Annotated in this window: 68 protein-coding genes, 1 tRNA gene and 1 pseudogene (2 of these 70 cut by a window edge); 28 read left to right on the forward strand and 42 right to left on the reverse strand. The window is 63.0% G+C overall.

All coding sequences use genetic code 11. The features are described from left to right. The 7 genes in view from HV796_RS16635 to HV796_RS16665 are tightly spaced (at most 16 nt apart) and all read left to right on the forward strand, a layout consistent with a single transcriptional unit that may run on beyond the window. Positions 1–311 carry the 3' end of a phage tail tape measure protein gene (locus HV796_RS16635; protein WP_175227604.1) on the forward strand. The gene continues 1780 nt to the left of window position 1, outside the view, so 311 of the gene's 2091 nt are visible here — the last part of the coding sequence; its start codon lies beyond the left edge, outside the window; the stop codon is at positions 309–311. After that, positions 308–718 carry a phage tail protein gene (locus HV796_RS16640; RefSeq protein ID WP_175227605.1) on the forward strand — a complete coding sequence of 137 codons (411 nt, stop codon included), beginning with the start codon at positions 308–310 and terminating at the stop codon, positions 716–718. Before HV796_RS16635 ends, HV796_RS16640 begins: the two co-directional genes overlap by 4 nt. Beyond that, positions 715–1413: a phage minor tail protein L gene (locus tag HV796_RS16645; RefSeq protein ID WP_175227606.1), complete on the forward strand. Its 699-nt coding sequence runs from the start codon at positions 715–717 to the stop codon at positions 1411–1413. The genes HV796_RS16640 and HV796_RS16645 overlap by 4 nt, the downstream gene beginning before the upstream one ends. A gap of 11 nt (positions 1414–1424) precedes the next feature. Further along, entirely contained in the window at positions 1425–2201 is a 777-nt protein-coding gene (locus HV796_RS16650; protein ID WP_175227607.1) for a C40 family peptidase, read from the forward strand. Further along, the gene (locus HV796_RS16655; protein ID WP_175227608.1) at positions 2201–2761 is read left to right on the forward strand and encodes a tail assembly protein; all 561 of its coding nucleotides are present in this window, start codon (positions 2201–2203) and stop codon (positions 2759–2761) included. Before HV796_RS16650 ends, HV796_RS16655 begins: the two co-directional genes overlap by 1 nt. Continuing rightward, positions 2761–6081: a TipJ family phage tail tip protein gene (locus HV796_RS16660; protein ID WP_175227609.1), complete on the forward strand. Its 3321-nt coding sequence runs from the start codon at positions 2761–2763 to the stop codon at positions 6079–6081. Before HV796_RS16655 ends, HV796_RS16660 begins: the two co-directional genes overlap by 1 nt. Positions 6082–6097: 16 nt before the next feature. Continuing rightward, complete coding sequence (locus tag HV796_RS16665; protein WP_175227610.1) at positions 6098–6895, forward strand: phage tail protein; 798 nt, start codon at positions 6098–6100, stop codon at positions 6893–6895. On the opposite strand, the gene HV796_RS16670 is transcribed toward HV796_RS16665, so the two are convergent. Genes HV796_RS16670 through HV796_RS16680 form a run of 3 tightly spaced genes read right to left on the reverse strand, consistent with a single transcriptional unit; the run spans position 6882 to position 8299 of the window. Beyond that, positions 6882–7187 (reverse strand): hypothetical protein, encoded by a 306-nt coding sequence (locus tag HV796_RS16670; protein WP_175227611.1) that lies wholly within the window; start codon positions 7185–7187, stop codon positions 6882–6884. The genes HV796_RS16665 and HV796_RS16670 overlap by 14 nt on opposite strands. 18 nt (positions 7188–7205) lie before the next feature. Then, a complete protein-coding gene (locus HV796_RS16675; RefSeq protein ID WP_175227612.1) occupies positions 7206–7739 on the reverse strand; it encodes a macro domain-containing protein in 534 nt (177 codons plus the stop codon). Then, positions 7736–8299 (reverse strand): hypothetical protein, encoded by a 564-nt coding sequence (locus HV796_RS16680; RefSeq protein WP_175227613.1) that lies wholly within the window; start codon positions 8297–8299, stop codon positions 7736–7738. Before HV796_RS16680 ends, HV796_RS16675 begins: the two co-directional genes overlap by 4 nt. Positions 8300–8392: 93 nt before the next feature. Here HV796_RS16680 and HV796_RS16685 point away from each other — a divergent pair, with 93 nt between their 5' ends. Continuing rightward, the gene (locus HV796_RS16685) at positions 8393–8587 is read left to right on the forward strand and encodes a hypothetical protein (protein ID WP_175227614.1); all 195 of its coding nucleotides are present in this window, start codon (positions 8393–8395) and stop codon (positions 8585–8587) included. Positions 8588–8837: 250 nt separating this feature from the next. Here the strand turns inward: HV796_RS16685 and HV796_RS16690 are convergent, their stop codons facing one another. The 11 genes from HV796_RS16690 to HV796_RS16740 all read right to left on the reverse strand — a co-directional run bounded on the left by HV796_RS16690 (position 8838) and on the right by HV796_RS16740 (position 11925). Beyond that, entirely contained in the window at positions 8838–9041 is a 204-nt protein-coding gene (locus HV796_RS16690) for a hypothetical protein (RefSeq protein WP_175227615.1), read from the reverse strand. 2 nt (positions 9042–9043) lie between these two features. Further along, positions 9044–9220 (reverse strand): superinfection immunity protein, encoded by a 177-nt coding sequence (locus HV796_RS16695; protein ID WP_175227616.1) that lies wholly within the window; start codon positions 9218–9220, stop codon positions 9044–9046. Further along, positions 9217–9642 (reverse strand): hypothetical protein, encoded by a 426-nt coding sequence (locus HV796_RS16700; protein WP_175227617.1) that lies wholly within the window; start codon positions 9640–9642, stop codon positions 9217–9219. Before HV796_RS16700 ends, HV796_RS16695 begins: the two co-directional genes overlap by 4 nt. Beyond that, positions 9639–10076 (reverse strand): hypothetical protein, encoded by a 438-nt coding sequence (locus HV796_RS16705; protein ID WP_175227618.1) that lies wholly within the window; start codon positions 10074–10076, stop codon positions 9639–9641. Before HV796_RS16705 ends, HV796_RS16700 begins: the two co-directional genes overlap by 4 nt. A gap of 10 nt (positions 10077–10086) precedes the next feature. Beyond that, positions 10087–10431 carry a hypothetical protein gene (locus HV796_RS16710; RefSeq protein ID WP_175227619.1) on the reverse strand — a complete coding sequence of 115 codons (345 nt, stop codon included), beginning with the start codon at positions 10429–10431 and terminating at the stop codon, positions 10087–10089. 36 nt (positions 10432–10467) lie between these two features. Further along, positions 10468–10641: a hypothetical protein gene (locus HV796_RS16715; RefSeq protein ID WP_175227620.1), complete on the reverse strand. Its 174-nt coding sequence runs from the start codon at positions 10639–10641 to the stop codon at positions 10468–10470. Between the two features lie 2 nt (positions 10642–10643). After that, positions 10644–10889, reverse strand: a complete 246-nt coding sequence (locus HV796_RS16720; protein ID WP_175227621.1) for a hypothetical protein — start codon at positions 10887–10889, stop codon at positions 10644–10646. Between the two features lie 7 nt (positions 10890–10896). After that, on the reverse strand, positions 10897–11106 hold the full coding sequence (locus HV796_RS16725) for a hypothetical protein (protein ID WP_175227622.1): 210 nt from the start codon (positions 11104–11106) through the stop codon (positions 10897–10899). A 92-nt stretch (positions 11107–11198) separates the two neighbouring features. Beyond that, entirely contained in the window at positions 11199–11435 is a 237-nt protein-coding gene (locus HV796_RS16730; RefSeq protein WP_175227623.1) for a hypothetical protein, read from the reverse strand. 17 nt (positions 11436–11452) lie between these two features. Beyond that, positions 11453–11674: a hypothetical protein gene (locus HV796_RS16735; protein WP_175227624.1), complete on the reverse strand. Its 222-nt coding sequence runs from the start codon at positions 11672–11674 to the stop codon at positions 11453–11455. An 11-nt stretch (positions 11675–11685) separates the two neighbouring features. Beyond that, a complete protein-coding gene (locus HV796_RS16740; RefSeq protein WP_175227625.1) occupies positions 11686–11925 on the reverse strand; it encodes a hypothetical protein in 240 nt (79 codons plus the stop codon). Between the two features lie 238 nt (positions 11926–12163). Between HV796_RS16740 and HV796_RS16745 the strand changes: the two genes are divergently transcribed. The 4 genes from HV796_RS16745 to HV796_RS16760 all read left to right on the forward strand — a co-directional run bounded on the left by HV796_RS16745 (position 12164) and on the right by HV796_RS16760 (position 15278). Further along, positions 12164–12364: a hypothetical protein gene (locus HV796_RS16745; protein WP_175227626.1), complete on the forward strand. Its 201-nt coding sequence runs from the start codon at positions 12164–12166 to the stop codon at positions 12362–12364. Beyond that, positions 12361–12993 carry an ATP-dependent DNA ligase gene (locus HV796_RS16750; protein WP_246355898.1) on the forward strand — a complete coding sequence of 211 codons (633 nt, stop codon included), beginning with the start codon at positions 12361–12363 and terminating at the stop codon, positions 12991–12993. Before HV796_RS16745 ends, HV796_RS16750 begins: the two co-directional genes overlap by 4 nt. Positions 12994–13430: 437 nt before the next feature. Continuing rightward, the gene (locus HV796_RS16755; protein ID WP_175227627.1) at positions 13431–14591 is read left to right on the forward strand and encodes an FRG domain-containing protein; all 1161 of its coding nucleotides are present in this window, start codon (positions 13431–13433) and stop codon (positions 14589–14591) included. Between the two features lie 36 nt (positions 14592–14627). Further along, a complete protein-coding gene (locus HV796_RS16760; RefSeq protein ID WP_175227628.1) occupies positions 14628–15278 on the forward strand; it encodes a hypothetical protein in 651 nt (216 codons plus the stop codon). Between the two features lie 25 nt (positions 15279–15303). Here HV796_RS16760 and HV796_RS16765 read toward each other — a convergent pair whose 3' ends face one another. From HV796_RS16765 to HV796_RS16800, 8 genes are all read right to left on the reverse strand, one after another. Beyond that, positions 15304–15498 (reverse strand): hypothetical protein, encoded by a 195-nt coding sequence (locus tag HV796_RS16765; protein ID WP_175227629.1) that lies wholly within the window; start codon positions 15496–15498, stop codon positions 15304–15306. Between the two features lie 51 nt (positions 15499–15549). Next, on the reverse strand, positions 15550–15918 hold the full coding sequence (locus HV796_RS16770) for a DUF3846 domain-containing protein (RefSeq protein ID WP_175227630.1): 369 nt from the start codon (positions 15916–15918) through the stop codon (positions 15550–15552). Continuing rightward, the gene (locus HV796_RS16775; protein WP_281369788.1) at positions 15918–16277 is read right to left on the reverse strand and encodes an H-NS histone family protein; all 360 of its coding nucleotides are present in this window, start codon (positions 16275–16277) and stop codon (positions 15918–15920) included. Before HV796_RS16775 ends, HV796_RS16770 begins: the two co-directional genes overlap by 1 nt. Positions 16278–16292: 15 nt before the next feature. Next, the gene (locus HV796_RS16780) at positions 16293–16982 is read right to left on the reverse strand and encodes a YkgJ family cysteine cluster protein (RefSeq protein WP_175227631.1); all 690 of its coding nucleotides are present in this window, start codon (positions 16980–16982) and stop codon (positions 16293–16295) included. Next, positions 16969–17310: a hypothetical protein gene (locus HV796_RS16785; RefSeq protein ID WP_175227632.1), complete on the reverse strand. Its 342-nt coding sequence runs from the start codon at positions 17308–17310 to the stop codon at positions 16969–16971. Before HV796_RS16785 ends, HV796_RS16780 begins: the two co-directional genes overlap by 14 nt. A gap of 2 nt (positions 17311–17312) precedes the next feature. After that, the gene (locus HV796_RS16790; protein ID WP_175227633.1) at positions 17313–17519 is read right to left on the reverse strand and encodes a hypothetical protein; all 207 of its coding nucleotides are present in this window, start codon (positions 17517–17519) and stop codon (positions 17313–17315) included. Positions 17520–17612: 93 nt separating this feature from the next. Then, on the reverse strand, positions 17613–17822 hold the full coding sequence (locus tag HV796_RS16795; protein ID WP_175227634.1) for a ribbon-helix-helix domain-containing protein: 210 nt from the start codon (positions 17820–17822) through the stop codon (positions 17613–17615). Between the two features lie 177 nt (positions 17823–17999). Further along, positions 18000–19115, reverse strand: coding sequence for a helix-turn-helix transcriptional regulator (locus HV796_RS16800; protein WP_175227635.1), 1116 nt, complete (start codon positions 19113–19115; stop codon positions 18000–18002). Positions 19116–20276: 1161 nt separating this feature from the next. Here HV796_RS16800 and HV796_RS16805 point away from each other — a divergent pair. Then, on the forward strand, positions 20277–20555 hold the full coding sequence (locus tag HV796_RS16805; RefSeq protein WP_175227636.1) for a hypothetical protein: 279 nt from the start codon (positions 20277–20279) through the stop codon (positions 20553–20555). Positions 20556–20640: 85 nt separating this feature from the next. Here the strand turns inward: HV796_RS16805 and HV796_RS16810 are convergent, their stop codons facing one another. Continuing rightward, positions 20641–20892 (reverse strand): DUF6566 family protein, encoded by a 252-nt coding sequence (locus HV796_RS16810; RefSeq protein ID WP_175227637.1) that lies wholly within the window; start codon positions 20890–20892, stop codon positions 20641–20643. Between the two features lie 70 nt (positions 20893–20962). Next, positions 20963–21163, reverse strand: coding sequence for a hypothetical protein (locus tag HV796_RS16815; protein WP_175227638.1), 201 nt, complete (start codon positions 21161–21163; stop codon positions 20963–20965). A gap of 228 nt (positions 21164–21391) precedes the next feature. Between HV796_RS16815 and HV796_RS16820 the strand changes: the two genes are divergently transcribed. Further along, positions 21392–21667 carry a hypothetical protein gene (locus HV796_RS16820; RefSeq protein WP_175227639.1) on the forward strand — a complete coding sequence of 92 codons (276 nt, stop codon included), beginning with the start codon at positions 21392–21394 and terminating at the stop codon, positions 21665–21667. A gap of 43 nt (positions 21668–21710) precedes the next feature. Here the strand turns inward: HV796_RS16820 and HV796_RS16825 are convergent, their stop codons facing one another. From HV796_RS16825 to ssuD, 4 genes are read right to left on the reverse strand one after another with little or no spacing between them, the layout of a single operon-like run. Beyond that, the gene (locus HV796_RS16825; protein WP_175227640.1) at positions 21711–21926 is read right to left on the reverse strand and encodes a TOBE domain-containing protein; all 216 of its coding nucleotides are present in this window, start codon (positions 21924–21926) and stop codon (positions 21711–21713) included. Positions 21927–21978: 52 nt separating this feature from the next. Further along, the gene (locus HV796_RS16830; RefSeq protein WP_175227641.1) at positions 21979–23016 is read right to left on the reverse strand and encodes an ATP-binding cassette domain-containing protein; all 1038 of its coding nucleotides are present in this window, start codon (positions 23014–23016) and stop codon (positions 21979–21981) included. Then, positions 23013–23825 (reverse strand): aliphatic sulfonate ABC transporter permease SsuC, encoded by an 813-nt coding sequence (ssuC, locus tag HV796_RS16835; RefSeq protein WP_377693562.1) that lies wholly within the window; start codon positions 23823–23825, stop codon positions 23013–23015. The genes HV796_RS16830 and ssuC overlap by 4 nt, the downstream gene beginning before the upstream one ends. 17 nt (positions 23826–23842) lie before the next feature. Continuing rightward, positions 23843–25000, reverse strand: a complete 1158-nt coding sequence (gene ssuD / locus HV796_RS16840) for an FMNH2-dependent alkanesulfonate monooxygenase (RefSeq protein WP_175227642.1) — start codon at positions 24998–25000, stop codon at positions 23843–23845. A 561-nt stretch (positions 25001–25561) separates the two neighbouring features. Between ssuD and HV796_RS16845 the strand changes: the two genes are divergently transcribed. Further along, positions 25562–25987 (forward strand): hypothetical protein, encoded by a 426-nt coding sequence (locus HV796_RS16845; protein WP_175227643.1) that lies wholly within the window; start codon positions 25562–25564, stop codon positions 25985–25987. A 70-nt stretch (positions 25988–26057) separates the two neighbouring features. Here the strand turns inward: HV796_RS16845 and HV796_RS16850 are convergent, their stop codons facing one another. Together HV796_RS16850 and HV796_RS16855 are read right to left on the reverse strand one after the other, a co-directional pair. Next, positions 26058–27188, reverse strand: a complete 1131-nt coding sequence (locus HV796_RS16850) for an enoyl-CoA hydratase/isomerase family protein (protein ID WP_175227644.1) — start codon at positions 27186–27188, stop codon at positions 26058–26060. A gap of 137 nt (positions 27189–27325) precedes the next feature. Continuing rightward, entirely contained in the window at positions 27326–28024 is a 699-nt protein-coding gene (locus HV796_RS16855) for a TetR/AcrR family transcriptional regulator (protein ID WP_175227645.1), read from the reverse strand. A 148-nt stretch (positions 28025–28172) separates the two neighbouring features. Between HV796_RS16855 and HV796_RS16860 the strand changes: the two genes are divergently transcribed. Continuing rightward, positions 28173–29165 carry an NAD-dependent epimerase/dehydratase family protein gene (locus HV796_RS16860; protein ID WP_175227646.1) on the forward strand — a complete coding sequence of 331 codons (993 nt, stop codon included), beginning with the start codon at positions 28173–28175 and terminating at the stop codon, positions 29163–29165. Positions 29166–29245: 80 nt separating this feature from the next. Here the strand turns inward: HV796_RS16860 and HV796_RS16865 are convergent, their stop codons facing one another. Beyond that, positions 29246–29533, reverse strand: a complete 288-nt coding sequence (locus HV796_RS16865; RefSeq protein ID WP_175227647.1) for a DUF1488 family protein — start codon at positions 29531–29533, stop codon at positions 29246–29248. Positions 29534–29684: 151 nt separating this feature from the next. Continuing rightward, entirely contained in the window at positions 29685–29960 is a 276-nt protein-coding gene (locus tag HV796_RS16870) for a hypothetical protein (RefSeq protein ID WP_175227648.1), read from the reverse strand. Between the two features lie 314 nt (positions 29961–30274). Between HV796_RS16870 and HV796_RS16875 the strand changes: the two genes are divergently transcribed. Both HV796_RS16875 and HV796_RS16880 read left to right on the forward strand, forming a co-directional pair. After that, complete coding sequence (locus tag HV796_RS16875; RefSeq protein WP_343052910.1) at positions 30275–30523, forward strand: hypothetical protein; 249 nt, start codon at positions 30275–30277, stop codon at positions 30521–30523. A gap of 103 nt (positions 30524–30626) precedes the next feature. Continuing rightward, a complete protein-coding gene (locus tag HV796_RS16880) occupies positions 30627–31019 on the forward strand; it encodes a hypothetical protein (RefSeq protein ID WP_246355899.1) in 393 nt (130 codons plus the stop codon). Between the two features lie 55 nt (positions 31020–31074). On the opposite strand, the gene HV796_RS16885 is transcribed toward HV796_RS16880, so the two are convergent. Together HV796_RS16885 and HV796_RS16890 are read right to left on the reverse strand one after the other, a co-directional pair. Next, complete coding sequence (locus HV796_RS16885; RefSeq protein ID WP_175227649.1) at positions 31075–31407, reverse strand: DMT family transporter; 333 nt, start codon at positions 31405–31407, stop codon at positions 31075–31077. A gap of 10 nt (positions 31408–31417) precedes the next feature. Beyond that, positions 31418–31915: a heme-degrading domain-containing protein gene (locus HV796_RS16890; protein WP_175227650.1), complete on the reverse strand. Its 498-nt coding sequence runs from the start codon at positions 31913–31915 to the stop codon at positions 31418–31420. Positions 31916–32151: 236 nt separating this feature from the next. Between HV796_RS16890 and HV796_RS16895 the strand changes: the two genes are divergently transcribed. Next, a tRNA-Met gene (locus tag HV796_RS16895) sits at positions 32152–32228 on the forward strand. Positions 32229–32502: 274 nt separating this feature from the next. Here the strand turns inward: HV796_RS16895 and HV796_RS16900 are convergent. Together HV796_RS16900 and HV796_RS16905 are read right to left on the reverse strand one after the other, a co-directional pair. After that, entirely contained in the window at positions 32503–32691 is a 189-nt protein-coding gene (locus tag HV796_RS16900) for a hypothetical protein (RefSeq protein WP_175227651.1), read from the reverse strand. A 193-nt stretch (positions 32692–32884) separates the two neighbouring features. Next, complete coding sequence (locus HV796_RS16905; protein WP_175227652.1) at positions 32885–33058, reverse strand: hypothetical protein; 174 nt, start codon at positions 33056–33058, stop codon at positions 32885–32887. 248 nt (positions 33059–33306) lie between these two features. Between HV796_RS16905 and HV796_RS16910 the strand changes: the two genes are divergently transcribed. The 4 genes from HV796_RS16910 (at position 33307) to HV796_RS16925 (ending at position 36767) form a co-directional block, all read left to right on the forward strand. After that, a complete protein-coding gene (locus HV796_RS16910) occupies positions 33307–33852 on the forward strand; it encodes an NUDIX hydrolase (RefSeq protein WP_175227653.1) in 546 nt (181 codons plus the stop codon). A gap of 11 nt (positions 33853–33863) precedes the next feature. Further along, complete coding sequence (gene aat, locus HV796_RS16915) at positions 33864–34601, forward strand: leucyl/phenylalanyl-tRNA--protein transferase (protein ID WP_175227654.1); 738 nt, start codon at positions 33864–33866, stop codon at positions 34599–34601. A 174-nt stretch (positions 34602–34775) separates the two neighbouring features. Continuing rightward, positions 34776–35597, forward strand: coding sequence for an arginyltransferase (locus HV796_RS16920; RefSeq protein WP_175227655.1), 822 nt, complete (start codon positions 34776–34778; stop codon positions 35595–35597). A 132-nt stretch (positions 35598–35729) separates the two neighbouring features. Continuing rightward, on the forward strand, positions 35730–36767 hold the full coding sequence (locus HV796_RS16925; RefSeq protein WP_175227656.1) for a quinone-dependent dihydroorotate dehydrogenase: 1038 nt from the start codon (positions 35730–35732) through the stop codon (positions 36765–36767). Between the two features lie 102 nt (positions 36768–36869). On the opposite strand, the gene HV796_RS16930 is transcribed toward HV796_RS16925, so the two are convergent. Both HV796_RS16930 and HV796_RS16935 read right to left on the reverse strand, forming a co-directional pair. Continuing rightward, on the reverse strand, positions 36870–37856 hold the full coding sequence (locus HV796_RS16930; RefSeq protein ID WP_175227657.1) for a Gfo/Idh/MocA family protein: 987 nt from the start codon (positions 37854–37856) through the stop codon (positions 36870–36872). A gap of 96 nt (positions 37857–37952) precedes the next feature. Further along, positions 37953–38669 carry a FadR/GntR family transcriptional regulator gene (locus tag HV796_RS16935; RefSeq protein WP_175227658.1) on the reverse strand — a complete coding sequence of 239 codons (717 nt, stop codon included), beginning with the start codon at positions 38667–38669 and terminating at the stop codon, positions 37953–37955. A gap of 1335 nt (positions 38670–40004) precedes the next feature. Here HV796_RS16935 and HV796_RS16940 point away from each other — a divergent pair. Together HV796_RS16940 and HV796_RS16945 are read left to right on the forward strand one after the other, a co-directional pair. After that, positions 40005–40739, forward strand: a complete 735-nt coding sequence (locus tag HV796_RS16940; protein WP_134194795.1) for a Crp/Fnr family transcriptional regulator — start codon at positions 40005–40007, stop codon at positions 40737–40739. A gap of 663 nt (positions 40740–41402) precedes the next feature. After that, on the forward strand, positions 41403–44561 hold the full coding sequence (locus HV796_RS16945) for an acetoacetate--CoA ligase (RefSeq protein WP_175227692.1): 3159 nt from the start codon (positions 41403–41405) through the stop codon (positions 44559–44561). Between the two features lie 90 nt (positions 44562–44651). On the opposite strand, the gene HV796_RS16950 is transcribed toward HV796_RS16945, so the two are convergent. Then, a complete protein-coding gene (locus HV796_RS16950; protein WP_175227659.1) occupies positions 44652–45710 on the reverse strand; it encodes an acyltransferase family protein in 1059 nt (352 codons plus the stop codon). Between the two features lie 286 nt (positions 45711–45996). Between HV796_RS16950 and HV796_RS16955 the strand changes: the two genes are divergently transcribed. Continuing rightward, positions 45997–48084 carry an acyltransferase family protein gene (locus HV796_RS16955; RefSeq protein ID WP_246355900.1) on the forward strand — a complete coding sequence of 696 codons (2088 nt, stop codon included), beginning with the start codon at positions 45997–45999 and terminating at the stop codon, positions 48082–48084. Between the two features lie 186 nt (positions 48085–48270). Here the strand turns inward: HV796_RS16955 and HV796_RS16960 are convergent, their stop codons facing one another. Beyond that, a complete protein-coding gene (locus tag HV796_RS16960; protein ID WP_175227661.1) occupies positions 48271–49368 on the reverse strand; it encodes a glycosyltransferase family 2 protein in 1098 nt (365 codons plus the stop codon). A 423-nt stretch (positions 49369–49791) separates the two neighbouring features. Between HV796_RS16960 and rfbA the strand changes: the two are divergent. Next, a pseudogene (gene rfbA / locus HV796_RS16965) lies at positions 49792–50676 on the forward strand (glucose-1-phosphate thymidylyltransferase RfbA); the annotation flags it as partial. A 189-nt stretch (positions 50677–50865) separates the two neighbouring features. Further along, the gene (locus tag HV796_RS16970; RefSeq protein WP_175227663.1) at positions 50866–51942 is read left to right on the forward strand and encodes a glycosyltransferase; all 1077 of its coding nucleotides are present in this window, start codon (positions 50866–50868) and stop codon (positions 51940–51942) included. 29 nt (positions 51943–51971) lie between these two features. On the opposite strand, the gene HV796_RS16975 is transcribed toward HV796_RS16970, so the two are convergent. Together HV796_RS16975 and HV796_RS16980 are read right to left on the reverse strand one after the other, a co-directional pair. Continuing rightward, positions 51972–53234, reverse strand: a complete 1263-nt coding sequence (locus HV796_RS16975; RefSeq protein WP_175227664.1) for a flippase — start codon at positions 53232–53234, stop codon at positions 51972–51974. A gap of 12 nt (positions 53235–53246) precedes the next feature. After that, positions 53247–53274: the end of a glycosyltransferase family protein gene (locus tag HV796_RS16980; RefSeq protein ID WP_175227665.1), read on the reverse strand. 1220 nt of this gene lie beyond the right edge of the window; 28 of the gene's 1248 nt are visible here — the last part of the coding sequence; the start codon falls outside the window, past its right edge; the stop codon is at positions 53247–53249.

Genomic DNA, 53274 nt, shown 5'->3' on the forward strand with positions numbered 1-53274 from the left:
GCTGGACGGGCGCGCTCGCTTCGTTCTTCGAACGCCGCATGGCGGGTGGCCCGGTCTCGGCGGGCACGACCTATCGCGTCAACGAGACGCCGCTGCGCGGCGAGTACTTCACGCCGAACGTGCCCGGGCGCATCACGACCGGCGACCCCGGGGCGGGCGGCACCTCCATCGTCATCAACGTCAACTCCGACTCGGGGGCCGTGACCACCGATGGCGACGGCGCGAGAGCAGTCGAACTCGCCAAGCGCATCGCCATGATCGTCAAGCAGGTCATCGCCAACGAGAAACGGTCGGGAGGGCTGCTCGCATGATTACGACCACCTTCGACGAGTGGCTTGCGCGCTGGAAGCGCACCGGCCCCAAGGCCAGCGGCCTGATCTTCGACTGGTGCGTGAGCACCGCGCAGGCCGATGTCGAGCCGCGCGTGCGCATCGCGCAGTTCGGTGACGGCTATGCGCAGCGCCGTCCCGCAGGCATCAACACGCAGGACCAGATGTGGAGCGTGGGGCTGACCAACCTCACCGCCTCGAAGGCCGAGGCCGTGCTCGCGTTCCTCTCCGCGCGCAACGGCGTGGACGTGTTCAACTGGACGCCGCCCCGCACCGCCACCACGCTCGACGTGATCTGTCCTTCGTGGTCGTGGACCTATGGCGACATGCTCGTCGACGGCGAGCGCACGATGAACGTCAATGCCAAGTTCCAGCAGGTGCATGTATGAGCACGATCGCTGGGGTCGCGCAGTCGCTCAACCCGGGCGCGGTGATCGAGCTATACGTGCTCGACCTGTCGCGCTTCGGCGCTCAGACCGTCTACTTCCATCCCGGCACCAACGCGCTCGGCAGCGACGTGGTGTGGCAGGGCGTCACGTACCAGCGCTATCCCGTCACCGCGACCGGCTTCGAGATCAAGGGGCAAGGCACGCTGCCGCGCCCGAGGCTCGCGGTGTCGAACGTGACGGGCATCATCAGCGCGCTGTGCCGTCTGTATGGCGATATCGTCGGCGCGAAGGTGATCCGCAGGCGCACGCTGCTGCGCTATCTCGATGCGGTCAACTTCCCGGGCGGTGTGAATCCCGACGCGGACCCGCACGCGGCCTTCCCCGACGACCTGTTCTTCGTCAACCAGAAGACCCACGAGGACCCGCAGACCGTCGAGTTCGAACTCGCGGTCGCCTTCGACGTGCAGGGCGTGCAACTGCCCCGCCGCCAGATCATCCGCAACTCGTGTCCGTGGCGCTATCGCGGCGACGGCTGCGGCTACGCGGGCGGGCCGGTGGCCGACATCAACGACATCCCGACCGCCGATCCGAACAGGGATCAATGCGGCAAGCGGCTCGCGTCCTGCAAGATGCGCTTCGGCGCGGCGGGGTGGCTTCCGTTCGGTGCGTTCCCGGGCGCATCGGCCTATCGGTGAGGAGATACGGGATGAACACGCCGACGCCCGACTTCACTGCGGTGCTGCCGTTGATCCAGCTTCACGCGGACGCGCAGGCTCCGCGCGAGTGCTGCGGCCTTGTCGTGCGCAGGCCCGATGGCGCGCTGAAATACATGCCGTGCCGCAACCTCGCGCACGAGGCCGACCAGTTCACGATCGATCCCGCCGACGCAGCGCACGCCGAGGACGCGGGCGAGATCGTCGCGTATGCGCACTCGCACGTTTTCACACCGCCCACGCCCACCGATGCCGATCGCGCGTCGATGGCGCAGACGGGCCTGCCGTGGATCATCGTCAACCATCCGCTCGGCACCTTCACGGTCAACCAGCCGGTGCCATTTCTGGCACCTTTCCCGGGCCGCACGTTCGTGCATGGCGTGCATGACTGCTACGGCATCGTGCGCGACTGGTATGCCGTCGAACTCGGCATCACGCTCAACGACTATCCGAGGCAGTACGGCTGGTGGGATCGCGAGGACGGCCCCGACCTGTATCGCGAAAACTTCGGCCAGGAGGGCTTCGTCGTCGTGCATGAAGGCCCGCTCGATGCGGCGGCGCTCGGCGCGCTACACGCGCACGACCTGCTGCTCATGCGAATCCGCGCGAAGCGCGACAACCACATGGCGGTGTATGTGGGCGGCAATGTGATCCTCCACCACCTCGTCGACCAGCTATCGCGCCGCGAGGTCCTGCAGGAGTTCTACCAGCGCCGCACCAGCGCCGTGCTGCGGCATCGCTCGATGCTCGACCTCATGGAGGAAGCGTGATGCTGACGGTTCGTTTCTATGGCGACCTGCGTCGCCGCTTCGGACGCGAATGGACGCTCTCGGTGCGCAGCCCGCGCGAGGCGCTGCACGCGCTGATGACGCAGCTTCCCGGGCTGCGCGTCTATTTCCGCGAGCACGCCACGCGCCACTTCGTCGTGCGCGGCGAGCATCAGGACTACAACGAGGCCGACCTGCACTATCCGCTCGTGAAGGGCGTGCTCAAGGTGGTGCCGCTCGTGCAGGGTGCGGGCGCGTGGGGAAAGATCATCGCGGGCGCGGCGATCGCGGTGGTCGGCGTGTTCGTACCGGTGGTCGGCACCGCGATGATCAGCCTCGGCGTGTCGCTCGCGCTCTCCGGTGTTGCGCAACTGCTGGCTCCGCGTCCGAAGGGCACGGCCACGCCCGAGAAGGCCGACAACGAGCCGTCGCTTGCGTTCGATGGTGCGGTCAACACGATGGGACAAGGCGGCCCGGTGCCACTAGGCTATGGCCGGCTGCTGGTCGGCTCCGCGATCATCAGCGTGGGCTTCTCGACCAATAACGAGATCGTGGTGTCCTGATGGGCAAACGCGACCTCGTACCCATCACTGGTGCTGGCGGCGGCGGTGGCAAGGGCGGCGGTGGTGCTTCCCGCTCGCCCGTCGAGGCACCCGACTCGCTGCGCTCCACGCAGTATGCCCGCGTGATCAACCTGATCTGCGAGGGCGAGGTCGACGGCATTGTGGGCGATGCGCAGGGTATCTATGTCGACGACACGCCGCTCGCGAACCCGGACGGCTCGTGGAACTTCGTCGGTGCCGGGATCGAGTGGCGCTATGGCACCGCCTCGCAGGCACCGATCAGCGGCTTTTCCGCAACGGAGTCCGAATCGAGCGTGGGCGTCACGGTGACGGTCGATGCGCCTGTGATCCGCAGCGTGACGAACCCGAACCTGAACGCGGTGCGCGTGACGCTTGGCTTCCCGGCGCTGTCGAACACCGACACGACAACGGGGGACGTGACGGGCGTGACCGTGCAACTGGCGCTCGACGTGCAGAAGAACGGCGGCGGCTTCCAGCAGGTCTTTCTGGATACGGTCACCGGCAAGACGTCGAGCCGCTACCAGCGCAGCTATCGCCTCAACCTCGCGCGCTTCGGCACGGTCGGCGGCACCTACGATATCCGCGTGAGGCGCCTCACGCCCGACTCGACCACGCAGTACCTCGCCAACGCCTTCCAGTGGGAGACGATGACCGAGATCGTCGATTCGAACCTGATGTATCCGTACTCCGCGATCGTCGGCGTGCAGATCGATGCCTCGACGTTCCGCCAGATCCCGAAGCTGTCGTTCGATATCAAGATGCGCCGCGTGCAGGTGCCGACGAACTATGATCCCGTCGCGCGCACCTATAGCGGCACATGGGACGGCACCTTCAAGATCGCGTGGAGTGACAACCCGGCGTGGATTCTCTACGACCTCGCGACCACCGAGCGCTTCGGTCTCGGCGGGTATATCTCGCCCGCGATGATCGACAAATGGACGCTCTATACGATCGCGCAGTATTGCGACGGGCAGGTTCCCGATGGCATGGGCGGCTACGAGCCGCGCTACACGTGCAGCATCTATCTGCAGACCCGCGAGGATGCGATCACGCTGCTACAGCAGATCGCCGCGATCTTTAACGGCATGATCTTCTGGTCGGGCGGCATGCTGACGGTCAGCGCCGACATGCCTGCCGATCCGGTGATGGAGTACACCGCCGCCAACGTGGTGGACGGCATGTTCGTCTATCAGGGCACGCCGCTAAACCAGCGCCACACGGTGGCGCTCGTGACGTGGAACAACCGGGCAAACCGCTGCCAGCAGGAGATCGAGTACGTCGAGGACCGCGACGCGATCAACCAGTGGGGCATGCGCGAACTCGCGGTGACGGCGCTCGGCTGCACCTCGCGCGGGCAGGCGCACCGCGTGGGCCGCTGGATGCTGCTCACCGAGCAGATGCTCTCGGAGACGGTCTCCTTCAAGACGGGCATCAATGCGGCCTTCACGCGCCCCGGCGATATCTTCTACACCGCTGACGAGACGCGCGCAGGCTATCGCTCGGGCGGGCGCATCCTCGACGGCGACATTGACTGGCTGCAGCTTGACGCGGCATTCGCGTTCGACGCGCAGATCGTCTATAGCGTCGGCGTGCTGCTGCCCGATGGCTCGCTGCAGCGTGCGACGGTGCTCAACCCGGGCAGCGTGACCACCGACCAGATCAGGCTGCAGCAGCCGCTGCGGCTCGCGCCGAACCGCATGTGCGTGTGGTCGATCTCCGCGACGAACGCGGTCAATGAGCAGTGGCGCTGCATCGGCGTGACCGAGGACGAGGACGGCAATGTCGAGGTTCAGGGCGTCGCCTACCGGCCCGACAAGTTCGCGGCGATCGAGTCGGACCTCACGCTCGAACCGCTGCCGACCGGCATCATCGATCCATTCTCGATTGGCCCCTGCACCGAACTGACCATCACCGAGTCGAAGTATCAGATCAGCCCGGTGGTGGTGGGCGCGCGCGCAACCTTCTCATGGCTCGCGCCGATCGGCGCGGTGCGCTTTGCGGTGGCCTACCAGTTTGAGAGCGACTCGCCCGTCTATGTCGACGCCTTCATGTCGAGCATCGATATCCAGCCGACGCAGGAAGGCACGTGGACCTTCACCGTGTGGGCGATCAATGCGCTCGGCATCCGCAGCGTGCCCGCGACGGTCACTGTTGAACTGCTCGGCCTGAGTCAGCCTCCCGACGATGTGCGCGGCTTCCAGCTCGATATCTATAACGACGCGGCGAACCTGCAGTGGGTCCAGTCCGGCTCGCTCGATGTGATCGTCGGCGGCCAGGTGGTGATCCGCTTCTCGTCGCGCCTGTCGACCGAGGTCTCGTGGGAGGAAGCCAACGAGATCGCGCGCTTCGCGGGTGGCTCGACGAACGGCTTTGCGCCGCTCATGAAGGGCACCTACTTTGCCAAGTTCATGAACTCGTCGGAGAAGTACTCCGCGAACCCGGCCTATGTGATCAGCACGACCGGGCCGCTGCGCGATTACAACCTCGTCGAGGATATGGAACAGGACCCGACCTTCGCGGGCGAGAAGGTCTACACCGAAGTGCGCAATGGCGTGCTGTACCTGTCGCAGGATGCGCACGGCTATGCGAAGTCGACGACCGGCGCGTATTACTTCGACCATGTGATCGACCTCGGCAAGGTGTACACCGTGCGCTGCACGTCCTACGTCGAGGGTGCGGCCTATGACTTCTTCAACGATGTGGACACGTGGCCCGATTGGGACCTCGTGCTCGATGTGGACGGCACCAAGATCGACGAGGGTGGCGCGCTGGTGCTCGCCTCGCTGACCAACACCGATCCCACCACCGCCGTCGACGACGACTGGAGTCCCTACGTGCGGCTCGTCGCCTCGGACCTCACATTCCGAGCGGCGCGCTTCATGTGCGCGCTGCACGTGAAGGACAACACGCAGGGCATCGGCATCATCGACCTTGGCGTGACGGTCGATGTGCCCGACCGCATCGAAAGCCGCAATAACGTGCCCGTGGACGCGGCGGGCACGGTGATCACGTTTAGCGTGCCGTTCAAGGACACGCCTGCGATCGCGATCGTCGCGCAGGGTTTGCAGACGGGCGACAAGTGGCTGATCGACCAGCAGTCGGCAGAGGGTTTCCGCATCCGCTTTCAGGATTCGACGGGCGCGGGCATCGCCAAGACCAGCGACTGGATTGCGCGCGGCTATGGCTATGAGCATACCGATCTTGATGGTCTCGGTTACGCGAGACTGACCCGCTTCGACTCGCCGCTGCTTGCGACGATGCGCGGGCGTATTGGACCGAAGCGCCTCAAGGCGTTATAGCGAACGGAGTCGAGCAATGACGCAACCTTCCTCCTATCAGGTGCCTGCGCATCCGTCCGGTCTGGACATGCGCACGCAACTCAACCAGATCGTGCTGTCAGTGCTCGGGGACAACTGTGGGCCGACCGAACCGCCCGAGACCTATCCCGGCATGATGTGGGGCGACACGACCGCCGTGCGTCTGAAGCGGCGCACGAACGCCAACGATGCGTGGGTCGACCTCGGCCCGCTCGATGACTTCCTCGCTGACGTCAGGACGTCAATCACGCGGGCGGTGCCGACTGGCACGATCATCATGTGGTTCGGAGACGGCAACGCGATCCCTGCGGGCTATGTGAAGTGCGACGGCGCGAACGGCACGCCGAACATGATCGACACGTTCCCTTGCGGCGCTGGTGGTTCACTGGCGATCGGCGCACGCGCAGGCGCAAACTCGCGAGTGCTCGATGCCAACAATCTGCCGACCCACGCGCATGGCGTCTACGATCCGTCGCATGCGCACAGCATCTCTGATCCGTCGCACGCTCACGGCGTGGGCGATCCGGGTCACGCGCACAGCATTCCGAACTACGGCTCGGTGCAGGCGGGCGCGGATAACGGTGGTGCGCAGTGCCCGGTGGCGACCGGTTATTCGTCGGGGCGCGGGCAGAACAATGTCAACGGCAACGGCACCGGCATCTGGATCGGTGGCAGCGGCACCGGCATCGGTATCTACGGCGCGGGCACCGGCATTGGCATCTATAACGCGGGCAACAGCACCGCGTTCGATAACCGGCCCGCCTGCTGCGCGCTGTGGTTTCTCATGAAGAAGTGATCATGCGCACGCGACCCTTCAGCACCCTCGTCGCGATGGCGGCGCTCGCTGGCCTGTGGATGGCTGGGTGCAGCAGCACGAACCCGCCCGGTGATTCTGTCAGGGCGGGACATAACACGACGTTCCCGCCGTTGCCTGCGTGTCTCTTCTTCTGCTTCGCGAGAGTGGACTCGTCGATTGACACGACCAACTCGATCAACCGCACAGCGAAGCCGGGAAGGTCCGCGAGCGCCGCGAGCGCGGCCAGCGCACCGAAGCCCGCAAGCGCGCCGCAACCGCTGCCCGCCACCAAGGACCGTCCGTGATGGCGCTACTGCGTCGGATGCGCGGGCACGAGGCCCATTAGCTCGTCCCACGCACGGCGCATCTGCTGCGCGCTCTCCTGCGGGGCCATGCGGCCCGTCAGGGTGGCAAGGCCCGGGCAGATCACACTCTGGAAGTTGACGTGCCGCACGGCGCGCAGCACCGCACGGAACGCGAGGTAGGCGTTATCGGTCTGCGCCACCACGCTCGGCACCTCCATCGTCGGCGCGGCGATCATCGCGGGAATCTGCTCGTCTCCCGTGTCGAGAATGATCGCCTCGCCCACCGCGAGCAGCTTCGTCGGCAGGCCCGCAATCAGCGCCTGCAGGTTCGTCTCGATGGCCAGCCCGAAGCGGTCGCGGTAGACGAGATCGATCCCGCCGTCCATCCAGCCGTGCGAGTTCGCGGGCGACACGATCGCATCGGCTGGCGCGCCCTCGAATACGTCCGCGCATTTCACATCGAACGCGGGTATGTCCGCGAAGGCGACAGCGACCGCCTCCACCACCTTCGGGTTCAGGTCACGGAAACGCAGCTTCATACGACCTCCTGCGCAAGCTCGACGTCAGCGAGCGCCGCGATCTGCATGGCCAGCGCTTCCGTCTGCACGCGTGCGTAGTCATAGCTGCGGTACTCGGCGGGCGTGCGGTAGAGCGCCTCGGCCTGCTCCGCATCCATCGTCTGGTACGCCTGCACCGTGATCGGATCGAGCGGTTTAAAGTCCCACGCGTGCCCGCACATGAAACCGTAGAACCACAGGTTAGGATGATCCTCGCCGATGACGCCGGTGCTCCACAGGCCACCGTGGACGTCGACCACGACCGACAGCGGCGCGGCGGCACCAGCGGCGAGCGTGCGTGGCACCACGCCATGCAGGTCCGCCACGGCGATGCGCGTGCTGATCAGTTCGTGGCCCGCCATTGCCTCGGGCACGATGATCATCACGTCGCGACGCTGCCTGTAGAGCGCGTGCGTCTTTGGAACACCTGCATACCCGTTCCACACGCCGTTATGATCGCGACGCATCAGGCAGACAAGTTCGGACGCCTCGAAGGCGTCCGCATCCGGTTCGTTATCCCAAGGGTGTGCGACGGTTGTCATGAAAAGACCCTCCTGTAGCTGACGAGCAAAGTTTACGATAGCTGCTGGGATCGGCAAGGTCCCCATCGCAGTTCTAACCAACAGGAGCGCATCATGAAAGTGATTGTGGTCAACGAAGGCGAGGCCCCGGTTCGCGTAATCATTGATGGCGATACCGTCAACGATTCGCACCTTCAGCCGGGGGAGGAAGCGGCGCTCACGGCCTCGGACGAAGGCGTGATCGAGCTACGCGAACTCGGTGGGCTGCAGGCGGACCTTTCCAGCACCGAAGGCGAGGCGGCAACCTGAACGGGCCGCGCAAAAAAAAGCCCGCACCTGAATGGGAGCGGGTGGCAAAGTGCCTAGTCCGCGTCGAGGGCTCCTGCTTTGCGGACGTTCAAATTCTAGCTCCCACAACGGGCTGGCACAACGGCTCTGGGATGGTTGCAAGCGGCAAGGCCCGTCAGCGGCACGGTGGCCCGGATTCCGGCCACGCTGCGCGTTTTCGGATGACGAAGAAAAGCCCGCTCGCGGCGGGCCTGATTCGATGTTAGCGCGCCTATGGGAGAACAACCTCCACGAGCGTTTGCGCGGGCATGTTCGTGACCGCTACATTGTCGGGCTTGCCTAGCTGGTAGGTCTTGACCTCGACCCGGCCTGCGGGCCTCCCGACAGGCGTCACGGTGACCACCACGTGGCGGCTGATGCCCGCGTGCAATAGCACGTCCCCCGGCTGCAGATGTTGCGCTTCTTTTGTTGGCATGTTCAGTCCTTTTTGAATGCCCAGATCAGGGCGATGCCCCACCCGATGAACGTCCAGCCGAAGAGAACGTTCAGGATGGCGATGGAGGTCGAGTCCTTGTGCTTGCGCCGCCCGGCGACCAGCGCGGGGAGGAAGTACAGGATCACGAGCGTGATCAGTGTCAGCGCGCCGATGGTCATGGCTGCGCTCCTTTGCGCTTCGCTTCGAGGTCCGCCGCACGGCGCGCGTTGACCATCTGATCGAATTGCGGCAGCGCGCGGATATGCACGAGCAACGTAATGAGCGCGCCATTCTGTTCAACGTTGAGGCCAAAGCCACGCACGCGTGGAAGATGCCAGTCGAGGTTATCCACCGTGAGGATCGTCCTGATTCCACTGAGCACCGAAGAAGCCTGAAGGGGCGTAAGGCCAGCGGCCTCAAGCGAAGGCTGCATCGACATCAATTCGCGGCCCCACTCGCGCACGGCGGCGCTATGTTGCGGCTCCGTTTCCCGCTCCTGTCGCATCAGTAGCAGGCAGGATGGGCAAGCGTCGACGGTCGGATCATTTCCGGTGACCTCACCGCAAACAGCGCAGCGGCAAGGCTGCAATGGCGTGGTCATGATGCGCTCCCTGCGTTGCCACGCGTTTTGATCAGTTTGCAGAGCGCGATCATCTTGCGATCGCGAGCCTTGTGCAGCGCGGGTATGGTTTCCGTCACAGCGCCCATATAGGCGTATTCCTCGTTACACAGCACCTTGACGAACAGTTTCACCGTGGCCTCCCTGACCGCTTCGTATGCCTTGTCGACTTCGGGGTCGACCATCAGCGGCTCGATCATTTTCCAAACCTCCAGCTGCTCGCGCACCAAGGCGATCGAGCGCAGGTGGTCCTCACCGTACTGCGTGTCGTGAAAGCAGGTTTTGCTGATCGTCCACATGTATTCCTCGAGCAAGGTACGAATGGCGTCGGTGCTCATTCTTGTGATCGCCATCGCCATGCTCGTCGTGAGGTCGGCCTTGCCGTCGACCTGCGCAAATTGCGTCGTCTTCTTCATCGCCCGCTCCTTAAACGTAGTGGTGCGGCAGCACGAGGCGGCGCACGAAGGAGCGGTATGTCTTGACCAGCCCGTCGCGTTCCCCGTCGCCCGGGTTCGCGACATACGCGTCGAGTTGCTCGTCCAGCTTGCCCATGAAGGCTTCATGCTTGGCAAGCAGCTCGGCGCGGTGCGCGTCGTCTGCGAACACCTGCCGCGACATCAGCAGGTCGATCCATCCGGCGCGCAACCCGTCGCGCGTCTCGGCGTCGGCCCCGACATAGGCGGCGAGCATCTCGCGCGCTTCCGTTTCACGCTTGCGGCGCGTCGGTTGAAAAATCCACTCGGTGCCGCTTTGTTCGATCATCGTGTTCATGGTTTGCCCTCTATTGGCAGTAAAAAAATCGCTGTGTTACTCGGGGCGGACTACGCCCACCGGACCCGGCTCCAGCATCACGTCGAGCCGGTCGGCCAGCCGCTGCGCGTCGGCCTCGCTTTCAAACCACACGGTCATGTAGAAAGACCCGTCGCGATTCCAAAGCTCCCAAGCCTGCACCTCGGCGCGCGGTTCAAGATCGTCGGTCATGTTCAGTCCTCGTCCGCAAAGCTCAGATCGTCCGCAAGCCAGAGGCGCAACGCATCGCCTCGCGCCTGATACTCGGTGACCGGCTTGCCCGTCCTCACGTTCGTGCCCGCCTTGCCGCTTGCAACGTATTGCTCGCCCGCGTGATGCACCACCCACACCGTGCCGTCAGCGCGGCGCTCGATTCCGACTGGCATCGCGCCCTTGTCGCGCCCGTTCGTGTCGGTGATCCTGATCGTTACCGTTTCCATCGCCTGCTCACTCCGTCTCAATGCAATAGCGGAAATAGGGCATCGCGTACCGCGTGTCGACCGTTCCGACCGCGTCCTCGGTGTACACCACCAGCCAAGCCGTGCTGCCCGGGGCGGCTGGCATGGCGCTGACCGCATCCTGCACCGCCGCGTGATCCGTCTCGCCGTACCCGTACCGGGTCTCGCCACCGTCGCGAAGTTTTGCCACGTACTTCATGTCTTGCTCCTTGGTTCGTCCCGGCAGGCCCTCCTGCCGTCAGAACCATGATCACTCTGCCGCCCGCGCAGAAGTCGCGACCGCTCGTCGCATCAGAAGCCGATCAGGCGTGCGCGCCGCCCGACCTTGGCGATCAGCGGTGCGTCGTCGTCGGCCTGCTCAAGCAGGCGCACCTGAACGATCACCTCGCGGCCCTCGCGGGTGTTCACGAGTTGCCCGCCGATGCGCCGCCACGCGTGATACACCGTTGCGGCCTCGATCGTGATGTGGCGCTTCACCGGGCGACCCGCGCCGCCCTTGAGCGTCAGTTCAAACGTAAAGCGATCCATCTATCCCTCCTGTTCATTTACAGGCTGCCGCCGTGCCAGACATCGGCGGCGAGCAGCACCTCGTAGTCGTAACCGGCGCGGCTCAGACTGCGCGACATAAGTTCGATCACATCGGTGCCAAACTTCGCGCCAAGATCGCAGGCGATGTCTCTTGCCTTTACCTTGTCGCCCTGCAGCCATTCGGTGCGGAAATACACGCCGCCACCGGGCTGAAAAACAGTGATCTGATATTCGGTCATGGTCCCTCCTTTCAGCGCCAGCCGATCGTGCGGCTGACGTTACCCGGCAGGTATCCAATCTGTGAGCCTTCGACGAGGTAGACAACAGGTTCGTCGTTCTCTTCCTCGTCATTCGCACCGAGCGGGCCGCCGATGATCACCGCGTCAGCGATGCTGTATTCAAAGGGATAAGAAGGCTGGTGCGCGAGGCGGACTTCAACGCCGTCCTCCAGGCCTTCGATCATTTCGCGCAATTCACCAACGGTCATCATTTGCTAGGTTTCCTCAACAATCCGTGCGGTGCGTCATTGCCCCGCCGACAAGACCACGATAGCTCCGGTGCGGCACTAGTTGTGCGACGTGCGGTCGCACTTAGAGTGGTCCCACGGTTTCGGCCGCGTTTGCGAGGCCCTGATAAGCTGTTGACGCGCGGCCTGATCGCTCCCCGGGGATGCCGTCTGACGAAAGCCTCGGGTGCGCGCAGCCCGCCGAAACCGAACGGAGGCGCGTATGTGCTACGGCAAGCCTGAAGAAATGCTGGCGGACTTTCTGCAAGCCAATCCGCTGGTGCCGAACGATCTCGGCCACACGGCGCTGGATGACTTCGATCACTTCTGCGCGTACTCGGGCTGCAACCCCACCGAGGTCGGTCCCGATGCCTATGCATGGGCGAAGCTGGCTTATGTCAGCGCGCGGGCCTCCAAGACATGATCGAGGCCGGGGACCTGATGCTCGCGACACTCACGCGAGCACCGTTCTCGCGCGAGGGCTGGATATTCGAACTCAAGTACGACGGTTATCGGTGCCTCGCTCGCAAGGCAGGCGAACGCGTTGATCTGATATCGCGCAACGGCAGCGTCATGAACCGATCGTTCCCAGACATCGTGGACGCGGTTGCTTCGGTGCCCGGTGACTTCGTATGGGATGCGGAACTGACCGTCGACGAGCCAACCGGCCAGTCGTCTTTCGAGCGCCTGCAATTGCGGGCGCGCACTTCAGTGGAGATGCGCGTGCGCGCCGCACTTCGACAGCACCCGGCACGACTGTATGTGTTCGATGCGCTCGCTGCGGGCAACCATGATCTGCGCAGCCGTCCATTAGTCGACCGCAAGGAGCTACTGCGCGATTCGTTCGAGAACACATCGGTGCTGGTCTACGTGACGGGTATCGCTACAGCGGGCGATTGGGTCTTTGAACAGGCGCAGGCCCTCGACTTCGAAGGCATGGTCGCAAAGCGGCTCGATTCCACCTACCAGCGCGGACGCTCGAACGACTGGCTGAAGGTCAAGTTCGCGGGCTACAGCCGACCGGCTGCGTTAGGATGGGGCCGCAAGGAATGATCACTGGCGAACAGCGACAAGGGACGTAATGGCAAAAGGAAGCGTAACGCTCGGGGAGGTAGCCACCCGCGCGAGTCATATTGAGGTGGCCTGTACCCGCTGCGAACGGCGCGGGCGATATAGGCTGGCGAGGCTGGTCGCTTCGTATGGCGAGGACTTTCCGATGACTGACCTCGGCGCGGAGATTGCGGATTGCCCCAAGAGGCATGCCGCCATCACCGAGCGGTGCGATGTGTACTTCCCTGGGCTGCGAAAGATCATGGACCCCAATGGCGAAACGCCCCGGTCACCGGCTCAGGATCACGGAGACGATGACGACGAGTGAAAAATCGGCTGCGCCCGTTCAAGCTCCATAGCTGTTGCGGTTCATAGTACGATTCTCTTCCGGTACAGCCGGAGCCACCGGATCTGCTCCAAAAACGACAACAGCACGTCCAATGACAAAAGCAAAAAAGTCAAAGCTACCACCGCCGCTGGTCGGCCAGTGGAATGGAAGTTTTCGCGCCACCCAATGGTCGGGCGACATGGTTATCGACCTAGAGATGCGTGCCGACAAAACTGTCGGCAGCGCGATGCTATTCCCGGACGAAGGCGTCAACGCGCCGGTCATCGTCGGGCGCATCGACGATATCTGGCTTGGGCCTGAAGGCGCATTCATTACCATTTTGCTGCAACCCACGCATCCGAAGAACCCGACCCATCTGGTTCCGCTACATCAGGTTCGCGAGGTTTTCCCGCAAGACATACGCATTGCGACGAAGGCTCAGGCGCGCATCAGGTGGGACGAGACAAACATGGAGGTCGAGTGGCACTCCGATATCGGTATGGAGGGACAGGCGCGGCTATCGCGCAATGATCCTGATCGCCCGTCCGATATCCCTTCGAAGCGCATGAGTTGGGATGCATTCAAACGTCATGTATCGGGGCTGGAAACGCGCAAGTTTATCTTCCGAGGTCAGCAAAAGCCGTGGCGGCTCCGATCGCATTTTCACCGCACGAACCGCTCCGATCTGTTTAGATATACCTTCGACGACCTCGGGACGTTGCATCGACATCTGAGCGCGCGTACGAAACATATTTTTAACCCTGCCGACAGCGACCAGTTCGGCGCACTTCTTCATCTGGCGCAACACCACGGCTTCCCGACCCCGCTGATCGATTGGTCATATTCGCCATATGTTGCTGCGTTCTTTGCCTTCAGGCATATAACGATCGCTGCCTCGCGCAAGCGCAACGCTGGTTTTGTTCGCATCTTCCAATTCGATCAGGCCAAATGGCGAGAGGACAATCTCCAGATACCAATCACGGCACCCGTGCGGCCTCATTTCTCTCTACTGGAGTTTTTGGCGATCGAAAACGAGCGGCTCATTCCGCAGCAGGCGCTGTCAGCGCTGACGAATGTAAGCGACGTCGAGTCCTATATAAAGGTGGTCGAGCAACTTCGGCAGCATCAATACCTCTATGCGATCGATATCCCGGTCAAAGAGCGCGAGACTGTGATGAAAGAACTGGCCTTGATGGGCATCACAGCGGGGGCGTTGTTCCCGGGTCTCGATGGGGCATGCGAAGAGTTGCGCGAACGGTTATTTGCGCTGTGATCTAGATAGCGCGAACGGGAACCAGCGAAAGGAAAAATGGATACCGGAAACGTTTCAGCCGTCATTTCCGCCACTGCGGGCATCAGCGGGGTTCTCCTCGGCAACGCCTTTGTCGCGATCAAAGAATTGTTGATCAGTCACTCCAAGCGGCGCAAAGACACCGCGTACCTTGCGATCATCGTCGTGTCCCATCTCGATCGGTTTGCCAATGGATGCCTCCACGTCGCCTACGATGACGGCACGGCATATGGGCAACCAGCCGGTCGCGACGGAGAGGAGTCGGTGCCGACAGCTAAACTGCCCGAGTTTCAGCCGCTTGACATCGACGTTGAGTGGAAAGCGCTACCGCGAGATCTCATGTATTCGATCATGCGTCTGCCTGATGAGAGTGAGCAGATCCAGAACCGACTGGCTGGCATCGAGGAGTTCGACGATGACTATCCCGACCATACCGAGTTTTTTTGGGTTAGACGGCGGGAATTTGCGGCTCTAGGACTCACCGCGTCAGAACTCGCGCGCCGTCTGCGAAGGCACGCTGGAATGCAGGTTGAAGAACCCAAGCCCGGTGAGTGGCACCGGGATCAAGGCATGCGGGAAGTGATTCAGACGATCGACGAAAAGCGGGCCGCTTACGAGCGTCGGCGCAACGAAAAATCATCGTCGACGCCATTCGGCCCCACTCCCTAAACGTCCTTATATGCAACACCACACCTCATTGGGTACGAGCAGGCGCGTCATGTGTGCGGCCCTCGTGCGACGCGATGAACTCGCGCAGTGCCACAAGCATATCGTCGCGGTCAGCGTTCGACAGCCAGTTCATCATGCCGTCAGGGCCGAAATCAAACACGAGCAGCGCAAAACCTTTGCCTTTGAAAACGTCGCCAAGTATCGAGCCGATCTCGTTCATCGACTGGTGAAGCTCGGGCGAGATCGCGTGATGCATGTAGGTTTGTCATGGCTACTCTCCAGTGGGAGGATCACGGCGCATCCACACAACGTGTTCGCGCACATAGTCGATCGTCATTTCCGGCGCGCAGTTATTGCCATCGGAGGTCGAGCCGATCCAGAGCGCCTTGCCTACGATCACGTCATGCGGCCAGAGGCTGCAAACGAAGCCGCACATCAATGCCGGTTTGCGCAGCTTGCCTTCCTCGTCGACATACATCACATCGCTGCCCGAGTTCTCTGGCACCACCGCTTCAACGATGCCACATTCGAGCAGCGCATATAGCTCGTGCAGTTCGTCGAACGTGCCGGTATCGCTGCCGAGTTGGACGAGCCGCACCTCGCCCTCGAAAGGATCGATCAGATAGGCGGTGGTCGCCATCACCTCGCCCCGCGTATCAGGAAGGCGTCGCGATCGTCGCCGCGCATCCACAACGGCGTGCGTCCGCGCCCGCTCCATGTCTTGCCCGATGCGGGATCACGATACTTCGGCGGCACCGAGGCGTGCGGTGCCTTCGGCCTGAATGTCTGCGGCTTGCGGCCACGGCGCGACGGGATCAGTTGCGTGCGCACCAGACCGAGGTCGTGCGCGGTGAGGCCATATGTCTCGATCAGCACCTTGCAGGTCGTGATCGCGCGTGCCGATTCAGCAGTGCGCGCCAGTTCGATCTGCGCCTTGACCTCTTCGAGTTCCTTCAGCAGCGAGCGAAGCTCTTTCATGATGTAGCCCTCGGATTTCATGGTTAATGTCTCCGGCTATTGTTTGCCGTGTGGGAAGAACGCGCGGATATCGCCCACGGCTGGCGGGCGCTCGATCAGGACGGGCACTGGCAGGCCGGTACGCGGATCACGCCCGATGCCTTCGCGCCGTGAGATGGTCGCCATCGCGAGCGCCATCTGGTAGTCCATCAGGTTCAGGTACGGCACCTTCGTGGCTTCGCTGCCGACCAGTTCGCACAGCAGCGCGTCGCTGTCCATGTTGAAGTGCTGGCGGCAGGCAAGCGGGCGCGACGCGTAGATCGAGCACGCGCCGCCCTTCAGGAACGGGCAGGGATTGTGATAGCCCGACTCGACGTCGCCGCGCTGCGTGATGCCCGTCACCTTCGCTGGCTTCACGCCGATGCGTTTGCCGATCAGCGCGGCCTCCTGCTCGGGCAGCAGCACCGCGATATGGCAGCAGTGCGAGCAACCCTTGCGGCAGGCCGAGCGCGGTGCCGCGATCGCGGCCAGTTCGTCGACGGCTTCCCACAGCGCCTCGATTTTCGTGGCGATGCCGACCAGCGGATTGTTCAGCATCGCATTCACGCTGACGTGGTGCCGCCGCTTGATGGGCCGGGACTGCTCGTTGACGATCTCGATCACGCGGGCGAGCTTGCCCGAGTCGAGTTCGCGCCAGCGCACGACCACGTTTGCGTCGTGCTGCGCATTGGTTTCAGCCAGCGCCATGCTGGCCTCCGTAGAACATCTCCTGCAGCAGCAGCGCGCCGAGCAACATGCGCGGATCGCTACCGCTCGGGCGCTCGGCCCCGATGCCGGTGATCGAGGCGAAGCGAACGAACCGGCAGTGGGCATCGACCACGACCTGATCCCACTGGCCATCGCTATCGCAATAGAGGACGCGCTGGTACGGATGGCCGACGACCAGCCGGCCTTCGTCGACGAGCGACGCGAGGACGTGCTCGATATCGTTGGTCACGGTCTTGTGCTGATCGTGCTGACCGCAATCGGTGATGGCGACGAGGTTGAATGTCTCCGTCCTGAAAACGGCGTGCATGATCAGCCTCCCTTGCGCGGGCCGCGCTTCGGGCCTTGCGGCTGCGAGGCTTCGTGCGGGTCGGGCGCGACTGCGCCATCCAGATATACAGTCACGCTCTGGATCAGGATTGCCTCGGGGGTGGTGCCGCGCTGGCGTGCATAACGCACCAGCCGCTTCATGAGACGCGCATCGAGCGACAGGTCGACGCGATTAGGAGAATCAGGCATGGCGCGCCTCCATCGGGAGACGGACACCTTGCCGAAGTGAGATGGTTAGAATGTTAAATCGCGTGCGATGATGAGGCACGCAGGGGGACGAAACTAGTCGTGCTTCTTCAGCGGGTGCTCGTCCATGAACCAGTCGGCGGCAAGCGAGAACAACGCCGAGCGGTTCAGCCCGCCACGCTTTCTGCGATAGGCATCGAGGCGTTCCAGAACCTCGGGCGGCACCGTAATACTGATCTTCACGCGCGGCCCCTCGTCGTCCTCCTCCGGCGCTGACGATCGTTCGGCATTTTTCTTCGCAGTCATATAAGCCTCGTTGGTTGCACGAGACGGCACTATAGCAACGATGGGCGATGCTCAATATTTGGGCGTTCATAACCGGATGCTCCATTGTTCATACCGGGTGGGCAGGCCGACATACCACTAAGATCAAAAAAATGCGCTTGCTGCGCCTGTCGGTTTCCGCGCTGAAACTTTGATGCGCTAGAGGTTTGCCATCTCGCGTTGCATACGTTCCAGCCGGGTGTTGCGCTGACGATCGCGCTCCTTGCCTTCACGCTGGCCCCGCCCATTGAGCGCGCCCGCGTCCATGAACGCCGCCTCCATTGCGGACGTCGATGCCGCGCCATGATCGTCTGCCGCCGCCTTGCTTGTTCGGGTGGCCTTCATCACGGCAGCGGGTGCCGCTTCAGCGAGTGCTGCCGCCCCGGCCTGCACGGTATCGCATGAGCTGGCCATGCCAACGGGTCGCAGCAGCTGCTCGGGCTTGCAGTGAAAGATCGGGCAGAGCTTGTCGATCGTTTTCGCACGCAGCCATGCGTTCGCTTCCATCGCCTTCACGTTGCTGCCGGTGGAGCCATACGCATCGGCCAGCGCCTTGACGTTCATGCCGCGATACAGACGCCACGCGAGCATCGGTGACTTGCCTGCGTGCAGATGTGCGAGCACGCCCTCGGGATAGTCGGTCCCGGCTGGCGAGCGCGGTTCGCTGACCGTTCGGCGGTGCGGCTCCGCCTTCGCGCGCTCGACGGACGCGGGATCGGTCTCGGGCTTCGGTGTGAATTGCGCGATCGGGCAGTCGTAGATCTGCGCGAGCTTTTCGAGCGTCGGCGCGCTCGGCACCGACTTGCCGCTCTCGTGCCAGATGATCGTCGTCTTGTCGCGCCCATACAGTTCAGCAACGTCAGCGAGTGTGAGGCCCCGGTACTCGCGCCATGCGCGCGTGAAATAAATGCCATCAGCAATGCGCTCTGCGACCTCGGCAGGTGGAGCGTCGACGAACTCGCGGAAGAACACGCGGTTCGACTTCTTCGTGGCAACGGGTGCGGGAGGCAGTTCAGGAGATGTGGACGCGGGCGGCGCGATGAATTCTGTCGAGGCGATAACTGGCGGCGAATCGGGAGGAGGCTCTGGAAGCCGTGCGATCAGGTTTTGCCAGTGGCGGTCATGCGGATTGCGCGACGCTGAAGACTCTGCCGGTGGTGAAGTCGCGGTCGGTTCGTCAGGCGTCGGCAACTGCGCGGCCTGCAGCGACCCTTTGAATTGTCCCGGGCGGGACGTTGCTTCAACTTTGGCGGTCTGCGCCCGCCTTGCTGCCATCCAAAACTCAGTTAGAGCAGAAAACATCGTGTACGGGATTGTCGCCTTTAGGCGATTGCCCGCATGGTCCGTCTCGTAACGGACGTCGGAATAGTCAAGGCCGTAGGACATCGGTTCTCTCCCATCTTGATTTAATGCGCGACCCCTCGCGGTCGGCATGGGCGCGACCAGCGATGCGGTTTTGCCTGCACAAAACCTCTTCACTTCCGCAACACCCACACGACCACCGTAAATATTACGAATGCAAAGTGCAACCGATTCTCAGTTCCTCGGGGGCGACGCACGTCCGCTCCGGTTGCACAGCGAGTCGTCAAACCAGTCCCGGCAAGGCTCGATGATCCTTGATAGGTACAAACCCCACACCATTTAAAACGATGCGCGGCGCATCGAATACCTGACAGATTTGATAGGTTAAATGCGGTATCTGCAGGTCATGTTTTCCGGGGCGACGTGGGCCTCATATCGGCACAGGGTTCAGGCGGCGGCGTCGCCCCCGGGCAGCGTGGCCCGCCCGGTCAACGGCAGCGTTTTAGCGCGCCAGCGGCTATTGCGCAGCGTCGGCGCATGCGTGCGGATAAACGCCTTTCGTGACGGGAAAATGGGGCCGCTAGGGACTGCGTGGGGCGCGCCGCGTGCGCTGTTCCGGGCAAGGCGCGCGGCCCCGTCGCAGTGGATTCAAAGACGCGGACGACCGTTCAGTGCGACGGCCAAGTGCGACGAAGGAAGGAAGAGTGCCCGGAGATGCCCGCTGTGTAAGCCACCAACGTTTCCCGAGCACCAGTCCATCATCGGGGCAACGCTGACGCGGCGCGGACTCAGGGTTTGGCTTGACAGCATGGAAAACGGTGACAGAAGAGGCAGAGATCAATCCACAATTTTACCGCAGCCCTGCAAAAAGACCCCTGCCCCCCGTGGTCCCGAAGCTGAATTTTCTCAACTATTGGATAGGGTACTTGTCGGAATATTGTCATGCACAGCTACGAAACCCGCGCCAGATAAGGCCGAGGGATTGTTTCGATTGACAGAATAGTAATTTCGAGATATCGCGCATAAATATTCGATAGTAAGGGTATACACTGCGCCTCAACGATGTCGCAGCACCCTTTCGCACAGTAACCCACGCGACGTCTTTCCGAATCGAAACTTATTGGAGTTGTCAGCATGAAGACCAAACTGATCGCAGCAGTCCTGATCGCCGCCTCCGCCGCCGTTGCCGCCCCTGCTTTTGCAAGCGGCTATGGTCCGGCACCGTTCTATCGCCCGAGCACGGGCGCACCGGCGTCGCAACGTGGCCAGAGCGAACAAACGCTGGCTGCGGAACAACAGCAGATCAATGACAGCAATGTCGCCTACGGCGGCGTGCATGCCGGCGACACGCAAGCGGGCAGCCGCGGCGCGCAAACCGTGCAAGGCGGCGAGCCGATTTTCAAGGGCCACTAAGCCAACCTGGTTGCCAGCAACTGATTTGCAGTCGATAAAAACCGGGCGTTCGAATACGAACGCCCGGTTTTTTTACGTCACTTCGTCACTTCGCTGGATCCGACATCCCGTTGTCGATTGCGTCGCGCGCGGCACGAATCGCGGCTTGTGCCGCGGCACGCTCGGTCGACCAGAAACCGTCGATGTGCACAAGCCGCCAGTCCAGCGTCACGACTGCGCCGCTCAGTATCCTGAAGTGCGCTTTCACGCCGGTGAGCACCTGCTCGACCGCAACCTCAATGTCGTATTCCTTATAGCGCTCGTGATAGTCGCCCATGTCGAGCCCATTCGGCTCCATGTCCGGCTCCTTGCATGCGGCATACGCCGCGCCGATCTTTCATCAGGCAGTGCAACAGCTCCGGCTCGCGTCAATCGCAATCGCCCGACAGGTACTTCCTGCCGTCGCAGGTAATCTCGACACCCTCGCCTCGACCAGCCTTCGCCACCAGGCCGGCGCCTAGCAGTTCCGCGACTACCGGGGGCGGCACCGGCGCCGGCGCGTCGCCGGCCTGCATGTCGTTCAGATGCCGCAACATATCGATCGCATCGGGACTCAAAGCTTTCATCATCGCAACCTCCGCAAGCTGAGGGACGGCCTTCATTCACCGTCGTTGCCCGATTCATGCTAGCACTTCCTGCGAAGATTGCCGGAACGTTCATGAAAGGAATGCCCGCCATGCGCACCGAAGCATTCAGGCGGATTCCGGTTGGGCGCGCAGACTGCGCGGGAACCGGCGACGCACCCGCGCGCTCAACGAAAAATGAACGGCAAATGGAGCGAACGCTCGGGAGGATTGATGAACGGATTAAAGCTGAAACTGCCACTGGCGACGGTCGCGTCCGCTGTGTTGCTGCTGAGTGCCTTCGCATTGGCGAGCGGCACGGCCTCGGCACAGAACGCGCCCACGCAACACGCGCCGTCGCCGGACATGAGCGCGTCGATGGTCAAGCCGCCCGCCGACGCATCAGGCGGCTCGAACAACCCGGACAATATGCCCGTCAAGAAACCGCGCAAGCCGACCAACGACAAGATGATGCACTCCCCGCCCGCCAGCGCGACCAACGCGAAGTAACCGCGCCGGCCATGTCAGGTCGCGCGCGTCGACGCAACGCCGGTCAAAGCCGCGCGATCGATACCTCGGTCGACTTCACAAGTGCGACGACCTCCGAGCCCTGCACGAGTTCGAGTTCGTCGATTGAACGCGTCGTGATGACCGACGTGACGATGCCGAACGGCGTCTCGACATCGACCTCCGACACAACCGGACCGCGAATGATCTCCTTGATCTTGCCCTTGAACTGATTGCGTACGTTGATGGCGACGATGCTCATGCGAGTGGCTCCAAAAGAAAATCGATCAATCGAATCGGACATGACGTGGCGTCTAAACAGCCCAGCGGATTTGCGTCAGCCTTACCGGCGACGCGGCTTGCGGCTCGACGTGCGCGTCGTCGTGCGCATGCAGCGCGGCCGCGCCGCTATCGACGTCGCGTTTGAGCACCCGCCGCAGCACGCGGTCTTCGAGGCTCGCGAAGCCTGCGGATGCGCGTGCGCGCGGTCGCACCAGCGGCACCGGCAAGTCGAGCGCAATGCGTCCCTCGTCGATCAGCAGAACGCGATCGGCCAGCGCGACGGCCTCCTGCACATCATGCGTCACGAGCAGCGCGGTGAAACGATGCTCGCGCCACAAGCGCTCGATGAGCGCGTGCATTTCAATGCGCGTGAGCGCATCGAGCGCGCCGAGCGGTTCATCGAGCAGCAACAATTGCGGTCGATGGACCAGTGCGCGCGCGAGCGCCACGCGTTGACGCTGGCCACCCGACAGTTGCGCGGGCCAGTCGTTGGCGCGTTCGATCAGCCCGACTTCGGCCAGCACCGCGCGCGCATCGTCGCGCGCGCGGCGGCCAAGACCCAGCAGCACGTTTTGCTGCACGGTCTTCCACGGCAGCAGCCGCGCGTCCTGGAACATGATGCGCGTGTCGAAACGCGCGCCATTTGACGCGCCTGATTCGCCGTCTTCGGCTCGCTTGTCGACGCGGCCGGCCGTTGGCGTCTCAAGGCCCGCGACCAAACGCAGCAGCGTCGACTTCCCGCAACCGCTGCGCCCGACGATCGACACAAAACTGCCGCGTTCGATCGACAGATCGAAATCCGCGAGCACCGTGCGCTCACGATACTGTTTGCGTACCCCGCGCAACTCGACGGAATAGTCTTCGAAGCGCCGTTCCGTGCGTTCGCGCAGCAACGCGCGATGGGCCGGCGCAGGCCGCGGTGCCTGACCGGGCATGCGCGCATGTGAACCTGAGTCCGCCGCGTGCGCCTGCCCCGCATCCGCTTCGCGCGTACGCCACTGCTCGAGTTCCGCCTCGAGATCCGCGCCGGCAATGCCGCTAAACGACGTCGAAAAGCCTGTCGCACTCATACCTTCGTTCCTCGTTGATAAGCGGGATGCCAACGCAACGTCGCACGTTCGAGCCCCTTTGCGAGCAGATCCGCAAGCTTGCCGAGCGCCGCATACAGCAGGATGCCGACGACCACCACATCGGTTTGCAGAAACTCGCGTGCGTTCATCGTCATATAGCCGATGCCCGACTGCGACGAGATCGTCTCAGCGACAATCAGCGTGACCCACATCAGCCCGAACGCGAAACGCACGCCAACGAGAATCGATGGCAGCGCGCCGGGCAGAATCACATCGCGATAGAGCGCTAGGCCCTTCACGCCGTAGCTGCGCGCCATCTCGATCAGATTCGCATCGACTGAACGGATGCCATGGAACGTGTTCACATAGATCGGAAAAAACACACCGAGTGCGACCAGAAACACCTTCGCCTCTTCCTCGATGCCGAACCACAGAATGACGAGCGGGATCATCGCGAGCGCGGGAATATTGCGGATCATCTGCACGGTCGAGTCGAGTGCGATTTCGGCCGGCCTGAACAGCCCGGTTGCGAGCCCCAGCGCGAAACCGATACCGCCGCCGAGCGTAAAGCCCGACACGGCGCGCCACGTACTGACTTTCACGTCGGCCCACATTTCGCCGGAGCGGATCAGCGACCACGCGGCTCGCACCACCGCCAGCGGCTCGGGTAGCACGCGCGTCGACAGCACGCCGCTTTTCGCCGCGAACTCCCATGCGAGCAGGATCGCGAGCGGCACGAGCCATGGCGCGACGCGCCGACCATATGACGCGGCAAGCCCAGCTTTATCAACGGCCATGACGGTAGACATCAACGCGTCCTCCCTGCTCAGCTTTGCGCAGCCTGCGGCGCATAGTGGTTGCCGACAATCTCGCCGAACGGCCCCGACAGCGGGCCACTCGCGCTCGCACGCTGCCGCCCCGGCAGCAGCGGAAACACGAGCTCGGCGAAGCGATAGGATTCCTCCAGATGCGGATAGCCGGACAAAATGAACGTCTCGATACCCAGCGACGCGTACTCCTCCATCCGCTCCGCGACCTGCTGCGGACTGCCGACGAGTGCGGTGCCCGCGCCGCCGCGTACGAGACCGACGCCCGCCCACAGGTTCGGATATACCTCGAGCTCCTTGCGGCTGCCGCGCTTGCCGCCGTGCAACGCGGCCATGCGGCGCTGCCCTTCTGAATCCATCCTGGCGAACGACGCCTGCGCGCGCGCGATGGTCTCGTCGTCGAGCCGGCTGATCAGCCTGTCGGCGGCGGCCCACGCTTCCTCCTCGGTCTCGCGCACGATCACGTGCAAACGAATCCCGAAGCGGATCTGCCGGCCGTGCTGCGCCGCGCGGTGGCGAATCTCCGCGATCTTCCGTTCGACCGCGGCCGGTGGCTCACCCCAGGTCAGATAGGTGTCGATATGCTCGCCCGCGACCTCGTAGGCGGCCGGCGACGAGCCGCCGAACCACAGCGGCGGATGCGGCTCCTGCACTGGCGGATAGAGCAGCTTGCCGCCCTTCGACTGCAGATGCTTGCCGACAAAGTCGACCGACTCGTTGCGATGGGCGCCCGTGAGCAGCCCGCGCCAGATGCGCAGAAATTCGTCGGTGATTTCATAGCGCGTATCGTGATCGACGAACAGCCCGTCGCCTTCGAGCTCGGCCGTATCGCCGCCGGTCACGACGTTGATCAGCAGACGCCCGCCCGAGAGCCGGTCGAAGGTCGCCGCCATGCGCGCCGACAGACCCGGCGACGCAATGCCGGGGCGAATCGCGACGAGGAACTTGAGCCGGCGCGTGACCGGGATCAGGCTCGACGCGACGACCCACGCGTCTTCGCACGAGCGTCCGGTGGGCAGCAGCACGCCTTCATAGCCCAATGTGTCCGCGGCGCTCGCGATCTGCTGGAAATAGTTGTAGTCCGCGGCGCGCGCGCCGTCGGACGTGCCGAGATAGCGGGTGTCGCCATGCGTGGGAATGAACCAGAACACGTTCATCTGATACTCCTGCCTGCCAGATCGAGTGGTTGAATAAAGCACGCCGGGCAACGTCCGCCCGCACGCAGCCCCGCGCGATGTGCAAGCGCGTCCGGACCGCGCGCCGCGCGGCCTGGGGGGTCAAACATGGGTCCAGCGTGAAAGGAGAAGCAGGCGCCGCGCTAACAGCGCAGCCGCAAGCGCGTGGGCACTCCGGCAATGCTTGCGTGATCGGGTATCGGACAGGACATCGCGACAGCTTCCTTCGAGAAAGACGCGCAGCGGCTGCGCGGCGTGAAGACCAGTGACGGCGCAAACGCCATCTGCATCGGAAAACAGTCTAGGGAGCGGGCCGCGGGATGAGAACGATTTTTTTGAGCTTAGGTTTTCCGCATTCGTGATTTGACTGGCGCCGCCTGCCACCGCCAGACAGCGCCTGAAACCACCGGACGCCGCGGGTGCGTCCGCTTGCATGGTTGCAACAGCATGCGCATCGAATTATCGAGGCCGTCGATATAATGACGCACGTTTTCCGACAATCTCGCATGGCCGCGCTGGCCTTGCCTCTCGCGTGTGCGATCGATGCAAAAACTGATTCTGCCGTTTGTGTCCGGATTTCTCGCGTCGCTGTTTTTCCATGACGCGACGCTCGCGCTGCTGCACGCGGCCGGCATGATCGACGTGAGCGGCTTTTCGACCGCTCCATTCGCCCCGCTCGGGATACCGGAATTTATCGCGAACGCGATCTGGAGCGCGGTGTGGGGCGTGCTGATGGCGTGGCTGCTACGCGTGTCGCCCGACAGGACCGCGCCATGGGTGCCCGCGTTCGTGTTCGGCGGCATCGTATTGACGGCGGGCAGCGTGTTCGTCGTCGACCCGATCCGCGGCATCTGGCCCACAGGCAATATGCTGCCGCGACTGGCGGTCGGCTTTGCCGCGAATGCGATGTGGGGCTGGGGCGCGCTAGTGTTCATGCGCGCGTTCATGGCGCGCGACGGCGAATCGTAAGCGTCCCGCGCTGGCCCGCGACCGTGTGCCTGTTATGCGGGCGCGTTGTGCGTGCACACCGACCGGCCAGTCAGCCCTCGAGGTCGCGCAGCGGGTGCTCGCCGGCCGGCCACGGGCTGTCGAACATCTGCGCGACATCGTCCGCCGGCACGTCTTCGATACGCGCGAAACGCCAGTTCGGCCGATTGTCCTTGTCGATGATGCGCGCGCGAATGCCTTCACTAACGTCGCCGCGTTCGAAAGACGAGCGCGTCAGATCCAGATCGCGCCTCAAACAATCCGCCATCGTGCCTTCGGCGCGCGTCACCACTTCGAGCGACACCGCCATCGCGAGCGGCGAGCGCTCGCGCAACACCCCAGCGACCTGCTCTGCCCAGTCCGCATTCGCGCAATCGCCCTCGGCGTCAAGCGACGCGATGATCTGTCCGACATTGGGCAGTGCGAAGTGCGTGTCGATCAGCGCACGCGCGTCGGCAAGGGCCGACGTGTCTGGCGTCGGGACGACCTTATAGGCCGCCGCTTCACGCGATACACACGCCACCACATCCGCGCCCCGCTCAAACACTTCCGTTTTCAGCCGATCGAGCAGCGCAGGGATCGCGTCGTCCTCGAGGTAAACATCGGCCAACCCGGCATAAAGCGCGTCCGCCGGCCCCAGCGATTCGCCGGTGACCGCGAGATAGCGCCCGATTGCGCCAGGCGTGCGCGCGAGAAACCAGCCCACGCCGACATCCGGAAAGAGACCGATGCGCGTCTCCGGCATCGCCATGCGCGTGGACGTCGTCACGACGCGCAGCCCGCCGGTGCGATACGCGCCCTGCGAAATGCCCATGCCGCCCCCCATCACGATGCCGTTCATCAACGCGATATACGGCTTCGGATACGAGAAGATCGCATGGTCCAGCCGGTATTCTTCGATAAAGAAGGTATCGAGCGCGTCACGGTCGCCGCGCCGATGCGCGTCGTACAGGAAGCGGATATCGCCACCCGCGCAGAGTGCCCGCGGATGCAGGCTGCGCAGCACCACCGCGAGCACGTTGGGATCGTTGCGCCAGGTGTCGAGCGCCGCATGCATCGTACGGATCATGCTGGTGGTCAGCGCGTTCAGCGCCTGGGGTCGATCGAGTTCGATGAAGCCGATGCGATTCGCGACGTAGGTCGCGACTTCTTCGCTGGCGGCGAGCGGTTCAATGGTTGGCATGGCGAATAAGGCAGACAAATATAACAATCGGCAGCGTGAACGGTAACACGCGCTCGCGGTATGCAATATGACGGGCCGCTTGCAACGCAGCGGCGCCCCGTCGATGCACACGCCCCGCGGCACCGCGACGCGCCGGCTCAAGTATCCGGCGTCTTCTTCTTTGCCGCGGATGCCCGCGTGTCCCCCGCGCGCTTACGCGGCTTTGCGGCGTCGGCTGTGCGCACAGCATGCGCGCCGAGCCAGGCATCAAGCGCGGCATCGACGACGGTATCGAGCGGCGCACGCGGAAAGACCGGACACGTCAGCCGTAACGCGACGATGCCATGCATCGTCGCCCACAACGCCTCGGTCCACACCTCGCTGTCGGCCGACCCAGGCAGCCGGCCCTGCGCCTTCAGTTCATCGAGCGCATCGGCCACCCGCCGGAACGACGCGTCGCCCGCGTCGTCGCCCGCCTCGCGCGCGCTCGCGAAGGCCGCGCCGACGTAGGTCGGGTCTTCCATGAAGATCAGCCGGTACGTCTCCTGATGCGCGATGCCGAACGCCACATACGCACGCCAGATCGCCTTCAGGCGTTCCGCCGGGTCCGCTACCGACAGGTGCGGTTGCAATGTATCGAGCAGTTGCGCGTAGCCTTCCGTGCACAACGCGCGCGCGATTTCATCACGATTCTCGAAATGCAGGTACAGCGTGGCCGGCGAATATTCGATCGCATCGGCAATCTTGCGCATCGACAGCGCAGCAAAGCCTTCGCGCATCACGATGCGACGCGATGCATCGAGGATGCGCTCGCGCAATGCCTGCTTCTGACGATTTTTCCGTTCAGCGATTCCCATGGCACGCATTTTCAGGTTGACAAACTGAAAAGTCAAATTAAACTTAACACCGTTTACTGAACAGTGTTCATCTGCTGCTCCCCGCAGAGCAAGCGGGATGGCGAACAAACCGCGTCACCGTTGTCGGCGCAGCTATCGGGAGGTTGTCATGGAAAACGCTCACCACATTGCGGCCCGTATCGGCCTGTTCGGGGCCGCCGGCGGAGCAGGCCGGAGCATCGCCGCGGCGCTCGGCGCAAGCGGCGTGCGCTATCGCGCGATCGGCCGTTCGCGGCAGGCACTCGAAGCGGCGTTTGGCGACGATCCACACGCGGATATCGCGATCTGGCGTCCGGACGACCCTTCATCGGTCGCGGCCGCGGCGGCCGGCCTGCAAACCGCGGTCTATCTGGTCGGCGTACCCTACGATCGCTTCGCGATGCATCCGCCGTTGATGCGCACTACGCTTGCGGGACTCCATGCGGCCGGCGTCGAAAGGCTGATTCTGATCGGCACGGTCTATCCGTATGGCCGGCCGCAGCACAATCCGGTCACGGAGGCACATCCGCGCGAAGCTCACACTTTCAAGGGCCGCATGCGGCTTGAGCAGGAAGATCTTGTCCTGAACGCGCATGGCCGCAATGGCCTCAATACGCTTGTGCTGCGCTTACCTGATTTCTATGGTCCAGACGTCGAGCGCAGCTTTCTGCACAGCGTATTCGAAGGCGCGGCACGCGGCGAACGCGCACAGTTGATTGGCCCGATCGACACGCCGCACGAGTTTATATTCATGCCCGATCTTGGGCCGGTCGTCGCTGCGCTCACACGTACGCCTGCGGCCTATGGGCGCGTGCTTCATCTCGCGGGTGCGGGCACGATCACGCAGCGTGAAGTTGCGGCGCGCGCCTATGCGCTGGCCAGCCGCGAACCCAAGCTGATGGTCGCGGGCAAGACCATGCTGCGCGTGCTGGGCCTTTTCAATCCGCTGATGCGGGAACTGGTGGAAATGCACTACCTGCTCACCGACCCGATCGTGCTGGACGATTCAGCGCTGCAGGCACTGATCGGTCCGATCAGCAAGACGTCCTACGACGAAGGTATTCGGCTTGCTTTCGCCGCGGCAAAGCGGACGCTGAACCAGCGGGCACCGGCTAGCGTGTAGCGCGCGCCGCGCCACATCGATCGCTTCGGGTACCCGCCGGGCGACGCCGACGTTTTTTACATGCGGCTGCGAACCTGCTTTCAGGACCCGACGATGTTGCCGGGCGGAAAGTGCCCGCTCTTGAGCAGCACGGGTGTGCCGTTGCTGATCTGCAAATGCTCGCGCGCGACAGCTTCGATGCGCGGGCGGCCCTCGTCGAATGCGCGTATCCAGCCGTCGCGGTCTTCGGGCCGCGCCCCGAAGTGATCTTCGAGTGCTTCGACCGAAATCGCGCACGGCACCGGCTCGCCATTGACCAGCGCACGAAATACGACGGTCAGATTCGAATCGCGGTACGCGGGCGCGTCCGCGGGAAAGCGGATGTCCATGTTCGTCTCATCTGAATGATCGTGCAAAAGCCCTGATATCCACCCGGCGGTCGGATCGAGCTCATTTGGGCTATATGGTACTCGTCCGCACCACACACGGTGCGACCTCGCCGCTCGCTTTGCCACGCGGGACGCCGCGCTGGACAGACGTTCACGACGCTTGCAGCAGACGGTCGATGTAGGCGCGCGCGGACGCTTCGACATGTTCGAGTGCGGCCTCTTCGGTCGCGAAACGCTGTTCATCGCCGAGCTCGAGCAGTGTCTCGATGCGATGCGGGTCGTCGGGGCCACGTTGTGAAAGGCTGACCGAACCGACATAGATGCCGTTCATCGCTCCCGGTTGCGACACCGTTTCGTGCGCATTGACGAGCCGCGCGGCCGCGCTGATGTAGTAGCCGCGATAAGGTCCGCTGACGCGTTCTGCCATTTCAACCTCCGTTTTGCTGGGGCGGTGCCGCGCGGCGGCAAAGCGCCGGCGATCGTGCAAAAATCGTGCGGCGAGCGGTTTCGACTACCTCGATTGCACGCATTGATCATGGTATAAGGCGCCTGCAAGGAAAATTAGTTCGGCACGATCTATAGCAGGCACGACGCAAACGCCGCATTGCGATGCACTAGTTGGCCGCCCATCTGTCGAACTGGCGGGCCAGAGGGTTGCCGGACGGCTGCGAACAGTCGTGCACCTCGCGTACCCGATGGGACGAACCACGAAATGCCTCAATACACGCCGCGCGTATTGTCATGCGCAACGACGTGACATCTGAACACCACCCGAACTGTCGACTCCGCAATATGGGAAAATATTTCCTTCGTGACATTGAAGTCACCGAACCCGATGCAGCCCGCGCATGGTTCTCCTACGCGGGAGCGCACGGCATCGAAGTGCCGAAAGCAATCAGCATCTGGGAAGATGCGTCAAGCGAAGAAGGCTTTGAAAGCCGGCGCATGGTCGGCGATGCGGGTATTCGCGTTGAACCCGGCATAGGCTGATACGCGACGCAGCGTCCGCCGCGTGCGCAGCCGGTACGCGACTCGCACGGACAACGGCGGCACAGCATCGCCGCGTACTCATATTCAACACAGAGGAAATGTCATGAAGCACCCCACGACGCGCTTGCGCCCGTCCCGATCCTTTTTTGCCCAGGCACGATTGCATCGGGCGTCATGGCGTCCGGCGCACTTGCGCGCCGCGCTGCTGCCCGGTCTCGCGTTGATCGCCGCGAGCCTCGGCGCCTGCGCGTCGTCGAACACGACATCGCTGATCAATCTGCCGAACGGCGAGACGGGCTTCGCGGTCAACTGCAGCGGCGCGGATGCGGGATCGAGCTGGGCCTCGTGCTATGTGCAAGCGGGCAAGGCGTGCGGCCCGACAGGTTATGACATCGTGTCCAAGGACAACGATGAAGGCGGCGCCGCGGGCGGCGGCATCACCAATGTCGTATCGGCGAACGTGAAAAACCGCTCGATGATCATCCGCTGCAAGTAAACATGATGCCGTGCGGTGGATGCGCCAACGCGGCCGCCGGCGCGCAAGCCGCGCGTTAGTGCGTCTGCACCTTCGAAAACAGATTGAGCACGACCACGCCGGCGATGATCAGCCCAAGCCCGGCCATGGCGGGCAAATCCGGCACCTGTTTGTACATGACGAGCGCGACTAGCGTGATCAGCACAATGCCGACACCTGACCAGATCGCGTAGACAATGCCCACGGGAATGCTCTTTAGCGTGAGCGACAGCATATAGAACGACACGCCGTAGCCGAACACCACCACAACGGCCGGCAACCATCGTGTAAAGCCATCTGATGCGCGCAGCGCAGATGTGGCGATAACTTCGGCAACGATCGCGATAGCGAGCAATAGGTACGGAGGCAACCGCATCGCGTCAGGCCCTTGCAAGCGAGAGCTTGCCGTAGTCCTGATCGAGTTGCGCACACAGTGCCTCGACAACCAGTTCATGATCCGAGCGTTGCGGCAATCCGGACACCGTCACCGAGCCGATCACGCCCGCGCCCGCCACGGTCAACGGAAACGCTCCGCCGTGTGACGCATAGTCCGCGACGGCGAGACCATGCTTGTCCGCAAGCGTCGCGCCGGTTTGCTGCAGTCGCAATCCGACCGCGTACGAGCTGCGCCGGAATTGCGCGACCACATTGCCCTTGCGGCGCGCCCATTCGACGTTGTCCGGTGTCGTACCGTCGAGCGCGCTGAAGAACAGCGGCTGGCCGAACGTGCGTATGTCGATCACGAGCGCCAGCCCGCGGGCTTTCGCGATTTCGCGCAGGTACGCGCCGAGTTGCCATGCGCGATCGGGATCGAATTGCGCAAACGCCAGCGCCTTTTCCTGGGCGGCGATCGTCTGCAGATCGTGAACGATGTCCATGTGTGACTGAATGGCAAAGAGGGGGAAACGCCGCGGCCGCGTGTCGCGCGGCACACCGCAGATTGAATTGCGATTCTAGCGCAGCCGCTATCGGGGTCCGGCACAACGTGGCCGGGATACACACGTCAGCGCATGAGTAACGCACACACGCGTACGCATTACGTGTCGCACATGTCGAAGTGAACAAAGGTATTGCACGAGGGCGGGGTTTGCCCTATAATCTTTTCTTCGACGGACGCGGGGTGGAGCAGTCTGGCAGCTCGTCGGGCTCATAACCCGAAGGTCGTAGGTTCAAATCCTACCCCCGCAACCAACGCTAGAAATTCATTTTCAGCGGTCGTTCAAACACGTTGCCTCTCTATCAAAGGGCTTGCCTCATTGGCAGGCCTTTTTTGTTTTTGACTCGACTTTTTCGGTCCAGATTGTCGCCAACAGACTGTTCCTAACTGCGGTTGACAACTGCGGTTGACAACTGCGGTTGACAACTGCGGCAGCCACCCGCGCGCGAATCGAGTCGCGATCTCATCCGCAGTCGTCGCACTCCGCTCACCGCCTTCGCCTGCTTCGCACGCCATTCCTGGTTCACGCTAAAAATCCTCCAGAACACCAAACAGCGCGGCGACACCCGCGACACTCAACATCAGGCGATTGGCTAACAGCAGCGCTTCGAGCAGCCAGTCCGAGAACAACGACGTTGCAAGAATGTACAATGGAAAAATGCACACGCCGTTGAAGACATCGGATGTGGTCGCCTTGCTAAAAAATCGCGGGTCCACCGACCTCCCCGACTGCGACCGACGACGTGATCGCGATGCACTGTGCCGCGTGGGCTGCGGGAGTTGACGCCGCCTCACATAGCGTGCAACCGCCCAGATCGCCCCAATCACGCACGAACAGTCGTCGACCCAATTACCATCGATACGTAGTCCGAATAAATCCATAGACAACACACAAAATACTCAAGCGCTCTTAAGCGGTGTGGAACAGCTTAAGCGAAGCCGCCGTTGCGCCGATGATTGCTCCGATGGGATGCAGATCGACTGACCGGTCGATCCACCCAAAGAAGACGCTCAAGGCAACGCCGCCGAACAACGCACAGTTGGCGACGCACCGAAGACGACGAAAGATGTTTTGATGTTTCATCACGCTCCCTGTTCAATCGATAAAAACTGGACGACGGTAGTAATCCTAACTCAACGCCTCCCACCATTCACGCAAATTGTCGCGCGCTAGCCGATCGGCCAGGGGATACCTTCGCCGTTGCCGCGCCCTCGATCTCGCCCGCTTGCTTCACCCACTTTTGCCGGCTCCAGGGACCCGCGCGAGCGTCGCGCATTCCTGAAATCCAACCCGGTGATAAACTCCCATCACCGATTTCCGTCCCTGTCCCCATGAAATTCTGTTCTGTCTGCGGCCACGCGGTCAGCGTGAGCATTCCGCCCGGCGACAACCGGGAACGCTTTGTCTGCGCGAACTGCGGCACCGTGCACTACCAGAATCCGCGCAATGTGGTGGGCACCGTTCCGGTGTGGGACGACAAGGTGCTGCTGTGCCGTCGCGCAATCGAACCGCGCTACGGCTACTGGACGCTGCCTGCGGGCTTCATGGAGATGGGCGAAACCACGTCGGAGGCGGCGGCACGCGAGACGCTCGAGGAAGCCGGCGCGCGCGTCGAAGTGCAAAGTCTGTTCACGCTCCTCAACGTCCCTCACGTGCATCAGGTGCATTTGTTCTATCTCGCGCGCTTACTCGACCTCGATATCGCCGCCGGCGAGGAGAGCCTCGAAGTCCAGCTCTTCGAAGAGCGCGACATACCGTGGGATGACATTGCGTTTCCGACCGTCGGCCAGACACTGCGATTCTTTTTCGCTGACCGCACTTCGGGTAGCTTCGGCCTGCACACCGGCGACATCTTCCGCTCGCTACGCGAAGGCTGAACGGCGCACGCATGGTCCCCTGGCTCGGCCCCGACGACCCGTTTCCAAGCGTTGAACGCGCGCTCGGCGAAACAAGCGGCGCACCGGGTCTGCTCGCCGCGAGTGCGGACCTGCTGCCGTCGCGCCTGATCGACGCCTATCGCCGCGGCATCTTCCCGTGGTACTCGGACGGCCAGCCCGTGCTGTGGTGGAGCCCCGACCCGCGGATGATCTTGCGGCCGCGCGAATTCAAGGTCTCGCCGTCGTTGCGCAAGACGCTCAAACGCATCGTACGCGCTGATGAATGGGAGGTGCGCGTCGACCACGACTTCGCCGCGGTGATGCGCGCCTGCGCGCAGGCGCCGCGCCGCGGACAGCGCGGCACATGGATCACCGCCGACGTGATCGACGCCTATTCGTCACTGCACCGGCGCGGCGATGCGCACAGCATCGAGACATGGTGCAACGGCACGCGTGTCGGCGGCTTGTATGGCGTGTCCTTCGGCCGGATGTTCTTCGGCGAATCGATGTTCGCCGAGGTAACCGATGCATCCAAGATAGCGCTCGCTGCACTCGTCGCGCACTTGCAACGCCACGAAATAGAAATGATAGACTGCCAGCAGAATACGTCGCATCTGGCGTCGTTGGGTGGCCGCGAGATCGCGCGCAAGGCGTTCGTCGCGCATGTACGCGCATCGGTCGATGCTACGCAGATTCCCTGGCGCTTCGACAAATCGGTACTGCTTGACCTCGCCCACCACGCGAGATAACGCAAATGGGTACGCAACTGCGGACTCAAATGCGGACACCTGCGCAGACGCAACGGCGCTCACACCCAATGTGTCAACCGCTATGCGTCCGCCGGATTGAGGACGCCTGATGCAAACCTGCCGGCTCGCCGCCGCGGGTTTGCAAGTGATAGAAACGTTTCGAGAGCTGCCAACGTGACTCATCCGAACGAGCTGCCGCTTTCACCCCTGTCCGCGCTGCAATTCTATGCAACGGCGCCTTACCCTTGCAGCTATCTGGACGGGCGCATCGCGCGCTCGCAGGTGGCCACGCCGAGCCACCTGATCAACTCCGACGTCTATACCGATCTCGTCAAGGCCGGCTTCCGGCGCTCCGGCGTGTTCACCTACCGGCCCTACTGTGACGGTTGCCGCGCGTGCATCCCGGTGCGCGTGCCGGTCGAGCAGTTCACGCCGAACCGCACCCAGCGCCGCGTACGAAAGCTGCACGGCGGTCTCGTCGCGAAGGTCACGCCGCTGCACTACGACGAAGAGCATTACGCGCTCTATATGCGCTACCAATCGGCGCGTCATGCGGGCGGCGGCATGGACCGCGACAGCCGCGACCAGTACGAGCAATTCCTGCTGCAAAGCAGGATCAACTCCCGGCTGGTCGAATTCCGCGAGCCCGTGCCGGAAGACGCTGCGCAGCCCGGCGCGCTGCGCATGATCAGCATGATCGACATCCTCGGTGACGGGCTGTCGTCGGTCTACACGTTTTTCGATCCGGATCAGCCACGCAGTAGCTTCGGCACCTACAACATCCTGTGGCAGATCGAGCAGGCACACAGCCTGAACCTGCCGTACGTGTATCTCGGCTATTGGATTCGGGAAAGCCCGAAGATGGCGTACAAATCGAACTACCGTCCGCTGGAAGGACTCGTCGACGGCAACTGGAAAGTGCTCGACCCGTCGAGCCCGGTCGTATCGAACATCGATGCCCCGACGCCACGCCGCCGCGGGCCGGTCTATCTGTAGGCCGCTGTCCGTACCCACGACCTGCTCGCACCGTCCCGCGCGGCCGCCGTGCGACCGGTCATCACCCGCTTGAAAGACGCGTGGCGCGTTGTCGTAAAATAGCGGGTTGCCATCTTCCGCTCACCGCCCTTCGTGTTCAGTTCTCTTTATCCGCTCGTACGCGCCCAACTCTTTCGCATGGACGCGGAAGACGCTCACCATCTGACGCTGCGCATGCTCGGCGCCGCCGGCCGCACCGGCGTCGCCAGCGCGCTCGCGGCGCGTGTGCCTGATGCGCCGCGCACGGTGATGGGCCTCGAATTTCGCAATCCGGTCGGCCTCGCGGCGGGCCTCGACAAGGACGGCGCTTGCATCGACGGACTCGCGGCGCTCGGTTTCGGCTTTATCGAAGTCGGCACCGTGACGCCGCGGGCGCAACCGGGCAATCCGCGGCCGCGCATGTTCCGTCTGCCGCAGGCGAACGCACTGATCAACCGGATGGGGTTCAACAACGCGGGCGTCGACCAGTTTGTCAGGAACGTGCAAGCCGCGCGTTATCGCGGCGTGCTCGGTTTGAATATCGGCAAAAATGCCGACACGCCGATCGAACGCGCGGCGGAAGACTATCTGTATTGCCTTGAGCGCGTGTATCCGTTCGCGAGCTATGTGACGATCAACATTTCGTCGCCGAACACGAAGAATCTTCGCCAGTTGCAAGGCGCGGACGAGCTCGACGCACTGCTCGCGGCGCTCAAGGAAAAACAGCAGAAGCTCGCCGACCTGCATGGCAAGCTCGTGCCGCTTGCGCTGAAAATTGCGCCGGATCTCGACGACGAACAGGTGAAGTCGATCGCCGATAGGGTGCTGCGGCACCGGATCGAAGGCGTGATCGCGACCAATACGACACTGTCGCGCACCGCGGTGACCGGTCTGCCGCATGCCGACGAGGCGGGTGGCCTGTCCGGCCGACCGGTCTTCGATGCATCCAACAACGTAATCCGCAGGCTGCGCAGCGAAGTCGGCGAGACGGTGCCGATTATCGGCGTCGGCGGCATCTTCTCCGGCGACGATGCGCAAGCGAAAATCGCGGCCGGCGCGTCGCTCGTGCAGCTTTACACGGGGTTCATTTACCGCGGGCCGTCGCTGGTCGCCGAGTGCGCGCAAGCGGTGGCGCGAGCGCGCACCGCATAGCGCGACGCCTGCGAACGCGATCAGACCGGATCAGTCAGCCGGCACAACCGCCGCCCGGGCTGCTCGCACGAGTGCCCTCGTCGCGTCGCCGCGCGGCCTCACTCATTCTCCTGCGAAGCGCAAGCCGAGCGCCGCGCGCGCCGCATCGGCCATCGCGATCATGTGCCGCGACGTCGCGTGCGGCATCACCGGGCTTTCCAGTTGCCCCGCGCGGACCAGTTCGCAAAAGTGCGCGGTCTCGTAGTTGAGGCCGCCGCCTTCGAATGGTTCGTCGAGTTCGACCACTCGCCCGTCGACATAGCGCACCGTCGCACGCACCGGGTTCCACCAGTTCTCGTGAATCGTCACATGGCCCGCGCTGCCGGCAATCAACGCGTCGCCTTTGCCGTGCAGGTCGAGGCCGCAGAAGAGCTGCGCGATGCCGCGCTCGTGACGGCAGTTCAGGCTCGCGAACGTATCGACACCGGTCGGCCCGAGCCGCCCGAGCGTTTGCACGTCGAGCGGCGCGCCAAGCCAGTCGACTGCCAGAAACAGTTCATAGATACCGATATCGAGCAGCGCGCCGCCCGCGTGCTCAAACGAAAAAGCCGGGTGATCGGCCGGCGCATTCGCAATCGAACAGCCGGCGCGCACCAACCCAACCTCGCCGATCGGATCCGCCGCGAGATGCGCGCGCAGCTTCCGGTACAGCGGATAGAACGGCGGCTTCATCGCTTCCATAAAGAGCCGTTGCGCACCGCGCGCCACACCCAGCACGTGGTCCAGCTGCGCCACGTTGATCGTCGCGGGTTTTTCGCAGAGCACGTGATGCCCCGCCCGCAATGCGGCCTGTGCGTATTCGGCGTGACTGTCCTGCAGCGTCGCGATATAGACCGCGTCAATCGCGCTGCCGAGCAGCGACTCGAAGCTGGCGCACGGCACGCAGCCCGGCGCCCCGCAATCGCGCGCGAACGCGTCGGTCGCGTCGCCTCGACGCGACCACACGGCAGCGAGCTGCGCGCCCGGCACGACCGCCAGACTCTGTGCAAAGCGGCGTGCAATACGGCCCGCGCCCACTATCCCCCAGCGAACCACCGTATCGTGACTCATCGGCTGATCGAATTCCGTCCCGTTGTGCAAAGCGCTATTGTCGCCGATGCACGGACGTTCGCTACGCCGATTACGCGGCGCGCAGCCTTGAGTCACTCACTCGTGCTTGCCGTTCGCCGGTATCGCATTGCCGATCTCATCCGCCGCGAAGTCGATCAGGTCGCGCGACGCGGCTTCCGCTTCAGCCGCGTCGTGGCGCTCGATCGCTTCGACGACGCGCGCATGCTTGCGAAGCACCTCGTCCCACACGCCCTGATTCGCGAGGATGAGCTGATTCGAAGCCGACAGTGCGCCACGCACGATCGCCGCCATCTGCTGGAAGAACTGGTTGCCGCTCGCGACGACGATCCGCGTATGCAACAGTTCGTCTGCGGCCTGATGCGCCGGATCGTCGGGACCAATCGACCGGAAGTTTTCGAACGCCTCGCGAATCGCCACGATATCCGCGGCATTCGCGCGTTGCGCAGCCTGCGCCGAGGCTCTCGGCTCGATCAGCATCCTGAACTCGATCACGTCACGCAGGAACGCCGGATCGGGCTTCGCGCGAAACCGCCAGTTCACGACATCTTCGTCGATCATCCGCCAGTCGCGCATCGGCCTGATGCGCGTGCCGATTTTCGGCCGCACGTCGAGCATATGGCGCGCGAGCAGCATCGACAGCGCCTCGCGCATCACGGTGCGGCTCACGTCGAACTCCTTCGACAGCACGTCTTGCGGCGGCAATACAGCGCCGTATTTTTCTTCGACGATCCCCGTGACGAGACCGTCCATTACCTTGCTGACGAGCGATCGCTCCTTCGTTCCCTGTTCCATGACTCACTCCCCGAATCGGCGTTCTGTGCCTGTTGATCACGCGCCCTTCAAGTGCCTTGTTGTCGTATTAATTTCGACACGTTGCTTCCTTCAATACCCACGCGCCAGTTAGGAAACGTCCTAACAGGGTTATCCCTCTGACGAATTGTTTCGTTCATGCAACGCGCAATGAAGCGAAGCAAAACTGGCGTGGGCACCCAAACGCCGGGCTGAAAATTTTGCATTGCCTGGCGTCCCCGAAAACAAACGTCTTGCAGCACCCGCGGTCGATTGGAACAGACGATTAACCGCATATTCTGTGCGAGGGGGCACACAGCCAGGCGTGATTGCTCGTACAACGCACATTGCGTGTGACGTATTTCTCAATGCAGCGCCGTGACCGGGTGAATTCGATATCGACAAAGCTCTATAACGACGACCGCGTTCGACGCGTCGTGACACGACAGGCGTGCGCGAAATGATGTGACAGGAGCATGCATCCGATGCAATCAGTGTGATCGATCACACGAATCTGGTCTGTCGAATAAGCACGCTAACTATTTCGTAATCCTAGATATCTATGCGATGAATACGCGGTGAAACCGAGCGGCACCCTTTTAACGGACTGAAGATATCAAGCCCATTACTCTGTTTAAAGTTGACGATACAAGCTCGGCATCGAACGTTGACAAGCTTTCGCTGCTGTCATTCGATGCGAACAGTGCGCTGGTGAACGGCGGATTCTCGCATCTTGCCGCAGGATGCGCCTGTGACGTACGTCGCGCCTCGCGGCGAGTGACGTAGGTGTCGGCGGTGGGCCAACAGCCGGAATTTTTCCGACTCGCGAAGCCGTTTTGCTCTCGCTTTTATGTGGGCAAGCACACATAAGCGATAGAACACAACTGAATCATTTCTGGCACACACCGGTCGCGAGCGAAACAGCGCCTGACTCACGCGTGCAGGGCTGCCCGGCCCCATGGGCGAAACCGCGATACACAAGAATAAATCCAATGATATCAATGGGTTGTGTCATACAAAATCAAAACATATACCCGCGTCCCTACGCCGCGGCCGTTTTACAGAATTGAAACAAAAACACCCATTTCGCCTCGCGCCTTCCCGTCGAAAGGTTCGTTGCACCGCATCAGTTCTCGTTTTGCGAACGCTTGGCATAGTCCTCGCTAAATGTGAGGCGCAGCACACATGCGAGGACGCAGACGGAACTTGGAGTCAGACGCGTACCGCATTACGGGGCCGCCCCCGCCACTCTCAGCCGCCCGACCGGCGGCGCAACACGAGGGACGCAGGGCCGGAATACAACAGAAGCCGCGAGCGGCTTCGATGCGAGGACCGATCATGTTAACCCTTCAATCCGATCTGCACGGCAACCACCTGCTGGGTGCTCTTCCGTCGCATGAATGGCAGGCGCTGGCGCCCCATCTCGAACTCGTGCATCTGCGCGCCGAGCAATTGCTGTGTGACTCCGCGCAGCGCATCCACCATGTCTATTTTCCGACCACCGCGATCATCTCGATGCTCTCGACGATGGAAGACGGCGGCTCGGTTGAGATTGCCGCAGTCGGCCGCGAAGGCATGACCGGGGTGCCGATCCTGACCGGCGGCGAAACGATGCCGAGCCGCGTGCAGGTGCAATCGGCAGGCTTCGCGTACCGGATGACCGCGCAGTGCCTGAAACAGCAGTTCGCGCGCTCGGACTTTCTGCGCCGCCTGATGCTGCTGTACATGCACGTGCTGCTCACGCAGGTCGCACAGACCGCCGCGTGCAACCGGCATCACTCGCTGAACCAGCAGTTGTGCCGTTGGCTGCTGATCGAGGTCGACCGCACGGCTTCGAATGAGCTGACCGTCACGCAGCAGTTGATTGCGGACATGCTCGGCGTACGCCGCGAAGGCATCACCGAAGCGGCCGGCAAGCTGCACAACGAAGGGCTGATTCATCACAGCCGCGGACATATCAAGGTGCTCGACCGCAAAGGTCTCGAATCGAAGGCCTGCGAATGCTACGGGCTCGTACGGCGCGAGTTTGACCGCCTGCTGCCGCGCCTGCGTCAGGCCGAAGCAGTGAGCTGAGGCGACGCCGCATTTGAAGCCGTGTGGCAAGTCGTCTCGATGTAACCGGATCAAAACAACGACAACAGCAGTCTTGAGTTTCCCGGGCGCTGCGCGCTGCCTGGACGCACACCGCAAGGGTGCGGGCGCGTGGATCGCTCAGTGGAAATGCTTCTCGCGATAGCAGAAGAACGGGGATCAGGCTGGCGGCAGCCACGGAAGGCTGCCGCCATGCTTGTCGGGCGCCGCGGTTTCAACGGTAAAGCGCCCGCGCATCGCTCCCTCATCCGCCGCAATCGACACATCGCATCGCTTCGCTTTACGCGTGACGTTGCGCAGTACCTCGCCTCGCCGGTGTGCCGATCACCCCATGCGAGCGCCCGTGCATCGCGCCGCATCGGTTCGATTCCGAACAGAGTCGGTAGCCAATAGCGCTTAGCTTCACGTACACGGGCCGTGCAGCCGGGACCACTCACGTCAGCACTCAGCACATCGGCCATATCGAACGCTGTTGCGTGGCCGATGATGTTCACGCACGCAACACGCGCAACACATCACGCGCCACCACATGGCAACGCCGCGCTCCGGCGCGACTGGCCATTTGCGGAGGGGAACATGCAAGGACAGACCAGTGTCGGCCGGACCACGACAACGCGTGCCGATACAAACGCAAACAAGGACGCCATGCCCGCCACGGACGTCGCGCCACCGACGCGCGCAATACTCCATACGCCTTCGCCTGAGCGCATCGCACGCTCGCAAATGAGCACATTCGCGGCTGCGCTGCAGGCCCGCACAGGCGTCGATTGCAGCGACTATGAAGCGATGCACGCGTTCTCGGTGCGCGACTACCGCACCTTCTGGCGCGCTTTCATCGAGTCGACAGCAGGCCTCGATTACGCGGGCGACCCCGATCCGGTCTGCGTCGGCGATGTGTGCGAGCATGCAACGTTCTTTCCGAATCTCGAACTGAACTTTGCGGACAACCTGCTTGGCACACAGCTCGCCCCCGCGAGCGCGCCGGCACTGACCGCCTGCCACGCGGACGGTCGGCGCGTGCGCCTCACGCGCGGCGAGTTGCGCGAACGCGTCGCACGGCTGGCATGCGCGCTCGAGCGGCTCGGTGTAAAAAGCGGTGACCGTGTCGCCGCGGTGATGCGCAACGATGAGCAAGCAATCGTCACCGCGCTCTCGATCGCGGCGCTCGGCGCGACGCTGTCGACAGCGTCGCCGGAAATGGGCAGTGAAGCGCTGCTCGATCGCTTCGAACAGCTGTCGCCGCGCCTGCTGTTCGCGCACACCGCGACGCTGCCGTCCGACACCGGCATGACACCTGCGGAAAAAGTGGCAAAGCTTGCCACGGTCATCCGCTCGCTCGACGGTGTCGTGACCCTTGACGATGGGCCGCTGCCCGCCGGCCTCATCCAGCCGGTCCATTCACTCGCGAAGCTGATCGCGAGCGCCAACGCGGCTGACTTCGTCTGGCGCCGTTTCCCGTTCAACCAGCCGCTTTTCATCATGTTTTCGTCGGGCACGACCGGCAAACCGAAGTGCATCGTGCACGGCGCAGGCGGCTCGCTCATTGAGCATCTGAAGGAACACCGGCTGCATAGCGATCTGCGACCCGGCGACAAGATGTACTTTCACACATCGTGCGCGTGGATGATGTGGAACTGGCAGCTATCGGCGCTCGCGTCGGGGGTCGAGATCGTCACGTACAGCGGACCGCTCGCGAGCGTCGATACGTTATGGCGTCTGGTCGCCGACGAACAGGTGACGGTGTTCGGCACGAGTCCCGCCTATCTGAAGATGTGCAGCGAAGCCGGTCTCGAACCCGCGCGCGAGTTCGACCTGCATGCGCTGCGCGCAATGATGTCGACCGGCGCGGTGCTGTTCGATGCGCAGTTCGAGTGGATACGCGACCACGTCAAACCTCTGCAGCTGCAGTCGATTTCCGGCGGCACCGATATTCTCGGCTGCTTTGTGCTTGGCAATCCGAACCTACCCGTCTTTACCGGAGAAGCGCAGTGCAAGTCGCTTGCGCTCGATGTGCAGGCGTGGGACAACAGTGCCGGCGCGCCGGCACAGGGAATTGGCGAACTGGTCTGCGCGAATCCTTTTCCGTCGCGGCCGCTCGGCTTTTTCGGCGACCCGGACGGTGCGCGTTTCCATAAGGCGTATTTCGCGGCCAATCCGGGCCTATGGACGCACGGTGACCTGATCGAGTTCTCCGCGACAGGCAGCGCAAGGCTGCACGGCCGCTCGGACGGTGTGCTCAACGTGCGCGGCGTCAACGTCGGGCCCGGCGAAATCTACCGTGTGCTGAGCGACATCGAAGGTGTGCGCGAAGCGATGGTTGTTCAGCAAAACGTACCCGCCCGCGCCGCGCCGCGTCGCGCACCGTCAGCGCAGACGCCGGTTGAATACGACCGGCGCGTCGTGCTGCTCGTCGTGCTGCAGAACGGCGTTGCGTTGAACGGCGCACTGATCGCGCATATGCGCCGCGAACTCGCGCGCCGCGCGTCGCGCGCGCATGTGCCCGATGTCGTGATGCAGGTCGACGCGCTGCCGGTCACGCATAGTGGCAAGCCCTCCGAGGCCGCCGCGCGCAACGCGGTGAACGGGTTGCCGGTCGGCAATACCGGCGCGTTGCGCAACCCTGAATGCCTGGACGTGATCCGCAACCATCCGGCGCTGACCGTCACCGCGCGCGAACTGCCGCCGCCGGGCGAAACGGCCGAAGACCTCGAGCGCTATCTGCAGGCGCTGTGGGAACGTCTTTTCGATCTGACGCCGATCGGGCGTGACGACAGTTTCTTCGACCTCGGTGGCGACTCGCTGCTCGCCGCGGCGATGATCGCCGAAGTCCAGCAGGCGACCGGTGCGACGATCTCGCTCGCCACGCTGCTCGCCGCACCGAGCGTCGCGCAGCTGGCCACCCATATCCGCGGCAGCCACGCCGGCGAAATCGCCGCGTCGCAGATTATCCTGCCGCTGCGCGCCGGCACCGGTGCGCCGGTGTTCTGGGTGCATAGCATGGCCGGTTCGGTGATGGAATGCCTCGCAGTCATCCATACGCTGCGCACGCCGCGTCCGTTTATCGGCATCCATGCACGCGGGTTGAACGGCGAAGCACCGCCGCTGCAAAACGTCGAGCAGATGGCGAGCTCGTATATCGCCGAAATGCGCAGCGTGCAGCCGCACGGCCCCTACTCGCTGGTCGGCTATTCGTTCGGCGGGTTGGTCGCGTACGAAATCGCGCAGCAATTGCATCGCGCGGGCGAACAGGTCGAGATGCTCTGCCTGGTCGACACCTACGTGCATGAACGCTGCCTGCCATGGGGTGCATGGCTGCGTTTCCAGCGCGGCTACGTGAAGCGTCAATGGCGCACGTTCAGCGGCCTGCCGCTCGCGCAGCGTGTCGGCTTCGTGAAACGCAAGCTCAACGGCGCGGCAGACAAGATCCGGCTGCGCCTCGGCCACATGGCGCACAAGCCGTTTCCGCAGATCGCGCATTTCCCGCCCGTGCTGGTACGCGTGCGCGAAGCGATGCGCGTCGCGATGACGACCTATCGGCCCGCACCGTATATGGGCGGACCGGTTCACTATGTCCGCGCGGCGCTGCTCGACCCCGAACGCGGCGATCCGCTGCCGCTGTGGCGGCGGGTCGCACGGCGTGGCCTCGCGATCGCGAACGTCGACGGCAGCCACACCGATATGATTCTCGAGCCGAATATCGACGTGCTAGCCGCCGCGCTGGACCGGGTATTCAGCAATGAAATTGCGCCGTCAGGTTCGCAGTCGGCATCGGCCGCGCTGCGCACGAAGAGCGGATACGCGTGACATGATCTCGTGAAGCGAGGCCCCGCCTGCGCGGGGCCTCGCGCGTCGTCGACGCCCGGCGTGTCCGTTGCCCGGAGCACCGCCCCTCTACTACTCCGTGCGTTCCGCCGCCAACGGATTCGCACTCGATGGCAGCGGCACGCGCGAACGTGAGCGTGTGTCGAGCGTGCGCCGTGCGAATTTGAAGAGCGGCCGGTCGACGAACCGGTAGAACACGCAGCCCACGCAGGTCGCACCGATCACGGCCAACACCGCGCCGAGCGGCGCGCGAATGTTGAAGCCGTGTACCACCTTCGGCAGCAGCTTGCGCATCGATTCGACGACGAACGGATGGCTCAGATAGGTCGCGTAGCTCGCGTCGCCGATGTACATCAGCGCGCGCGTCGCACGGTTGTCGCGAATCGACTCCTCGAGGCTCAGCGCGCACATCAGCAGAGTGAACGTCGGCACGCCGTTCCTGACGAGCGGCGAGCTGCCGGGCAGCGCCCACTCCGCATAGGTCATCAGCACGTACATCGCGAGCGCGCCCGGCAATGCGAGCGTCGCGGGCACCCGCACGCCGCGCTTCCAGACGTACCAGGTGACGAAGCCGATCGGGAATTCGAGCACGCGGTCTTCCGCCAGGAAACGGCCGAGCGCGAAACTCGAATGCGCGGCCAACGCGGCGAAATAAAGCGTACCCAGCGCAAGCGCGATAAACGCGAACCTGCGCTCGCGCATCAACAGCAGCGCAACGGCGGTGACGACGTAGAACAGGATTTCGTAGTTGAGCGTCCAGCCAACGAACAGCATCGGAAACAGCTGCCCGCTTTCCTTCGTGTAAGGAATGAAGAACAGCGACTTGAAGAGTTCGACGACATTGGCCGTCGTCGAATTGAACAGATCGGGCCGCACGATCGCGCCGCAAAAGACCACGAGCGTCATCAGCCAATACAGCGGCACGATGCGCGCCACGCGGCTCACGACAAATTCGCGCAGCGTGATCGTGCCCGCGCTCAATGCAAGCGCGATCACGAAGCCGGACAGCACAAAGAAGATATCGACGCGAAATGCACCAAATGCCGTGCCGTTCGTGATCATCACATGGTGCACGATGACCGTGGTCGCCGCCACCGCGCGAAGAATTCTTATTGAGTTGAGCTTACGCATCTGGCACCCATAGTGGGACATTCGCCGCAGGATTCTACGTAGACGAAATAGCGTGGATCAGACAATGTCCCGGCTGCGTCCGCCGCTCGCGTTCGCTGCACCGGAAACGGCACACAGTTGTCCGTCGACGCCTGGCGATTGGCCGATATCGCCGCACCGCCGCGACCAGTATTGACGGGCAGGCTGCGCGAACCAGCGACGCGGCCGGCGGCGCTTTGCGTTGCACGGATCACGAACAGACCGGCGAGATGGGCAACATTCGGGGTACACAATGAATCCACGGCAGATGAACGTCAGCATGCTCGCGGCCGAGCGCCATGCTTACGCGCCCTACATCGACGGTCTGCGCGCCATCGCGGTACTCGCGGTGATCCTCTATCACCTGCATGCGCAGTGGCTGCCCGGCGGCCTCGCGGGCGTCGATATCTTCTTCGTCATTTCCGGCTTCGTTGTCAGCGCATCGGTCGGCGGCCTCAGTTCGGTGAGCCTGCCGCGCTTCATGCTGTACTTCTATGCGCGTCGCGTGCAGCGTATCGCGCCGGCGCTGATCGTCTGCCTTGTCATCACCGCGCTCGCGTCGGTGCTGTTCATTCCATCCGCGTGGCTAAGCGACACGAACTCGAAAACCGGGCTTTTCGCGTTCTTCGGGCTGAGCAATCTCGTGCTCGCGAAGACCGGCAACGACTATTTCTCGCCGCGCGTCGAATTCAACCCGTACATGCATACGTGGTCGCTCGGCGTCGAAGAGCAGTTTTATCTGATCTTTCCGCTGCTGTTCTTTCTATGGGTCAGCCGTGCGCCGCGCAAAAAGCGGACCCTCGCATTTTTCGCCGGCGGCTTTGTCGCATCGCTTGTCTGCGCGAAGTGGCTCGCGTCAGGTCACCCGACGCTGGCGTTTTACCTGATCTTCAGCCGCTTCTGGGAACTTGCGGCAGGCGTCCTGCTGTACCAGGCGCTTGCGTTGAGCGGACGTCCATTCGGCGTCGCCGAACGGGGCGCCACGAAGGTCGCATCGGGCGCGGCGCTGCTTTCGCTCGGCCTGGTCGGTGCAGGCCTCGCACTATCGAAGCCGAGCACGTTTCCGTTTCCGGGCGCATTGCTGCCGGTAGCCGGCACACTCGGTCTGCTCGCCTTTCTGCATGGCCGGCGCACTGAAGGCGTGCTGCATCGGGTGCTCGCGTCGCGCGGCGTGGTGTTCGTCGGCAAGATTTCGTACTCGCTGTATCTGTGGCACTGGCCGGTGATCGTGCTGATGCGCTGGACCACCGGCATCGACACCGCACCGTTGCAAGCAAGCGCCGCCGTGCTCACGTTCGCGTTTGCCACCGCGTCGTATTACTTCGTCGAGAACCCGGTCCGCCGCGCGCGCCGCCTGCGGCAATGGCCGCGCGCGGCGGTCGTCGGCTCCGGATTCGCCGCGATTGTGCTCGGCGCGGCGCTCACATTCGGCCTTTACCATGAGCAGCCGCGGCTTTCGCTGAGCGTCGTCTCGCATCAGGCCGACGACTGGTATCCATACGGTGCGCTCAACCTGCGCTATGCGGGCTGCAGCGAGAAGTGGGACGCGCGCAAGCTCGACGACGGTCCCGTCTGGACCTACTCGCGTGTCGGCTGCAACGTGCCCGCGCGCTACACATCGCGACTGTTCGTGATCGGCGATTCGCATGCAATGGCATACAGCCTGATGTTCCGTGAACTGGCGCTGCAAACCGGTGTTCAGGTGCTGTCGTACAACAACGGCGGTTGCGCGTTTATCGGCTTCCTGCCGATGGATGGCGCGGACGCCGAACGTTGCAAGGCATACGACGCCGATGCATTCGCCGAAATACTCGCGAAGCTTCGACCGGGCGACGTCGTCTTTATGCCGTCGCTGCGGCTGCCGCGTTTCTCCGACCAGTTCGCGCGCTTCGACGATCGCGCCGCTCACGATGCGATGTTCAGCCACGCATCACTCGCCGAACGCCATGCGCGTGAGCAGGACGCGATCCGGCAACTGCGCGAGCTGACCGCCAAAGGCGCGAAGATCGTGCTCGAAGCACCCGAACCCGTGTTCAGGATGCCGGCGTTCCGCTGCGCCGACTGGTTTAATCGCGACAATCCGATCTGCACGCCTGGCGGACAGATGATACGCGCGGACGTCGAGGCGTATCGCGCGCCCGTGCTCGATTCCTACGCACGCATCGTGCAAGCGGTGCCGTCGGTCAGCGTGTGGGACCCGCTGCCCATCCTCTGCCCCGATGCGGTCTGTTCCATGCATGCGGACGGCGTGCCGCTGTACTTCGACGGCGACCATATCAGCGGGTATGCGAACCGCCTGCTTGCGCCGCATTTTCAGCAGTTCATCGCCAATCTGATGGATGCGCCGCGGACGTGAATATATTGATTGAACAGGGCTCGCGCGCGCAACCGATGCCCGCGGGCGCAGCCGTGGTTTATCGGCGCGGTTGAGGCGCGTGGGTCAGCCGTGGGGTTGAATCGCCTGGATGAATCGCGCAGTCGCATCGCACCGTTGTTGGAATCGCGCCGTCATTGGCGCGCCCCAACTCTGATCCACTCGTGATCAGTTGAACGCGTCGTCACCGGCCATCAGCCGGTCGCGCACGAACGAGCGCCAACTTTCGTAGCGCGCAGTCGGTGCACCGACGAAGTCCGGCTCGTCGCGCTTCACATGCAATTGATCCGTATAGACGCCGTATTCCGACGTATGCTGCCGACGCCGCGCTTCCGCCTGCAACTTGTCGTCAAGGTCCGCGAGAAACTTGAAGTGCAGCAGTGCGCTCGAGATCAGGTTGCCCGAGCGCGGCGCCGGCTGGTTCAGACGCGCCGGCCATAGCTGATGCGACGACTTCAGAAACGCGTACGGCTTCCTCCAGTACACGAGCGGCGTCTTGTTCAGCGCAGGGCCGTCCCACGCGTTCTTGAAGAAAATGCGCCCACGTACGCCGCCTTTCGTCCATGTGGTCCGCGAGCGCGGATCGAAGCGCGTCTGATAGCCATACGCGTCGTATAACGGACAAACGCTCGCTGGATCTTCCCCGGGCATGCACGTGTTGTCACGCGTGCGATTCACGCTATACATGTCGATCATCAGGCTATTCACCGACCGCTGGCCGTTGCGCGCGAGATGCGCGGTCAGATCGGCAATGCCGCGTCGGTCGTGGTGCGGATAGACAAAGAACTCGTCCGCGTCGACATAGAGAATCCATTTGCCGCTGCAGTAGCGCGACAGCACCGAATTGATCCAGTCGTTGCCGAAACGCGAGTCCTTATAGGACCCTCGCGCGGCGAACAACGACACACCGGGTTCGTCGGCGAGCAGCGCGCGCAAACCGTCGGTCGACTCGTTGTCGAGTACGATGAACTGCTCGAAACCCAGCGCCTTGTAGTACTGAAGAAAATACGGCATGCGGTGTGCTTCGTTATGTACCGTCATGATCAGCACGTGCGACGCAGAGGAGAGTCCCGGCGCGATCCGCACTGCGGCTACCTGATGGGCCTTCGCCACACGCCGGATATGCGCCTTCGAAAACTCGAGCGCGTTATAGATCACATAGGAAAAGAAACCCGCGCGTTCGTCGCGCCGCTGCCCGATTTTCGGCGCAGCGCCGCCAGCGGCTTGCGGCAGGTGAATCGGCGTTGGCTGGTCGTTGGTCGTCATGTGCGAAACCCTGGGCGGTCCTGAGCAGTCTTCTGTTTGCGGCACCGGCTAACAGGCGCAACGATTGGACAAATGGCGAAAGCACAACAAGCCGGCCCACCCGTGCGTCGGTGCGTCACTTCGAATGCGACACGATACTAGCATCGAAGCCGTCCGACGAAGCGTCGGCACACCGCACTTTCGGGCCCGTAGTGTGGCCTTCCTATCGTTGCCGGCCGTCACGTGTGCGAGCTCATCGGATGAACGCGCCGCATTGCGCCGAATGGCCGATCCCGCCGGGATTTGGGCCGAAGCGGAGGGATCCGGCTGCCTAGAATGCATAACAAGCGTAGGAGTGCATCGCGCAATGCACGCCTGTTCGCCACCGTCGGCAACGGCGCGGCGGATCCGCACAGATGCGGCGCCGACTCGAAGGAGATTGCGATGGCTCGCAAAGGCATCATTCTGGCGGGGGGCTCGGGCACGCGTCTGTACCCGGTCACGCATGCGGTATCGAAGCAGCTGATTCCGGTCTACGACAAACCGATGATCTATTACCCGCTGTCGACGTTGATGCTGGCCGGCATCCGCGATGTGTTGATCATCTCGACGCCGCAGGACATACCCCGCTTCGCGACGCTTCTGCGCGACGGCCATCAATGGGGGATGAACATCCAGTATGCGATGCAGCCGACGCCCGATGGCCTCGCCCAGGCCTTCATCATCGGGCGGCGCTTTATCGGCCGCTCGCCGTCGACGCTGATCCTCGGCGACAACATCTTCTACGGTGACGATCTGCCGGCGCGCCTCGCGCGCGCGAGCGCCACGAGGCATGGCGCGACGGTATTCGCGTATCACGTGAGCGACCCGGAACGCTATGGCGTCGTCGAATTCGACAACCGGCAGCGCGCGCTCTCGATCGAGGAGAAGCCCGCGCTGCCACGCTCGAACTATGCGGTGACGGGGCTTTACTTCTACGACAACGATGTCTGCGACATCGCAGCGAGTATCAGACCTTCCGCACGCGGTGAACTCGAGATTACCGATGTCAACGCCTGTTACCTGCGTGACGGACGCCTGAACGTTGAAATCATGGGACGCGGCAATGCGTGGCTCGACACCGGCACACACGACTCGCTGCTCGACGCGGCGATGTTTATCGCGACGCTGCAAAAGCGCCAGGGCCTGATCGTGTCGAGTCCCGAAGAAGTCGCGTACCGGCAGGGCTGGATCGACGCGCCGCAATTGCAAAAGCTCGCTGCACCGCTGATAAAAAGCGGTTACGGAAACTACCTGCTCGGCATTGTCAACGACCGGCCACCCGAGCCGCTCGAAATCGAATCTGCCGTTATGCAGGACATGCATGTGATCGACGTGTTGAGCCAAGGCAGCCACCACGCGCTGCCAACCTGAGCCGCATGCGGCGGCCGCCACGCGGATGCGGCCGCCCCTTCATGCACCGGCACAGCCGATGCGATCCGCGCATTCCAATAATGATGTAGCAAGGACAAAGCGAACATGACGACATCCGTATCGGTCGCAATGGCGACCTGCAACGGCTCGCGGTATCTGGCTGCGCAGCTGGAAAGCCTCGCGCGTCAGACCTGGCTGCCTGCCGAACTGGTCGTCACCGACGACGCCTCGACCGACGATACCGTGGCGATCGTCGAAGCCTTTGCGCGCACCGCGCCCTTTCCGGTGCGACTCCACGTCAATCCGAAACGGCTCGGCTATCGCGCGAACTTCATGAAGGCCGCACAGCTGTGCGAATCCGACGTCATCGCGTTCTGCGATCAGGATGACGAATGGCTGGAAGACAAGCTTGCCATCTGCATTGAACGCTTCGTGAACACCGACGCACTGCTGATCTGTCACAACGCAACCGTCACCGACAGCGAGATGCTTGAAATCGACACGCTAGCGCGCGACGCTTTGCCCGCCGCATACAACCCGGCGCTGACCGTCGGCCCGCTTACCTACGGATTAGGCTTCACGTTGCTATTTCGCCGGCAGTTGATGGAATTTTCGCCGCTGTGGCAGCACTCGCTCGATTTCCATGACACGGCGAACCACGAAGGCCACGACCAGTGGTTCTTTTTCCTTGCGAACGTATTCGGCTCGATTGTGTACATCGGCACGCCGCTGGCGCGCTACCGTCGCCACGCGGCGGCCGCGACCAATACGCGCTGGGCAGGCGCGTCGTGGGTCGCACGCGGGCTGCCATTCCTGTTCGAGAATCAGCACCACTGGCGCAATTTCGCAGACGGCTGCGCACGCCGCGCCGAACTGCTGCGCGAGGTCGCGAATCGCTACCCGCCGCAATACAGGGAGGCGGCACTGGCCGGCGCCGAGCGCTTCGACGCGTACGCGCTGCTCTATTTCAACCGGCTCACGCTGTACAACACACCGTCGCTGATCGAACGCTTCGCGGTCTTCTTCCGTATCCGAACCAGTGGCGGCTACCGCAACGACGACGTGTGGGCAAAAGGCAGCCGCAGCGCGGTCAAAGACCTGCTGGTTGGCGTGTTCGCACTCGGCAATCTGCGCAAGCGCTTTTCCCCTTCCACCGAAAACGTCAAGCTCGGCGGCCACTGAAGCGTTCGCTGCGCCGTTCGTCGAACCGCTCATTGCGCACCCTGCGCGCTAGCCGCGATACGGCGGCTGCGCGCACCCCGGCGTTCGAAGCAGATCAGCGCGATCACCAGCACCTCGGTAAGCACCACCGAAACTGCCGTGCCCGTCGCGCCAAACTCCTTCACGAGAATCACCGATTGCACGAAATGGAACGCCGCTGCAATCCCGTAGATACGTTTGAGCGGCCGCACTTCGCCCTGTGCAATCAGCCCGAGCTGCATCAGCACCGACGCGATACCGACCACCACCGGCAGGAAGATCAGCGCCTTGAGCACCGGCACGGCCGGCAGGAACTTCGGACCGAATGCGAGCATGACCAGTTTCTCGCCGCCGACGAACACGGCGAGAATCGCGCACACGTTCAGCAGCAACACCGTCAGCACGACGTTCCTGACGATGTGGTCGGCCTCGTTGCCGCGATTCTCCGCGTGCAGCTTGCAGATGCGCGGGAACATCGTCTGGATCAGCGGCCCGAAGAACTGCTTGATCGGGCTCACGATCTTGTCAGCCATCACGTAGAAGCCCACTGCATCGTTGCCGGTCAGAAACTTCAGGATGATCGCGTTCAGGTACGTGTACATGAACGCGAACGCGGACCCTGAAAACACATGAAACGCCTCGACTGACTGGTCCCACAGATCCTTGCGCGTAATTTTCTGCCACGACGTGAGCATGCCGGTGCCATGTGCGAGCGCGGTGAGGATCAGTCCCGACGCGAGCAGTGGCGCGAAGAAGCACACCGCGGTCGCGAGGTAGTCCGCCGACGACTTGACGATAAAGAACAGCACCGCGAGGCTAACGATACGCGTGGCGAGGGTAATGACCGCCATCAGCGGTATTTTTTCGAGGCCCTGATACAGCCAGACCGGACTCAGCACCGTACCCGCCAGCGACAGCAGGCTGATCAGAATCACGCCTTTGTCATCCCGCAGCGCGGGCACGAACTCGACCGACGCGATCACGACAAGCGCACAGAGCAGCGCAATCAGGCTTTTCGAAATCGTGACGACCCAGTAAAGCCGCGTGAGCATCTCGCGGTCGCCGCGATGAATCGATATTTTCCGCGCGGCGGTCAGATCGAATCCAAAGTCGGTCACCATGATAAAGAACTGCATGAACGCGACCGCGAAGCTCACCTGCCCGAACCGGTCCGGACCGAGCGTCCTCGACAGATACGGCAGGGCAATCAGCGGGACCAGATAGCCGCATGCCTGGATCACGTACAGCGCGGCTGTGTCTCTTTTAACCGACAAGGGAACCTCGCTTCAATTGAAGGAACTGCGTTCGTCGGAG

Origin of the sequence: Paraburkholderia humisilvae (assembly GCF_902859855.1) — a bacterium.
In the GTDB taxonomy this organism is placed as follows: domain Bacteria; phylum Pseudomonadota; class Gammaproteobacteria; order Burkholderiales; family Burkholderiaceae; genus Paraburkholderia; species Paraburkholderia humisilvae.

What these genes read in the sequence shown, in the direction of transcription:
- HV796_RS16820 (WP_175227639.1), top strand. Translation starts at nt 21,392, where the DNA reads ATGAACGGATTAAAGCTGAAACTGCCACTGGCGACGGTCGCGTCCGCT.
- HV796_RS16760 (WP_175227628.1), top strand. Translation starts at nt 14,628, where the DNA reads ATGGATACCGGAAACGTTTCAGCCGTCATTTCCGCCACTGCGGGCATC.
- HV796_RS16735 (WP_175227624.1), bottom strand. Translation starts at nt 11,674, where the DNA reads ATGACCGAATATCAGATCACTGTTTTTCAGCCCGGTGGCGGCGTGTAT.
- HV796_RS16860 (WP_175227646.1), top strand. Translation starts at nt 28,173, where the DNA reads ATGGAAAACGCTCACCACATTGCGGCCCGTATCGGCCTGTTCGGGGCC.
- HV796_RS16700 (WP_175227617.1), bottom strand. Translation starts at nt 9,642, where the DNA reads ATGACCACGCCATTGCAGCCTTGCCGCTGCGCTGTTTGCGGTGAGGTC.
- HV796_RS16935 (WP_175227658.1), bottom strand. Translation starts at nt 38,669, where the DNA reads ATGGAACAGGGAACGAAGGAGCGATCGCTCGTCAGCAAGGTAATGGAC.
- HV796_RS16750 (WP_246355898.1), top strand. Translation starts at nt 12,361, where the DNA reads ATGATCGAGGCCGGGGACCTGATGCTCGCGACACTCACGCGAGCACCG.
- HV796_RS16970 (WP_175227663.1), top strand. Translation starts at nt 50,866, where the DNA reads ATGACGACATCCGTATCGGTCGCAATGGCGACCTGCAACGGCTCGCGG.
- HV796_RS16950 (WP_175227659.1), bottom strand. Translation starts at nt 45,710, where the DNA reads ATGCGTAAGCTCAACTCAATAAGAATTCTTCGCGCGGTGGCGGCGACC.
- HV796_RS16730 (WP_175227623.1), bottom strand. Translation starts at nt 11,435, where the DNA reads ATGGATCGCTTTACGTTTGAACTGACGCTCAAGGGCGGCGCGGGTCGC.
- HV796_RS16795 (WP_175227634.1), bottom strand. Translation starts at nt 17,822, where the DNA reads ATGACTGCGAAGAAAAATGCCGAACGATCGTCAGCGCCGGAGGAGGAC.
- HV796_RS16720 (WP_175227621.1), bottom strand. Translation starts at nt 10,889, where the DNA reads ATGGAAACGGTAACGATCAGGATCACCGACACGAACGGGCGCGACAAG.
- HV796_RS16660 (WP_175227609.1), top strand. Translation starts at nt 2,761, where the DNA reads ATGGGCAAACGCGACCTCGTACCCATCACTGGTGCTGGCGGCGGCGGT.
- aat (WP_175227654.1), top strand. Translation starts at nt 33,864, where the DNA reads ATGGTCCCCTGGCTCGGCCCCGACGACCCGTTTCCAAGCGTTGAACGC.
- HV796_RS16690 (WP_175227615.1), bottom strand. Translation starts at nt 9,041, where the DNA reads ATGCCAACAAAAGAAGCGCAACATCTGCAGCCGGGGGACGTGCTATTG.
- HV796_RS16740 (WP_175227625.1), bottom strand. Translation starts at nt 11,925, where the DNA reads ATGATGACCGTTGGTGAATTGCGCGAAATGATCGAAGGCCTGGAGGAC.
- HV796_RS16830 (WP_175227641.1), bottom strand. Translation starts at nt 23,016, where the DNA reads ATGAGTGCGACAGGCTTTTCGACGTCGTTTAGCGGCATTGCCGGCGCG.
- HV796_RS16845 (WP_175227643.1), top strand. Translation starts at nt 25,562, where the DNA reads ATGCAAAAACTGATTCTGCCGTTTGTGTCCGGATTTCTCGCGTCGCTG.
- HV796_RS16725 (WP_175227622.1), bottom strand. Translation starts at nt 11,106, where the DNA reads ATGAAGTACGTGGCAAAACTTCGCGACGGTGGCGAGACCCGGTACGGG.
- HV796_RS16960 (WP_175227661.1), bottom strand. Translation starts at nt 49,368, where the DNA reads ATGACGACCAACGACCAGCCAACGCCGATTCACCTGCCGCAAGCCGCT.
- HV796_RS16775 (WP_281369788.1), bottom strand. Translation starts at nt 16,277, where the DNA reads ATGAAATCCGAGGGCTACATCATGAAAGAGCTTCGCTCGCTGCTGAAG.
- HV796_RS16675 (WP_175227612.1), bottom strand. Translation starts at nt 7,739, where the DNA reads ATGAAGCTGCGTTTCCGTGACCTGAACCCGAAGGTGGTGGAGGCGGTC.
- HV796_RS16870 (WP_175227648.1), bottom strand. Translation starts at nt 29,960, where the DNA reads ATGGCAGAACGCGTCAGCGGACCTTATCGCGGCTACTACATCAGCGCG.
- HV796_RS16745 (WP_175227626.1), top strand. Translation starts at nt 12,164, where the DNA reads ATGTGCTACGGCAAGCCTGAAGAAATGCTGGCGGACTTTCTGCAAGCC.
- HV796_RS16715 (WP_175227620.1), bottom strand. Translation starts at nt 10,641, where the DNA reads ATGACCGACGATCTTGAACCGCGCGCCGAGGTGCAGGCTTGGGAGCTT.
- HV796_RS16710 (WP_175227619.1), bottom strand. Translation starts at nt 10,431, where the DNA reads ATGAACACGATGATCGAACAAAGCGGCACCGAGTGGATTTTTCAACCG.
- HV796_RS16680 (WP_175227613.1), bottom strand. Translation starts at nt 8,299, where the DNA reads ATGACAACCGTCGCACACCCTTGGGATAACGAACCGGATGCGGACGCC.
- HV796_RS16910 (WP_175227653.1), top strand. Translation starts at nt 33,307, where the DNA reads ATGAAATTCTGTTCTGTCTGCGGCCACGCGGTCAGCGTGAGCATTCCG.
- HV796_RS16645 (WP_175227606.1), top strand. Translation starts at nt 715, where the DNA reads ATGAGCACGATCGCTGGGGTCGCGCAGTCGCTCAACCCGGGCGCGGTG.
- HV796_RS16805 (WP_175227636.1), top strand. Translation starts at nt 20,277, where the DNA reads ATGAAGACCAAACTGATCGCAGCAGTCCTGATCGCCGCCTCCGCCGCC.
- HV796_RS16880 (WP_246355899.1), top strand. Translation starts at nt 30,627, where the DNA reads ATGAAGCACCCCACGACGCGCTTGCGCCCGTCCCGATCCTTTTTTGCC.
- HV796_RS16810 (WP_175227637.1), bottom strand. Translation starts at nt 20,892, where the DNA reads ATGGAGCCGAATGGGCTCGACATGGGCGACTATCACGAGCGCTATAAG.
- HV796_RS16685 (WP_175227614.1), top strand. Translation starts at nt 8,393, where the DNA reads ATGAAAGTGATTGTGGTCAACGAAGGCGAGGCCCCGGTTCGCGTAATC.
- HV796_RS16945 (WP_175227692.1), top strand. Translation starts at nt 41,403, where the DNA reads ATGCCCGCCACGGACGTCGCGCCACCGACGCGCGCAATACTCCATACG.
- HV796_RS16850 (WP_175227644.1), bottom strand. Translation starts at nt 27,188, where the DNA reads ATGCCAACCATTGAACCGCTCGCCGCCAGCGAAGAAGTCGCGACCTAC.
- HV796_RS16865 (WP_175227647.1), bottom strand. Translation starts at nt 29,533, where the DNA reads ATGGACATCCGCTTTCCCGCGGACGCGCCCGCGTACCGCGATTCGAAT.
- HV796_RS16815 (WP_175227638.1), bottom strand. Translation starts at nt 21,163, where the DNA reads ATGATGAAAGCTTTGAGTCCCGATGCGATCGATATGTTGCGGCATCTG.
- HV796_RS16785 (WP_175227632.1), bottom strand. Translation starts at nt 17,310, where the DNA reads ATGCACGCCGTTTTCAGGACGGAGACATTCAACCTCGTCGCCATCACC.
- HV796_RS16905 (WP_175227652.1), bottom strand. Translation starts at nt 33,058, where the DNA reads ATGAAACATCAAAACATCTTTCGTCGTCTTCGGTGCGTCGCCAACTGT.
- HV796_RS16755 (WP_175227627.1), top strand. Translation starts at nt 13,431, where the DNA reads ATGACAAAAGCAAAAAAGTCAAAGCTACCACCGCCGCTGGTCGGCCAG.
- HV796_RS16665 (WP_175227610.1), top strand. Translation starts at nt 6,098, where the DNA reads ATGACGCAACCTTCCTCCTATCAGGTGCCTGCGCATCCGTCCGGTCTG.
- HV796_RS16800 (WP_175227635.1), bottom strand. Translation starts at nt 19,115, where the DNA reads ATGGCAGCAAGGCGGGCGCAGACCGCCAAAGTTGAAGCAACGTCCCGC.
- HV796_RS16765 (WP_175227629.1), bottom strand. Translation starts at nt 15,498, where the DNA reads ATGAACGAGATCGGCTCGATACTTGGCGACGTTTTCAAAGGCAAAGGT.
- ssuD (WP_175227642.1), bottom strand. Translation starts at nt 25,000, where the DNA reads ATGAACGTGTTCTGGTTCATTCCCACGCATGGCGACACCCGCTATCTC.
- HV796_RS16695 (WP_175227616.1), bottom strand. Translation starts at nt 9,220, where the DNA reads ATGACCATCGGCGCGCTGACACTGATCACGCTCGTGATCCTGTACTTC.
- HV796_RS16855 (WP_175227645.1), bottom strand. Translation starts at nt 28,024, where the DNA reads ATGGGAATCGCTGAACGGAAAAATCGTCAGAAGCAGGCATTGCGCGAG.
- HV796_RS16640 (WP_175227605.1), top strand. Translation starts at nt 308, where the DNA reads ATGATTACGACCACCTTCGACGAGTGGCTTGCGCGCTGGAAGCGCACC.
- ssuC (WP_377693562.1), bottom strand. Translation starts at nt 23,825, where the DNA reads ATGTCTACCGTCATGGCCGTTGATAAAGCTGGGCTTGCCGCGTCATAT.
- HV796_RS16650 (WP_175227607.1), top strand. Translation starts at nt 1,425, where the DNA reads ATGAACACGCCGACGCCCGACTTCACTGCGGTGCTGCCGTTGATCCAG.
- HV796_RS16770 (WP_175227630.1), bottom strand. Translation starts at nt 15,918, where the DNA reads ATGGCGACCACCGCCTATCTGATCGATCCTTTCGAGGGCGAGGTGCGG.
- HV796_RS16955 (WP_246355900.1), top strand. Translation starts at nt 45,997, where the DNA reads ATGAACGTCAGCATGCTCGCGGCCGAGCGCCATGCTTACGCGCCCTAC.
- HV796_RS16655 (WP_175227608.1), top strand. Translation starts at nt 2,201, where the DNA reads ATGCTGACGGTTCGTTTCTATGGCGACCTGCGTCGCCGCTTCGGACGC.
- HV796_RS16705 (WP_175227618.1), bottom strand. Translation starts at nt 10,076, where the DNA reads ATGAAGAAGACGACGCAATTTGCGCAGGTCGACGGCAAGGCCGACCTC.
- HV796_RS16875 (WP_343052910.1), top strand. Translation starts at nt 30,275, where the DNA reads ATGCGCAACGACGTGACATCTGAACACCACCCGAACTGTCGACTCCGC.
- HV796_RS16930 (WP_175227657.1), bottom strand. Translation starts at nt 37,856, where the DNA reads ATGAGTCACGATACGGTGGTTCGCTGGGGGATAGTGGGCGCGGGCCGT.
- HV796_RS16780 (WP_175227631.1), bottom strand. Translation starts at nt 16,982, where the DNA reads ATGGCGCTGGCTGAAACCAATGCGCAGCACGACGCAAACGTGGTCGTG.
- HV796_RS16940 (WP_134194795.1), top strand. Translation starts at nt 40,005, where the DNA reads ATGTTAACCCTTCAATCCGATCTGCACGGCAACCACCTGCTGGGTGCT.
- HV796_RS16825 (WP_175227640.1), bottom strand. Translation starts at nt 21,926, where the DNA reads ATGAGCATCGTCGCCATCAACGTACGCAATCAGTTCAAGGGCAAGATC.
- HV796_RS16890 (WP_175227650.1), bottom strand. Translation starts at nt 31,915, where the DNA reads ATGGACATCGTTCACGATCTGCAGACGATCGCCGCCCAGGAAAAGGCG.
- HV796_RS16790 (WP_175227633.1), bottom strand. Translation starts at nt 17,519, where the DNA reads ATGCCTGATTCTCCTAATCGCGTCGACCTGTCGCTCGATGCGCGTCTC.